Here is a 57,671-nt window from a genome sequence, read left to right as displayed (position 1 = left end):
CGGACAAAGGCATAGGCACGGGCGGCCGCGAAATACTGGGAGGCAACTTGTGGCTTATGGTCTGCCACCGCAGCGTTCGCCGCTTCAACATTCATCCCCATCAATTCAGTGGGCATAGCCGCGCTGTTGAGCCCAAGTGCCGTCTTCCAGGCGGAGAGCGCACGGCTCCTGTCGCCATCCGCTGCCGCCGCGCGGGCCCGAATGATGGCAAGCTTGGGAGCCAGCGCATGGCCTTCGCCGTAATACTGGATCAGGTTACGCCAGGTATCTTCGATCTGGCTATCGGCGCGGGCAAGGGCCTCACCGCCTGCGACATTGGAATACTGGGAAACAATCGCCGCCGCGTTATCGAGCGTTTGTTTCATGCGCTCTTCATCATTGGCAGACGCCGTCATGGTCGTCGCGATTGCGAGAAAGAGAGCGAATAAACTGTTTCTGACCATCATGGCTTCCCGTATCCGAATGGGCACAATTTACCGGGATATACCCCGGCAAGCACCCATATAAACCCATTTCCCTACAATAATGCAAAAAGGGGGCCGAAAGCCCCCTTTTCCGAAAAACTCACGAAAGCCCGCTTCTTAGACGAGACGGCTTTGGTCTACCGCGGCTTTGATGAAGCTCGCGAACAGCGGATGCGGATCAAACGGCTTGGACTTGAGTTCCGGGTGGTATTGAACGCCGATGAACCAGGGATGGTCCGGCAGTTCCATGATTTCCGGCAGCTCGCCATCGGGCGACATACCGGAAAAGACCACGCCAGCATCCTCCAGCTTTTTCACATAGCCGATGTTCACCTCATAGCGGTGACGGTGGCGTTCGCTGATATCGGTCTTGCCGCCATAGACTTCGCTGACTTTCGAGCCTTCTTTGAGCACGGCCGGATAGGCGCCAAGGCGCATGGTACCGCCGAGGTCGGTTTCTTCGGTGCGCGTCTCGACGCTACCGTCTTCCCGAGTCCACTCCGTAATGAGGCCGACGACCGGATGAACCTGTTCACCGAACTCGGTCGAGCCTGCGTCCTCGATGCCTGCCATGTTGCGGGCCGCTTCGATGGTCGCCATCTGCATCCCGAGGCAGATGCCGAAATACGGCACACCCCGTTCACGCGCGAAGGTCGCCGCCGCGATCTTGCCCTCGGTCCCGCGCTTGCCAAAGCCGCCCGGCACCAGGATGCCGTTCACGCCTTCAAGCTGGCTGATGGCGTCTGGGCGCTCGAACACTTCGGATTCGATCCACTCGATATTCACCTTCACCTTGTTGGCGATACCGCCATGGACGATGGCTTCGTTGAGGGATTTGTACGCATCCTTGAGGCCGGTGTATTTGCCGACGACCGCAATCGTGACCTCGCCTTCCGGGTTCTTGACCCGGTCGACGATATCTTCCCAGACGTTGAGGTCCGGATGACTGGAATGGGCAAGGCCAAACGCCTTGAGGACTTCCACGTCCAGACCTTCCTTGTGGTAGGAGATCGGCACTTCATAGATGGTGCTGACGTCCAGCGCCGGGATAACCGCGGTTTCGGCAACGTTACAGAAGAGCGACATCTTGCGGCGCTCCCCATCCGGGATCGGATGCTCGGACCGGCACACCAGGATATCCGGCTGGATACCGATGGCGCGCAGGTCGCGCACGCTGTGCTGGGTCGGCTTGGTCTTCAGTTCGCCGGCGGCGGCCAAGTAGGGCACCAGCGTCAGGTGAACAAAGATCGAGCGGCCCTTGCCCATCTCGATCGACAGCTGGCGGATCGCTTCCATGAAGGGCATGGCTTCAATGTCACCGGCGGTGCCGCCGATTTCACACAGCATGAAGTCGATACCGTCCTGCTCGGCGAGGGCGAATTCCTTAATAGCGTCGGTCACGTGCGGGATCACCTGTACGGTGCCGCCGAGATAATCGCCACGGCGTTCCTTCTGGATGATCTGCTGATAGATACGGCCCGAGGTAATATTGTCGCTCTGGCGCGAAGCCACACCGGTGAAACGCTCATAGTGACCAAGGTCGAGGTCAGTTTCCGCGCCATCATCGGTGACATAGACTTCGCCGTGCTGATACGGGCTCATGGTGCCCGGGTCGACGTTGAGATACGGATCCAGCTTGCGCAGACGGACCGAATAACCGCGGGCCTGCAACAGGGCACCCAGCGATGCCGAAAGCAAACCTTTACCGAGCGAACTAACAACACCACCGGTGATGAAGATATAGCGCGTCATGGAGCCTCTCTATAAAAATAGCGTTCCGCATACCCCTGCCAATCGGCACGGATAGTCAAACATACATTCTACTCAAAGAGAAGCGGGGGCACTTGGCCCCCGCTCTGAAATCTCTTAATTCTTACCGTCGGCGGGGACGGTTGGAATTTCGGGAAGCCCGCCCTTTTTCGGGGTCGGCTTCTGGGTCTCCGCCTTTTCGAGGATCTTCTTGTCGTCCTGCCGATGTTCGGCCATCCAGCCGAGCAGAAGCGAGTTCGCCAGGAAGATAATCGCAAGCCACTTGGTGGTGCGGGTCAGAACGTCCCCGGCACCGCGTGCGGTCAGAAAACTGCCCGACCCGCCACCGATACCGAGCGCGCCACCTTCAGAGCGTTGCAACAGAATCGTTACGACCAGTGCAATGGCGACCATCAAGTGAATGATAAGCAGTACAGCTTCCATCTAACCGTCCTATACCTCATGACTAAAGCCCGGAAACATACATGGATTTCCGGCACCCTTTTCAAAGCGCGGTTTCTAGACCAACTCGGCGGCTTTGCCAAGTCCTATTTCCCGCTAGTGGCTGCTATCAGGCATTAGGCTCAGGCATTCCCTGCCCTCAAGCCGCCAAACCCTGCCACTTCACCCAGCGGCAATGAAAATCGGCGCGACCCAGGACATGTTCTTCCCCTGATGGCCACAGCGTCAATGTAAGCGCCGCCCCAGGGGCTTTGCCGTCCGCTTCCATCCGGAGCCAAGCGAGGGGCGCCGACTCTGTTGCCCGCGCGCCGGCCTCCGCAATCATCTCAGCCCCGCGCGCTTGTGCTTCAGGGGGCAGATACTGCCATGCCACGGAATGATACACGACATGCGCAAGTTTCGGCGTATCGATGGCGAGGCGCCTTTCCAGCCACACTAGGGCATCGCAGGGTTCCACCGGAGCCTGGGCATCAGCCGCGAGATCAAGCGCCGCGGTCGTCAGTGCCACACGTTCCGCCTGATCCGCCCACAGATAGGACCTTAGCCTAAGCCTGTCAGCCTCATCCGCAGGGTTGAGCGGTTGCAGGTCACAGCCTGCCCGCCCAACAACCGAGAGGGTCGCCTGCGGCGGTTCCGGTCCTTCCCATTCCGGCTTGAGGTGAACCGCCGCCATCTCGTCGCCCCAGCTCATATCGCCAAGCTGATAATGAAATTTGTCCCACAGAAGGTTCAGGCCTGCGCTCGCCCCCACCTCGGACATCATAAGCGGCAGACCAGTCTGCTCAGCCACAGTCAGGAAGCCGGGAAGCAAAGCTGCCGAGCGCCGGACCTCATTGGTTTGGGGCGGGCTCTTCATCCACTCGAGAATAAAGTCCGATTCTTCGCTCAATGCCGCATTCACGCCGTTCCACAGAGTATCGTCATCGAGCGCGTCATCTTTGGGCGGATACACCGCGGCGAGCCCTTCGTGGCGCCCCAGGAGCACCAGGGCGTGGAGAGCGCCCGCGAGCCGAAGCGGCACGGAATCGCCTGCACTGCTGATATCGCCGGGCCAATGGCTGATGGCATCCCCGACCGGCGCCCCTTCGGTAAGACGGTCCGCGAGCAGACGGCACAGCCGCGTCATGAAGGGGGAGCCAAGGTGCTCGCAATGTTCTGCCTGGACCAGAAAGGCTTCCCGGATTTTTCCTGCCGATTGCATGATGCGTTCCTTCTTAGCTGCCCCACCTGCGGAGACTTATAGGAGAAAAATACCCGCTGCGCGACCGCTAAACAAAAAGGCAGGGCAACCTTATGACCACCCTGCCCTTTGAATTTTTTAGTGCGCTTCCCGGTTTAGCCGCGGTAGGCGTCCATGATACCATTGAAGTCGGCCGCCTTCAGGCTGGCGCCACCGACAAGACCGCCATCAACATTGGCGACCGCCATCAAATCGCGGGCATTCCCGGCATTGACCGAACCGCCATACAGAATACGGAAACCGTTCCCGGCCGCGCCGAACCGTTCCACGAGGGCGGCCCGGATAGCGCCGTGCATTTCTTCCAGGTTACCTGTCGTCGGGGTCCTGCCGGTGCCGATAGCCCAGACGGGCTCATAGGCGATAACCGTATTTTCCGGGGTCGCGCCTTCAGGTACAGATGACGCCAACTGGCTCAACACATGCTCGCACGCCTTGCCTGCATCCCGCACATCTTCGCGTTCACCCGCACAGACGATGGCAACCAACCCTTCGGCGAGGACAGCTTCTGCCTTGGCACGGACCATATCATCGGTTTCACCGTGGTCCGCGCGGCGTTCCGAATGGCCGACAATGACATACTTGGCGCCGCAGTCCTTCAGCATGGCGGCGGAAATATCACCAGTATGGGCACCGCTGACCTTGGCGTGGCAGTCCTGCCCACCAATTCCGATCGTCTCGCCCGATGCAGCGGAGAAGGCACCGACAAGGGTGAAGGGCGGACAGATCAGGACTTCGCATTGTGGCGGCGCCTCGGCGATCATATGCTTCAGGGCGTCAAGTTCGGCCTGGCTCGCGCGCAGACCGTTCATCTTCCAGTTTCCCGCTACAAGCGGCATGGGTTTCATTATTTGGGGCCTCTTTTTTATAAAGTGACATTATATGTTTTATCCGTCGGTCCTTAGCAAAATTGCGCCAGAAAGACTAGCCATGTAAGCCTTCGCAGGATTCTGCGATTTCACCTGTTGCGGGCGTGAAGAACCATGCTTATGATGCGCGCCCTGTAGTGACGGTGCTTTGCCGCCCTATAATAACAGTAATGATTGAACGACGGGAGCACGGGCTGATGCTGCTCAAACTTCGTGGCGGACTGGACCACATTCTTGTTACCATCCTACTTGGTGTATTGATCGCGGCCTTTGCGGTCTGGGGCATTGGTCCCAACCTCTTGCGCGGCAACACCAAAAGTGTGGCCAAAGTCGGTGAGACCGAAATTGACGCGCAACAGTTCGACAGCGCCGTCCAGCGCCGGGCGCAACAGTTGCAGCAACAGTTCGGCGGCCAGATCAGCGCAGACAAGCTGATCCCGATGCTCAACCTCGACCGTCAGGTCCTGATGCAGATGATTTCGGATGCCTCGGTCGTTGAGCACAGCCGTGAACTTGGCCTGCGCGCAACCGATGACCAGATCATCGAGCAGCTCCATAAAATTCCGGCCTTCCAGGGGCCCGGTGGCAGCTTCAACCAGCGGCAGATGGAAATGGTGCTTCAGCGCAACCACCTCACGGAGAAAGAACTGCTGAGCGATCTGCGCCACGGCATTACCCGTGAACAGCTGATGCGCAGCATGGTTGCGGGCGCCGCCCCGACCAAAGAGCTCGCCAAGGTCCTTTATACCTGGAAAGCCGAGCGTCGCCGCGCGGACATGATCAATATCCCGGCGTCCAGCATCACCGATATTGCGGCCCCGACCGACAAGCAGCTGAAGACCTTCCATGACGACCACAAGTCGACCTACATGACGCCGGAGCGCCGCAGCTATAGCTACATCATCCTGACGCCGGACCAGTTCATGGACCAGGTCAAGCTGGATGATGGGGAGCTGGAGCAGGCTTACGATTCCCGCAAGGATGAATTCGCCAAGCCGGAACTGCGTGGTCTCAACCAGGTTACCTTCAAGGACAAGGCTGCCGCTGAAGCCTTCGTCAAAGGCGTGAAAGACGGCAAAGACTTCGTCAAGTCCGCCGCCAAGGCCACTGACTTCTCCGCCGACGAAATCAACATCGGTGACCAGAACCGTTCCGACCTTGTCACCGATTATAACAAGGATATCTCCGACGCCGTCTTCGGTGCAAAGAAAGGCGATATCGTTGGTCCGCTGGAAAGCACCACGGGCTGGAACGTATTCCAGGTGACCTCGATCACCCCGGGCACGTCCAAAAGCCTGGACGACGTCCGCGATCAGCTGACCAAGTCGCTCAAGCGGGACCATGCCGTCACCAAGATGTTCGACTTCCTGCCTGACGTTGAGGACGCCATTGCCGCCCAAGGCAATATCAAGGCTGTCGCTAAGGCATTGAAGCTGACGCTGGCGACGGTTTCCGATATTGACGCCCGCGGCCGGAAGACCGACGGTACGCCGGTGATCACCCAGAAGAACGAATATACCGTCATGCAGACGGCCTTCCATCTGGGTCAAGGCGTTGAGCCTGAGGTGAAGAACCTGGACGATAAAGACACCACAGCCGGCGTTTACCTCGTTGAGGTCAACAAGATCACCGAACCGCAGCAGCAGACGCTTGAAGAGGTCAAAAACCAAGTCCAGGCCGCCTGGATGACCGAGGCAAAGCAAAAACGCGCTGGCGAACTGGCCGAGAAAGCCAAGACCCTCCTGAAATCAGGTGAGTCCGCTGAGAAAGTCGCGCTCGACCTTGGTGGCACCTCCTTCGATGCCAAGAATGTCACGCGCACCGGCAGCGGTAAATCCGGCCTGTCGGCCAACATTCGTGGGCTGATCTTCGACCTGCCGCTGGGCGGCATTGATGCTGAGCGCGCAGCGGACAACAACGGGTATGTCGTCGTTAAGGTCAATGAGATCATGCCGGGTGACCCGGCCGCGGATACCAAAGCCGTGGACGACCTCTACAAGGCCCTTGAGACGCAATATAGCAACGAGATGATCGACCAGTATCTGGCCTATCTCTCCGACCGCTATAAGCCGGAGATCAACCAAGGCATGATCAGCCGGATGTTCCCGCGTGACGCCGCCCAGTGAGGGACGCTGCTGACATAGCTGCTTTTAGCAGTCTTTATGAGGCCGGCGTGCCCCAGGTTCTGTCCGAGACACTCGTCGCGGACCTGGACACGCCGGTTTCCGCCTACCTGAAGCTTGCAAACGGCGAAAAATACAGCTGCCTGCTGGAATCTGTCGAAGGCGGTGATACCCGTGGCCGTTATTCCATTATCGGGCTTAGGCCTGACATCATCTGGCGCTCGAACGGTGATAAGGTTGAGATCTGCCGCACAGCCGTTGAAACGCCGGACGCCTTTGTCTCCACAGATGAAAAACCGCTCGAAAGCCTGCGGTCGCTTCTTGGCGAAAGCCTGATCGACCTGCCCCACCCCCTGCCGCCGATGGCGGCTGGCATTGTCGGCTATATGGGCTACGACATGGTCCGCCAGATGGAGGATATCGGTCCGGGCAAGCCTGACCCTCTCGGCGTCAATACCTCTATCTTTATCCGGCCGACCGTGATGGCGATCTTCGACAGCGTGACCAACCTGATCACGCTCGTCACACCTGTCCGCCCGCACGCTGGCATCTCCGCCACGGACGCTTACAGCCGGGCCGAACAGCTCATTGAGGCCATGCTCACCCGGCTGGATGCGCCGCTCCCGCTTACGCACAAGGAAGCAGCGCCCATCGCATTCGAGGAACCTGTCTCGAACACCAGCCGTGCGCGCTATTACCAGATGATCGCCAAAGCGCAGGACTATATCCTCGCGGGCGATATCTTCCAGGTGGTGCTGAGCCAACGCTTCTCCATGCCGTTCGGCCTGCCGCCTTTCGCGCTTTACCGGGCGCTTCGCCGGACCAACCCCTCGCCCTTCATGTATCACCTGGCGTTCGAGGACCTGGCGATTGTCGGCTCAAGCCCGGAAATTCTGGTGCGCCTGCGGGACAGCGAAGTCACCATCCGCCCGATCGCCGGCACCCGCAAGCGCGGCGCCTCGCCGGAGGAAGACGCCGACCTCGCCGCAGACCTGCTCGCGGACGAGAAAGAACTGGCGGAACACCTGATGCTGCTCGACCTGGGCCGCAACGATGTCGGCCGCGTCTCCAAGCCCGGCACGGTGCAGGTGACAGCCCAGAACACCATCGAATATTATTCCCACGTCATGCATATCGTCTCCAATGTGGTGGGCGAGATCAAAGACGGCGCCGACGCGATCGATGCGCTCTCGGCCGGCTTCCCGGCGGGGACTGTCTCCGGTGCCCCCAAGGTACGGGCGATGGAAATCATCGACGAACTGGAAGTGGACGCCCGTGGTCCATATGCCGGCAGTGTCGGCTATTTCAGCGCGAACGGCAGCATGGACAGTGCCATCGTTCTTCGCACCGCCATCGTCAAGGACGGCATGATGCATGTACAGGCGGGCGCCGGGATCGTCGCCGACAGCAAACCTGAAGGCGAGTATCAGGAATGTGAGAACAAAGCCCGTGCGCTTGTCTCCGCCGCCCAGGAAGCCCTGCGCTTCGCCCGCTCAAACCGCGGCTAAGAAATCATATTTATCTTTAAATTAAAGCCATAACCATATGGCAAATAATAATTATTCAGACACATTCTAGCGCGCCGTGGTGCTCGGTAGAGACGCGGTTTGCAAATCGATATGGTTGCGACGCGCCACAAGCTGGCTCAGGGGCACAAGGACGATATGCTTGCGCTCGAGCGTCTTTCGCCATTTAGCCAGCGTCTCCAGCGTTTCCGGGTATGGGTGACCGATTGCGACAGCCCAGCCGCGCAGCCGGGCGATATGCTCGGTCTTCTTGAGCTGCGCCATGATAAGCTCAGGCTCCCGCACGTTATCAAGGAAGATATCCCGCGCGATCCCCGGCACCCCCGCTGCTTCCGCCGCCCTCAGGGCAACGCTGTGCGGCGACGTCAGGCTATCCAGGAACAAAAGCCCCTGCTGCCGCAAATGCACCATCACCCGCACCATCGGCGCCGGTTCTTCGGTCAGCAGGCTGCCCATATGGTTATTGATGCCGACAAAACCGTGAAAACGGGACAGGTTCCACATCACCCGGCGTTCGAACTCCTGGGCCGAAAGCCCATTGATGAGCGCGTTTGTCCCCGGGTCCGCCGTGTCACCATGCGGCTGCATCGGCATATGGACCATCAGTTCGTGCCCTGCCTTGTGAACAAGCCGAGTCTGCGTCGGCAAATTTTCTGCATAGGGCAGGAACGAAAGCGTATAAGGCCCGCGCATTTTGGCGAGCTCATGCGTGGCTTCTTCGGAAAGGCCGAGGTCATCGACAACAATGGCGACCTTAGGGGCGGCCGACCTGTCCCAATGCGCGGCATATTCAAGCCAGGCTGGCTTTTCCGGCTTTTGCCGTACCACTTTCGGGATATTCCTGACGGGCGTGGCCTTTTTCTGCCCCATATCCGTGAGGATCGCAGCGACTTCAGGGTCATGCTCCACCGCGGCCGCTTGCGCGGCTACCGCCTCAGGCCTGGTCTCGTCCACGGGTGGTGTGGCTTCCAGCACATAAATGAGGCCGATCAGAACAAGCGTCACGATCCCGCCATAGAAAAGCTTGGCGTAACGGGCAAACCGCGCCCACGACCAGCCCTCAGGCTGGCGCTTCAAAGGCGCCACTCTTTTCCGTGGTTTCGGCTTGTTAAACTTCCCTGCCACCCGGTACCTTGCTCGATAAGCCGTTCCCACTTCAAAGGCACGGCGGTTTGTTCCAGTCAGCCATTGACAATCGGCCTGAAAGCCGCATTGTCCTTGTCTCAACTGAGAATCAGCGGACCTAGGCCCAATGTATATTCTGATCGATAACTACGACAGCTTTACCTACAATTTGTACCATTATCTTGTCGAATTGGGGGCAGACGTCGAAGTTTGGCGAAATGATCAGATTTCCGTGGCCGAGGTCGCGGCAAAAAAGCCGACGGGCATCATCATCAGCCCCGGCCCCTGCACCCCCAATGAAGCCGGTATCTGCCTGGAGCTTATCGACGCCGTCAAAGGCGACATTCCGCTCTTTGGCGTCTGCCTGGGACACCAGAGTATCGGCCAGGTGTTCGGTGGTGAAGTCGTGCGCGCCCCCTACGTGATGCACGGTAAAACCAGCCTGATCAGCCACACCGGCACCAGTGTTTTCAAAGGCATCCCCAGCCCCTATCTTGGCACGCGCTATCATTCGCTGGTGGTCAAGCGGGACACGCTTCCGGATTGCCTTGAAATTACGGCGGAAACCGAAGACGGGCTGATCATGGGCCTCGCCCACAAGGAATACAGCCTTCACGGTGTCCAGTTCCATCCGGAAAGCATCGCATCCGAGCATGGCCATAAGCTTCTGCAGAACTTCCTCGATATCGCTGAGGGGAAAGTTGATGGCTGACCTCCGCCCTATCCTCGCCCGTCTTGCTGACGGCACACGCCTGAACGCCGATGAAGCCGAACAGGCTTTTGACATCATCATGTCCGGCGGCGCCGATCTCGCCCAGATGGCCGCCTTCATCATGGCGCTGCGCGTGAGGGGCGAAGAAGTCGACGAAATCGTTGGCGGTGCCCGCGTGCTGCGCGCCAAAGCCAACCGCCTGAAGGCCCCCGAAGGCGTGATCGACACCTGCGGCACCGGCGGCGACGGCCACGGCACCTATAATATCTCAACCGCCGCCGCGCTGGTGATTGCCGCCGCAGGCGTGCCGGTCGCCAAACACGGTAACCGCTCTGTTTCCTCCAAATCCGGCTCGGCTGACGTATTGATGGCGCTGGGCGCCAACCTCGACATGCCGGAGGCCGCCAACGAGCAAAGCCTCAGCGAAAACGGCTTCGCCTTCATGTTCGCGCCCGCGCATCACAGGGCCATGCGCCATGTCGCCCCTGCGCGCGGTTCCCTGCAGCTTCGGACCATCTTCAACCTCCTCGGGCCGCTGGCGAACCCCGCACACGCCAAACGGCAGGTGCTTGGGGTGTTTGACCGCAAATGGTTGCGTCCGATGGCTGAAGTGCTGAAGAAGCTCGGCAGCGAGCATGTCTGGGTCGTCCATGGTGAAGACGGGCTCGATGAGCTCACCACCACCGGCACCACCTATGTCGCCGAGCTCAAGGACGGTCAAATCCGTGAGTTCGAGGTCACGCCCGGCGATGTTGGCCTTGCGACCGCGACACTTGAGGACCTCAAGGGCGGCGACGCCGAGGTTAACGCGCAAGCCATACGTGACCTGATGGCCGGCAAACCGTCACCCTACCGCGATATCGTACTGATGAACGCTGGCGCAGGCCTCGTGGTCGGCGGCAAGGCGGAAACGCTGGCTGACGGCGTGAAACTGGCCGCCGAGACGATCGACAGCGGCAAGGCAGAAGCGCTCCTGAACACCTGGGCGGCCTTCACCCAGGCGCACAAGCCGGAGGAAGACGATGTCTGATATCCTGGCCGAAATCTGTGACCGCAAACGCGAACATGTCGCCGCGACCAAAGCCCAACTCTCGCTCGCCGAGCAGGAAGCGCGCGCCAAAGCAGCCAGTGCACCGCGCGGTTTCATCTCCGCGCTGAGGACAGCACGCGCTGACGGCCGCTATGGCTTCATCTGCGAAATCAAAAAGGCCAGCCCGTCCAAGGGCCTGATCCGTCCGGACGATTTCGACCCGGCCACACTCGCCGCAGCTTACGAGCGCGGTGGGGCAAGCTGCCTGTCGGTCCTAACCGACATTCCCTATTTCCAGGGCCATGACGACTATCTCGTCGCCGCCCGCGCCGCCTGTTCCCTGCCCGCACTCCGCAAGGATTTCATGGTCGATCCCTATCAGGTCACCGAGGCACGGGGGTTGGGCGCCGACTGTATCCTGCTGATCATGGCAGCGCTTGATGATGCGCTCGCGGCTGAGCTTGAAGCCGCCGCCCATCATTACGGTATGGATGTACTGATCGAAGTGCATGATGCGGCTGAGCTTGACCGCGCGCTCAAGCTCAAAAGTCCGCTGATTGGCATCAACAACCGCAACCTTAAAACCATGGACGTGTCGCTTGAAACGACGCTGTCGCTCGCACCAACTGTCGCTAAAGACCGGTTGGTGGTTGCCGAGTCTGGCCTCAGGACCGCAGAAGACCTTGCCGCGTGCGAAGCCGCAGGCGCAGGCTGCTTCCTGATCGGCGAGACTTTCATGCGGCAGCCGGATGTTGAAGTGGCTGTCCGCAGTCTCCAGAAGGCAAGTTGATGACGAAACTGAGCCATATAGACGAACAAGGCGCCGCCCATATGGTGGACGTCGGCGGCAAGAACGTGACCGAACGTATCGCGGTCGCTGAAGGTTATGTCCATATGGCACCGGAAACGCTGAAACTGATCCTGTCGGATGGCCTCCCGAAGGGCGATGTGCTGGCCGCAGCGCGCCTTGCCGGCATCATGGCCGCCAAAAAGACGAGTGATCTCATTCCGCTCTGCCACCCGCTGATGATCACCAGCGTCAAGCTGGATCTCGCCCCCGCAGGTGATGACCGTATCCGTATCGAGGCTCGGGTCAAGGTGTCGGGCCAGACCGGGGTTGAGATGGAGGCGCTGACCGCCGTATCTGTCGCTGCGCTCACGCTCTATGACATGGCCAAAGCCGCCGATAAGGCCATGCGCATTGACGGCATCCGGCTTCTGCGTAAAGAAGGCGGTAAATCCGGCACCTATGAGGCTAAGCCATGATCAGCGTTGAGGAAGCCTTCAGCCGTATCGTCGGCGACGTGAAACCACTGACCACCGAAAAACTGCCGGTCGCGGAGACCTCGGGCCGTGTGCTCGCAGCTCCCCTGCCCGCGCGGCGCTCCCAACCCGGCGCCGACATGTCGGCCATGGACGGCTATGCCGTCAGAAACACCGACCTCGGCGGCAAGGAACCCGCAGCCCTCAAGCGCATCGGCGAAAGTGCGGCGGGCGCGCCCTTCACGGGCAAGCTCGGTGCCGGTGAAGCTGTCCGCATCTTCACGGGCGCGATTGTTCCCGAAGGCGCAGACCAGGTCGTCATTCAGGAAAACGCCACCGAAGACAAAGGTACGGTCTATACCCGCGAGGCACCATCGCCGCGTGCCAATATCCGGGGCAAAGGCCAGGATTTCCTGGAACGCCAGGTCGTGCTGGATGCCGGCACCTTCCTGACACCAAAATCGATCGGCCTCGCCGCCAGTGCCGGTTACGCCCACCTGATGGTGTACCGCGCGCCCAAGATCGCGATCCTGTCGACCGGGGACGAACTAGCGGCCCCCGACCAGAAAAGCTTTAAAGCGCATGAAACGGTGAACAGCACGGCACCGCAGCTCGCCGCGCTCTTCAAGGATGCTGGGGCTGTCGTCCTGCCGCCTATGCAGGCCGGGGACACGCTCAAGGACCTGAAGACGGCGATCGCCAAGACGGCTGACGCCGATATTCTCGTTACTATCGGCGGGGCATCGGTTGGCGAGAAGGACCTGATCCAACAGGCCCTGTCGGAAAGCGGTATGAAACTCGACTTCTGGAAAGTCGCCATGCGTCCCGGTAAACCGCTGATCCATGGGCATATGGGCGACCGGCACGTTCTCGGGCTGCCCGGTAATCCGGTCTCCGCCTTTGTCTGTGCCCTCCTATTTGTTCGGCCGCTTATCGATGCCCTGATGGGCCGCCCGGCCCCGATGCCGAGCGGCGTCATGCTGCCGCTTGCCGCCGGCCTGCCGGAGAACGGCAGCCGCCAGCATTATATGCGCGCGCAGCTTACCGGTGAGCCCGGCAGCCGCCATATTGCCCCCGCCGCCGAACAGGACAGCAGCCTCCTGACCGTTCTGGCACAAAGTGACGGCCTGATTGTCCGTGCGCCCGATGCCCCTGCCGCAAAAGCCGGCGATCTGGTGCCTTTCCTCCCCTTCTAGGCCTTTCGGCTTGACTTCCAGCCAAAAGGTGAACTAAAAGAGAACATATAGAAAACAAACTTGGGTAAAGGAACGATCATGCTTACGGCAAAACAGCACCAGCTTCTTCTGTTCATCAGGGACCGTCTGGCTGAAACCGGTGTTTCCCCCTCGTTTGACGAAATGAAAGACGCGCTTGGGCTTAAATCCAAGTCCGGCGTGCACCGGCTGATCAACGCGCTTGAAGAGCGCGGCTTTATCCGCCGCATGGCCAACCGGGCCCGCGCGCTTGAAATCATCCGCCTGCCCGAAGGTCAGGCCGCTAGCCAGCCCGCAGGGAGCGGCAGCAATGTCGTCAGCCCGGACTTTGGCGCCAAAAGCGCCCCCGCGCCTGCGAATGACGACCATTCCGTCGAAATTCCGCTCCATGGCCGTATCGCTGCCGGTACGCCGATCGAAGCGCTGGAAAACCGCGATAGTTTCGTGACCGTGCCGATGGGCATGATGGGCCGGGGCAACTGCTACGCGCTGGAAGTCTCCGGCGACTCCATGGTCGAAATGGGCATTCTGGACGGCGATACCGTCATCATCGAAAGCTGCGATACCGCGCGGGACGGTGAAGTCGTCGTTGCCCTTGTCGACCGGGAGGAAGCCACGCTCAAGACCCTCAAGCGGGACGGCAGGAATGTTGCCCTGATCCCCGCGAACCGCGACTATAACACCCAGACCTATGACGCAGGGCGCGTCCAGGTTCAGGGCCGTCTGGTCGGGCTTTTGCGCCAATATCACTAAGTTTCCCGCGCCGTCAGAGGCGCATTGGAAAGAGCTTCCTTTCCCCTTTTGGGGCGTGGTCAGCGTGCCTTGTGGGCGGGCTTATATCTGGCATTCTGCCGCTTGTACCAGGGCACGGGATGCCAGGGTCGGTCGATCGGTGGATTGGCCCACTTTAGAACCGGCTTCACGCTCACGTCCCCTCCCTGCCAGAACAAGGCTGCAGGACCTTTCTCCTCAATATCCTCATCCGCGATTACAAGCTGAGCGCCGTGACAGTAGCGTCGCCAACGCCAGGGTAAGATGACGATATCGCCCGTGCCGCACGCCAGGCGCATGGCTTCCATAGAACGGACAACGCTGATGGCATGGCCCTTCACGATTGTCCGGCACCCATCCGTGTCACAGCGTCTGGACAAAGGTTGATCCTCGGCCAGTGGGTCCAGCCCCCAATATTGCTGCCAGCGGATGTCGCGGAAACTATCCCGCCTGCCGCCGGCAACAGCCATTGTCTCTGCCCCTTCCTGTCGGGCTGCGATGACTCGGCCGCCATTTGCGATCAGGACATCGGCCTGACGGCTGGGCAAATTCAGCAGGCATAGGATGACAAACCCGGTCACAGGGAGTGCGATCCAGCGCCCCCGCAGCACCAAGCCTGCGACCAGCATGACCGCGACCCCCCAAAGGAATGCGGGGTCAGGTGCGCCGACCCGGACGACTGCCATCGGCACAGCCGCGAAACCATGGGCAAGCCACAGGGTGCCTGACAGCGCCAGTTTCAGAATCGGAGTCGCCACCATATCGAGCCCCAAAGGCATCAGGGAAAGCGTCAGAAGCGCAAGCGGCATGACAAGCAGGCTGACGACCGGCACGACAACAAGGTTCGCCGCCACCCCGATCAGCGACACAGATTGGAAGTGATAGAGCGCAAACGGCGCCACCGCGACCTGTGCCACCAGCGTGGTCAAAAGTGTCGCCTGCAGGAAGCGCCCGGACCGGCCCAGGATTCCGGTCGGCCTTTCTCCCACCTTCAGCCAGCCATGGCGGGCAGCATATTCATAGAAAGCGACCAGAACAGCCGTTGCAGCAAAGGACATCTGGAAGCCGATACTCAAAACGGCCTCGGGCCACAGGATAAGGACCGCAAGTGCTGCAAGCGCAACACTTCTGAGCGACAGGACCCGGCGGTCCAATAGCACCGCCAGAAGCGCCACCGACACCATGACAAAAGCCCGGATCGTCGTAATCCCAGCGCCCGACAGCAGCAGATACCCAAGCGCCACCAGCCACGCCCCCACAGCCGCCAGCTTCTTGGGCCGCACCCGAAGCGCCAGCGCCGGAATTGCCGCAAACAGAAATTCGAGAAAGAAGAACGCCGCCGCCGTCACAAGCCCCATGTGAAGCCCCGAAATCGCCAGAAGATGTGAGAGCCCGGCGCGCCTGAGGGTGCTTTCAGTGTCCAGGCTCAGGTTATTGCGGAAGCCGACCGTCAGCGCGACCGCGAGCGCCCCCGCCTGCCCGGGAATGGTCCCTGTTATCCTGTCCGCTACCATAAGCCGCAGCGCCAGCAGGCGCGTTGTTATACTGGCCTGCGCGCGAGGGCCTTTCCGGACCACGGGGCCGGTAGCATAACCGCCCGCGCCTATCCCGGCAAAATAGGCAGTCCTGGCATAGTCATACCCATCAGGGACGACAGGGCCACCAGGCACGGTGAGCAGTGCCGACAAGGTGACGATATCGCCGGGTACCAACCCCGGTGCCATGGATGTCCGCACCACCAGCCGGATATGAGGCGGTATTTTGATATCGTGCCGGCTGAAAGTCAGGGGCGACAACAGCAGCCTGGGCGGACGGTCCGGCCGGATTTCCAACCGTTCTACCCGGGCATCCATGCGCACGAACGTATCCTTCGTCACAATCGGCGCCGTTCCTTCCGAAACCCGGTAAGCCGCGGCCGTTACCCCCAACAGCAGAAAGGCCGCCAAGCGGAAGGAAATGCTTTGCCGAAAAGCTGAATACCCCAGGATAAGAAGACCGGCGAGCCCAATGCCGATAGCCCACGCGCTCGGCGCCAACGGGAACGGCCCGGCAATATAGAGAGCTGCGCCTCCCCCGAATGCCGCTGCCAAAAGCACAAGCTGCCATTCGCTATGCACGGAAACCGGACCAAGCATATCTGTTATATGCGCTGCAGCACGCTGCCATCGTCGGTGCGCGACGTTACGGATGCCTCGATCTTCTGAATGCCCCGGTTCCTGCATGGTTCGCTGCCAGTCCCTCCCTTGACGAGAAGCATAAACCGGATAAGATTTTTTTGCTGCACTGCAATTTGTGTTGCCGAATAACTTGTGCTACAAGCCAATCAAACATTCAGCAAGCGAGTGCGCCTTAAATGATCTGCGCTCGAATTTTGTAATAAAAAACAAGGGTCTATGAGTTGAGCATGCAACCTGACATGCCCAAAGTGGTAACGCGGTTCGCGCCTTCGCCAACCGGCTTCCTGCATATTGGCGGTGCTCGGACCGCTCTTTATAACTGGCTCTTCGCCCGCCATCATGGCGGCGACTTCCTGCTGCGTATCGAAGATACCGATCGCAAGCGGTCGACCGAGCCGGCCATTACCGCGATCCTGAAGGGGATGAAGTGGCTTGAGCTTGACTGGGATGGCGATGCCATCAGCCAGTTTGAGCGCGCCGGCCGTCATAAGGAAGTTGCTGAGGAACTCTTGGCCGAAGGCAAGGCGTACCGCTGCTTTGCGACCCCGGAAGAACTGACGGCCGCCCGTGAAGCCGCCCGCGAACGCGGTGAGAATTTCCGCGGTGACCTGTGGCGTGACCGCGACCCTAAAGAAGCCCCGGAAGGCACGCCCTATTCCATCCGTATCCGGATGCCGCGCCAAGGCGAGACGACGATTACTGATGAGGTGCAGGGCGCAGTTACCGTTCAGAACAGCGAACTGGATGACATGATCCTGCTGCGGTCGGACGGCACGCCCACATACATGCTGGCCGTGGTGGTGGACGACCATGACATGGGCATCACCCATATCATCCGGGGTGACGACCACCTGAACAATGCTTTCCGCCAGTATCAGGTTTATGCCGCCATGGGCTGGCATATCCCGACCTTCGCCCATATTCCGCTGATCCATGGCCCTGACGGCAAGAAGCTGTCCAAACGCCATGGCGCGCTGGGTGTTGATGCTTATGAGGAAATGGGTTTCCTGCCGGAAGCCATGCGCAACTATCTGCTGCGCCTGGGCTGGAGTCATGGCGACGACGAAATCATTTCGACCGATGAGGCCATCACCTGGTTCGACCTTGAGCATGTTGGTCGCAGCCCCGCCCGGTTCGATTTCGACAAGCTGGACAGCCTGAATGCGCATTATCTTCGGACGATGGATGCAAAATCTCTCTTGTCTTCCATAAAATTTGCACTAGAAGATCACATTGGACGCGCCCTTGATAGCGTCGAGGAAGCCCGGCTTCTAAAAGCCCTGCCCTCGCTCGCCGAAAGGGCCAAACGCCTGCCGGATCTGACGGAGAGCGCGTCTCTGTTCTGTAACACCCGGCCGTTAAGTCTTACGGACAACGCAGCCAAGCAGCTTACTGAGGATATCATCCCGACGCTTGCTGGCTTGGCTGACGAATTGGAAGCCGTCACTGATTGGGAACCCACGGTGATAAAGGCTGCCATTATGTCCTTCGCTGAAGCGAAGGACCTTAAACTTGGCAAAGTGATGCAGCCGGTCAGGGCTGCCGTGACGGGTGGAAAACCGTCAGGTGACCTTGTAGAGACACTGGCCATTTTGGGCCAGGCAGAAACCATCGGCCGCTTGAGGGACCGCGTTGCCGCTTAAGCAAAGGTCGAGGCGCCCGCTTAGAGGTGTCAGGCTGTCTATTCTTAGGAAGGAGTAATGACCATGTCTAACGATCCCCTTAAACTGGCCGGCGCCGGTGTTGACGTCGACCTCCCCATTCTAGAGGGGGCTGTGGGTCCTAAGGTCATCGATATCCGCAAGCTTTATGCCCAGACCGGGATGTTTACTTTCGACCCCGGCTTTACTTCGACGGCAAGCTGCGAATCCAAGATTACCTATATTGACGGCGAAAAAGGCGAGCTCCAGTATCGTGGCTATCCGATCGAGCAGCTGGCAGAACACAGCGACTTTATGGAAGTCTGCTACCTGTTGCTGTTCGGTGAACTGCCGAGCAAAGCCGAAAAAGAGAAATTCGTTCACGACATCACGCACCACACCATGGTGCATGAACAGCTGCACCGCTTCTTCAGCGGTTTCCGCCGCGACGGTCACCCGATGGCTATCATGGTTGGTGTTGTCGGCGCTCTCGCCGCTTTCTACCATGACAGCACGGACATCAACGACCCGCACCAGCGCATGGTCGCAAGCTACCGCCTGATCGCCAAGATCCCGACGATCGCGGCAATGGCTTACAAATATTCGGTCGGCCAGCCGTTCGTCTACCCGAAGAACGAGCTGTCGTATGCCGCCAACTTCCTGCACATGATGTTCTCGGTCCCGGCTGAGGATTACAAGGTTAGCCCGACGCTTGAAAAAGCCATGGACCTGATCTTCATCCTCCATGCCGACCATGAGCAGAACGCTTCGACCTCGACCGTGCGTCTCGCCGGTTCGTCGGGCGCCAACCCGTTTGCCTGCATCGCAGCCGGCATCGCCTGCCTGTGGGGCCCGGCACACGGCGGTGCCAACGAAGCCTGCCTCAACATGCTTGAGGAAATCGGCACCGTTGACCGCATTCCGGAATTCATCGCACGGGCAAAAGACAAGAACGATCCGTTCCGCCTGATGGGCTTCGGTCACCGCGTTTACAAGAACTTCGACCCGCGCGCCAAGGTCATGCGCGATACGGCTCACAAAGTTCTGGAAGAACTGGGCGTCGACGATCCGATGTTCGACGTTGCGATGGAACTTGAGAAGATCGCCCGTGAAGATGAATATTTCGTCTCCAAGAAGCTGTACCCGAACGTAGACTTCTACTCGGGCATCATCCTGCGTGCGATGGGCTTCCCGACTTCCATGTTCACGGTTCTGTTCGCCCTCGCCCGGACCTCGGGCTGGATCGCCCAGTGGAAAGAAATGATCGAAGACCCGACCCAGAAGATCGGCCGTCCGCGTCAGCTTTTCACCGGCGCCACCAAGCGCGATTATGTGAAGCTGGAAGACCGCTCCTAAGCGGCACACCAAAACTATCAAGACAAAGGGCCGGCTCATCTGAGCCGGCCCTTTCTTTTTGTGCCCTGAGAGCGACAGCGATAGCCTATACGCGCACCTGACCTCCGGGACCAGGCCGTCGCCCTCACCTATACACATGCAACCCAGGTGGCGGCGACGCATTGCCCAATAAAAAAGCGGCCCGAAGGCCGCTTTCTATAGTCCTGAATTTCAAGGAGCCTATCCTTCAGCCCCCAGCATCGCGGTCAGTGAAGCTTCCGCGACAAGCGTGCCGTCCACATAGGCTTCGCCGGAGAACTTCCAGACGGCCCCACGGCCACGCTGTTTCACAAGCTTCATCTCGAGCCTGTCGCCGGGGCCTACGGGCTTCCGGAACTTGGCGCCGTCGATCGCCATGAAGTAGACCACCTTACCCTTGGCATCGTCACCCAGGAAATCAATGGCCAACACACCAGCGGTCTGCGCCATGGCTTCCAGGATCAGAACCCCCGGCATCACCGGCTTCTGCGGGAAGTGCCCCGGGAAAAACGGCTCGTTGATCGTGACGTTCTTGATGCCGGTGCAGCTTTCGCCCGGCACCACGTCAACGACCTTGTCCACCAGGAGGAATGGATAGCGATGCGGGATCGCCTCCATGATTTTCTGGATGTCGAATTCCATCGTAGGACCTACTTACTATTTCTTCTGGTCGCCGGTTTTGGCAGCAGGCTTCGCGGCTGGCGCTGCGCCTTGCTTGGGCAGGCTGATGGTCACGTTCGGCAGTTGAGCGTCGAGCTTCTCGATGAACTCGGTGGTGACATCGAGGCCAGCAGCAGAGCCAAGAACCAGGCGCTTCAGCATGATGATCTGAGCCTTATGCTCCTTCAGGATCGTGCGGATCACCGGCTGGCGGGCACGTTCAACCTGAACCATGGCTTCCTGGCGCAGTTTGTCGAAGGTATATTCAAGCTGCTGAAGTGCATTCTGAGCCTTCACATACTGCTGCTCGAGCTGGTGTTTTTCGGCTTCATACTTGTCATTGCCGATGATCGACTTGCGCTTTTCAAGATCAGCCAGCTTCTGCTCAACCACACCGCCACGGGTGACGAACTTGCGAAGCTCGAGGATGTTGTTCCGCAGCTCGTTGGTTTGCAGGTTGAAGTCTTTGTAGGCAGCGGCCTCACGCTCGACCCGCTGATCGTCAACGATCAAGATCTGTGCGCTGACAGCCCCGGTAACGCTTGCAGCAGCAACAAGGCCGATGACAGCAAGCTTAAGCGTTTTCATGATGTTAGCCATTATATTATCCCTATGATCTCTCTTAGAAAGTGGTGCCCACATTGAATTGGAGCGTCTGGGTTCTGTCCCCCAGTTGTTTCTTGATAGCTTTCGCCAGGTCGATCCGGAACGGACCGAACGGGGATTGCCACGAGAAACCGATACCGATCGCGATACGCGGTGCCGGCGAGTCACCAGCCAAACAGTTCATGTTCAAACTCGGAACATTACTAGAACCATTGGCAACCGCATCTTGGTAAGCCTGATAGTCGCTGATCCCGAAATCACACTTCTGGAACGAAGCCGTTTCTTCCTGTGAACGGAATAGCGAGCCTGCATCGATAAAGGCGGAGGCATTAATGCCCGATTCAAGCGCCGCATCCCCAAGCGGGAAGAAGAGCTCAGCCCTACCGATATAGTAGGCCGTACCACCGAGTGCCCCAGTAGCGCTGTTCGCGCCGTAGGAGAAGTCACGCGGACCGATACCGGACGTATCGAAACCACGGATACGCGGGCCACCGATATAGAACTTGTCGGTCAGACGGATCTTCTGACCCAGCCCTTGCATCACACCGGCCTCGCCACCGAGACGGAAGGTCCAACCTGCCCACGGTGTCCAATAGTTGTCGAAGTTGACCTTGCTGCGCAGGTAGCGAACATCGCCACCCAGGCCGGCAAAATCCTGGCTGAAGTACAAGGAATGACCGCGGGTCGGATGAATGACGCTGTTCCGCGTATCATACGCCAGGGTATAGCCGAAGATCGACTGCCAGCGTTTTCCTTCCGCTTCCTTCAGGTAGCGTGGCAAACCGGCTGCACTCTGTTCCGCGGAACTGAGCGAACCGTCGCCGTTGGTATCGAAGTCAAGCGCCGTTACCTGGCCGTCATTGTTGGTGTCATACAGGTCCAGCAGTTCCTGGATCTGCGTATCCGTCATCGTACTGTTCGGCGTAACGCTTTGCAGGAACGATTGGAAATAGCTGTTCACATAGGACGACGGAATGGTCGTGTCATCCTGACGGATCGTATAGCGCGTCGACAAGGTCCAGTATTCACTGACCGCAAGACCGCCGCGGAGCGAGAAGCCATACGATTTGGTGTCAAACGAGCTGGCATAAGTCGACGACTGGGTCCGGCGAGCAAAGATGTCAAAGCCTGCAGCGATGTTCCGGCCGAGGAAATACGGTTCCGTAAAGCCGAAGTTGATCTGCTGGCTAAGGCCGGACAGACGCAGGCCCAGGTTCAGGGTCTGGCCGCGGCCCTTGAAGTTCCGCTGCTTGACCGAGAAGTCGAAGATGAAGTTTTCAAGGCTGGAGAAGCCCGCACCGAGGTTCAATTCACCTGTCGGCTGCTCTTCCACCTTGACGTCCAGCACCATGCGGTCGGGCTTGCTGCCCTTCTCCTGGTTCACTTCGACGTTACGGAAGAAGTTCAGACGCTTGAGGCGGGTTTCCGACCGCTTCACGAAGGCCGAGTTGAAGGCATCGCCTTCCTGCAAACGGAATTCGCGCCGGATCACCCGGTCGAGCGTCGCAACGTTGCCGTGAATATTGATACGTTCCACATACACCCGCGGTGCGTTCAGCACCTTGAAGGTGATGTTGATCTTACGCGTCTTCTTGTCACGACGGATTTGCGGCCGCACGTCGACGAAGGCGTAGCCAAGGAGGCCTGCTGCGTTCGACAGCGATTCAATCGTCTTTTCAATCGACTCGGCGTTGTAGGTCATGCCTTCACGCATCAGCAGGAAGGCGCGCAGCAGGTTCGCGTTAACGTCCCTGATCTCGCTTTCCACATCGATCTTGCCGAAGGTATAAATCTCGCCCTCTTCCACCGTGAAGTTGATGAAAAAGTCCTTCCGGTCCGGCGTCAGCTCGGACACGGCGGAGACCACGCGGAAGTCGGCATAGCCTTCGTTGAGATAATGCTGGCGCAGGACCTGCTGGTCGTATGCCAGACGGTTCGGGTCAAACGTGTCGTTCGAGGTGAAGATTTTCCACCAGCGCGCTTCCTTGGTGGCCAGCACTTTGCGCAGGTCGCCATCGCTGTAGCGGTGGTTGCCGAGGAAATTGATGCGGCGAACCTTGGTCTTCGGACCTTCCTGAATTTCGAACAGGAGATCGACCCGGTTCTGCTCCAGCTGCACCACCTTCGGTTCGATGATGGCGGCGAAGCGGCCCTTGGTCCGGTAGAGGTCCATGATCTTCTGCACATCCGCGCGGACTTTCGCACGGGTGAAGACCATACGCGGCTTCAGCTGGACCTCATCCTTGATCTTGTCGTCCTTGAGGTGCTTGTTACCCTCATACACGATACGGTTGATGATCGGGTTTTCGACCACGCGAACAACCAGTGCACCATTGTCTTCCGAAAATTGGACATCGGAGAAGAGGCCGGTCGCGAACAAGTTTTTCAGGCTGGCGTCAAGACGGGCCTGGTCAAACGGGTCGCCAGGCTTCACTTCCAGATAGGAAGCAATGGTTTCCGGCTCCACGCGTTCGTTACCGACCACGTTGATCTGACGAATTGTTGGGATTTGACGAGCTACCTGATCCTGCGCGGACACAGACCCAGTGAGCGTTAATCCCCCTACTGTGAACGCAAGAAACAAGCGCCACACAACGCACATTCTAAATAAACGCAACTTTCCAGCCCATTCTTGTCTTTTGGCAACCCGGCGGTGAAATTGGCCTAGAGTGCCATGGATTGCAAGTCATTCAGTGTCACGAGCAGCATAAATATCAGCATCAGGGCCATACCGGCGATGAAACCGGCCTCCTGTGCCTTCCTGCTCAGCGGTGAACCCTTGATACCTTCAAGGGCATAAAACAGCAGATGGCCGCCGTCCAGAACCGGAATCGGCAGCAAGTTGACGATCCCCAGGTTGAGCGACAGCAGGGCCAGCATCCAGGCAAAGCTCTGAACACCATGGCTTGCCGCCTCACCGACCATACTGGCGATGCGGACGGGTCCACCCATTTCTTTTACGGAGCGAACCCCAAGGATCATTTGTCCAAGAGTGGTGAAGATTGTATCGGTCATCTCCACCGTCTGGCGGGCACCTTCCCGCAGCGCGCCGATCGGGCCAAGGTTTACCTTGTGCGGCACAGGCGATTCCACCCCGAGGAAACCGTAGGGATACCGGTTACCGAACCGGTCTTCCATATATTTGGTGCCTAAGACCACCTCTTTGGTCAGGGGCTGGCCGTCCCGCACGAGGGACAGCGTAACCCGCGCCCCCGGGTGCAGGCGGACAATCGCGCCAATATCGGTGAACCGGCTGACGCTTTCGCCGTCAACCGAAACGATACGGTCGCCAACCTGCAAACCGGCCTTTTCCGCAGCGGTCCCGGCGGAAACGCCATGAACCACCGGCTCGGCAATGCCGACACCGTAGGCGAAATAGAAGGTTGCGAACACAAGCACAGCCGCAATCAGGTTGACGGCAGGTCCGGCAAAAACCACAAGGGCCCGTTGCCACAAGGGTTTGAAATGGAAGCAGACTTTCTTTTCTTCCTCCGTCAGTCCCTCAGGCAGGTCACCCGGGTTACTGGCGGCAGAGGCGTCACCAAAGAATTTCACATAACCACCGATGGGCAGGATGCTGATCTTCCAGCGCGTGCCGCTTTTGGCTGTCCGGCCGAAAATCTCACGGCCCATACCGATGGAGAATGTGTCTACTTTGATACCGAACAGACGGGCCATGGCAAAGTGGCCCCACTCATGGATAAACACCAGGATACTGAAGCCGCCAATGAAGGCAGCAATCGTGAAAAGCAAGCCCGGACCTTGTGTTTCCATGGTCTTTGTTTCTCCTAGCTCTTCGCGGCCATACGATCAGCGAACGCACGGGCGGTGCGCCGCGCTTCCTCGTCTATCGCCATCACACTCGTCAGCGATTGTGGCGCTTTCATGTCTGCTGCTGCAAGAGTTTCCTCAACAACCGCGGCAATATCCAGAAAGCCCAGTTTTCCGCCTAGAAAAGCCTGAACCGCTATCTCATTGGCGGCATTAAGAATTGCCGGGGCAGCGCCGCCCGTGGACAAGGCTTCCATCGCCAGCGCGAGACAGCGGAATTTCTCAAGATCCGGGGCCTCAAACGTCAGCTGACCAATATCTTCAAGCCGCAGGCGCTTAACGGGCGCCGTCATCCTGCCCGGCCAAGCCAGGCAATAGGCAATCGGCGTCCGCATATCGGGGGAGCCAAGCTGCGCCAGCGTACTGCCATCGACATATTCCACCATCGAATGGATCACCGACTGTGGGTGGACTAGCACGTCTATCTGCCCCCGCTCAACCGGGAACAGGTGATAAGCCTCAATAATCTCAAGACCTTTGTTCATCATGGTCGCGGAATCGACCGAGATTTTGGCCCCCATGTCCCAGTTGGGATGGGCAACAGCCTGGGCTGGCGTGACAGATTTGAGCGCCTCCAGCGGCGTTTCACGGAACGGACCACCCGACGCCGTCAGGATGATCCTGTCCACGGCCTTGCCGGCCTCGAAATCAAACACCTGGAAGATGGCGTTATGTTCAGAATCCACAGGCAACAGTGTCGCCTTATGGGCTTTGACCTCATGCATCATCAGGTCGCCCGCGCACACCAGGCATTCCTTATTGGCGAGCGCCACTGTCGCCCCACGCCGGACGGCCGCCAGTGTCGGCGCTAGGCCGGCGGCCCCGACAATCGCCGCCATAACGATGGCGGCATTCCTCTCAGCCGCTTCAACCAGCGCATTGGGGCCCGCGCCTGCCGCGATAGATGTGCCAGAAAGCGCATCCCGGAGCTGGGGCAGAAGCCGCGCATCCCCGATCACCGCGAATTCGGCTGAAAATTCCCGTGCGGCCGCAGCCAGCTCTTCAACTTTACTGTAAGCAGTTAGCGCTATGACTTTGAAATCATTTGGATTTCTACGAATCAAATCCAGCGTGCTTTGCCCGACGGAACCTGTGGCCCCCAGGATGGTAAGTGTTTTGGGATGACTGTTCATTTCACGCCTAAAGTGCCCAGCCCATGCGCGCATGTGCCAGCATAATCACAACTACAGCCGGGGCCACAAAGACCAACCCGTCCACCCGGTCCAGAAGACCACCATGGCCGGGGATAAGCCCGCCTGAATCCTTAACGCCGAAGTGACGTTTCACCGCACTTTCCAGCAGGTCGCCAATCTGTGCCCAGATGGGCAGAAGGGCCGACCACAACGCAAAGGCCACGACATTGTGCCCGACGCCAAAGCCATAGTGCAGGACCAAGCTGGCGGCAACGCTCAGCACCATACCGCCGATCAGGCCAGCCCAGGTCTTCTTGGGGCTGATTTTCGGGGCAAGCTTCGGCCCGCCGATGCCCTTCCCGGCAAAATAGCCACCAACATCGGTCGCCCACACCACCAGAAAAATCCAGAACAGCAGCATAGCATCCATGCCGCGCACCCACCAAAGCGATGCGATCGGCAGCGCCACATAAGCGATACCCGCAAACCACCACCCCGGCCTGGAGCTAATGTTCAAGCGCAGCAGCAATACTCCAAACGCCGCAAGCCCGCCCAGCGACGCCAAAACCACCGCGATATTCATATCAGGTGCTGTCATCAGCCAAACCACGCCAGCCACGATAACCGTGGCCGCCGCAGCTTTGAGGGCAACGGCCTGTACACGGGTCAGCTGGCACCATTCGATGACCATCAGCGCGCCCCCGAGCATCAGGAGTGCTGCAAACCACCAGCCGCCAAAATAGATGGCACCAAGGACGGGCGGCAGCAAAAGAAGTGCCGAGACCACGCGCTGGAACAGATTGTCGGACATCCCCAAAGGCATGAAGGGCTTTCTTTCTAAGGGCGACCGCCGAAACGGCGGTGACGGCCCTGATATTCTTCCATCGCACTGGCAAAGGTTTCTTCAGTGAAATCCGGCCATAGCAGATCGAGGAACAGGAACTCAGAGTAAGCGGCCTGCCACAAAAGGAAGTTTGACAGGCGCTGTTCGCCGCTCGTCCGGATAATCAGGTCCGGATCCGGCAAATCGTGGGTAGCGAGCGAATTCTGGAAGCGGGCCTCATCGATATCATCGATCGACATACGCCCGTCCGCCACATCAGCGGCGATGGACCGCACGGCATCCAGGATTTCGTCCCGGCCGCCATAACTCAGCGCGATCACCAAGGTCATCCGCTTATTGTCCCTGGTCTGCGTCTCCGCCCGCTCGATCATCTCATTGATATCTTCGGACAGACGCTTCCGGCGCCCGATGACCTTCAGCCGGATCCCCTGCTTCGACAGGCTTTTCACTTCCCGGCTGAGGTAAAGCTTGAGCAAGCCCATCAGGTCGGTGACTTCCTCCTGCGGGCGGTTCCAGTTTTCACTGGAGAAGGCGTAGAGCGTCAGATACTCGACGCCAGCTTTCAAAGCGCCGCTGATCGCCTCACGTACGGCTTCAGCCCCCCGTCTGTGTCCCGCGGAACGCGGCAGACGCCTTTTCGCGGCCCAACGGCCGTTGCCATCCATGATGATAGCGACATGCCGGGGAGCAGAAACGTCTCCACCATTTTCAGAAAGGGGCTGAATACCTGCCGTCATTATCAGACCTGTGTAATTTCCGCTTCTTTGGTTTGCAGTGCACTGTCGATCTGACCAATATACTGGTCCGTCAGCGACTGTACCTCATCGGCATACATTTTATGGTCGTCTTCGCTGATCGCCTTGTCTTTTTCCATGCGCTTCAGCTGATCCATGCCATCCCGGCGCACATTGCGGACTGCGATCCGCGCCTGTTCGGCATATTTGCCAGCCACTTTGGCAAGCTCGGCCCGGCGTTCGGCGTTCAGCTCCGGGATCGGGATACGCACAAGCGTCCCGTCCAGCATGGGGTTAAGGCCGAGGCCCGCGTTGCGGATCGCCTTCTCAACCGCCGACGCATTCGACTTGTCCCAAACAGAGACCGACAACATGCGCGGCTCCGGCACCGAGATCGTCCCAACCTGGTTAAGCGGCATGGAGGCACCGTAAACGTCCACCACGACAGGCTCCAGCAGGCTTGCCGATGCCCGGCCGCTCCTCAGGCCAGCGAATTCATGCTTCAGCGCCTCAACGGCACCTTTCATGCGCCGTTCAATATCACCAAGGTCCAGTTCTTCATCACTCATGATTATTGCTCCTCACCAACAACAGTGCAGGTCCCATCGCCCTTCAATACATTGACGAGCTCATTCTGACTATGAATCGAAAACACGACGATGGGGATATTGTTCTCACGGCTGAGCGAAATGGCGGAGGCATCCATGACCTTCAGGTCCTGGGTCAACACATCCATATAGCTCAGGCTTTCGTAGCGAACCGCAGTCGGGTCCTTTTTCGGGTCGGCGTTATAGACGCCGTCCACCTGCGTCCCTTTCAGAAGGGCGTTGCAGTTCATTTCCGCCGCACGCAGTGCCGCGGCGGTATCGGTCGTAAAGAAGGGGTTGCCGGTACCGGCCGCGAAAATGACGACCCTGCCCTTTTCCAGATGCCGGATCGCACGGCGGCGGATATAGGGCTCGCTCACGCTTGCCATCGGGATGGCGGACAGCACACGGGTGTCGACGCCAACTTTCTCAAGCGCATTCTGAAGCGCCAGCGCGTTCATCACGGTCGCCAGCATTCCCATATAGTCAGCTGTAGAACGGTCGAGTCCCTCTGCCGCGCCCTTGAGGCCGCGGAAGATATTCCCGCCCCCGACAACCACACAGACTTCCGTGCCAATATCCCGCGCCTGCTTGATCTCACGCGATACACGCGCTGCCGTTTCCGGATCGATCCCGTAGCTGCCGTTCCCCATCAGGGCTTCACCGGACAGCTTCAACAGAACGCGCTTATATTTTGGCCCGCTCGACATAGTTCTCCACCTTCCTCAAATACTTAGCCCGCGGCAGCTTATCCGCTCACACCGCAATTGGCTACCTATGTTTCGTTAAAATTTTACAGGGCGCCACACCCCGCCGGGTATGGCATCGAACAGATTATAAAAAAGCCCAGGAGAATGTCTCCTGGGCTTTAACATTTAGCGGCTAGGTGCCTTACTGGCCAACAGCGGCGGCCACTTCAGCAGCGAAGTCTTCTTCTTTCTTCGCGAGGCCTTCGCCCATTTCCATGCGAACAAAACCGACGAGCTCGATCGGTGCGCCAGCATCTTTAGCAGCCTTGGCAACAACGTCAGAAATCTTGGTTTCGCCGTCGATGACGAAGATCTGGTTCAGAAGAACGACTTCTTCATAGTATTTGCGCATACGGCCAACGATCATCTTCTCGATGATTTCCATCGGCTTGCCGGATTCTTTGGCTTTCTCGATCTGAACCTGCTTCTCGCGTTCAACGAGTTCCGGATCAAGGTCAGCTTCCGAAAGCGATGCCGGGTTCGCTGCGGCGATATGCATGGCAAGCTGTTTGCCAAGAGCGGCGAGAGCGTCTTCACCAGCGGTCGACTTCAGCGCAACGAGAACGGCGATCTTGCCCATGCCATCAGCAACGGCGCTGTGAACGTAGGAAGCAACATAGCCTTCATCAACTTCCAGGACAGCCGCGCGGCGGATGCTCTGGTTTTCACCGATCTTGGCGATGTTGTCGGTCAGGACTTCAGCCACCGGCTTGCCTGCGCCCGGGTACGGAGCGGCTTTGATGGCTTCAACGTCGGTGCCAACTTCAAAAGCAACGCCAGCGAGGTCGGATACGAACTTCTGGAACAGCTCGTTACGGGCAACGAAGTCGGTTTCAGAGTTCACTTCGATCGCAGCTGCTTTGTTGCCTTCAGCTTTGATGCCGACGAGGCCTTCAGCGGCAATCCGGCCGGATTTCTTGGCAGCGGCGGCGAGGCCTTTGGTGCGCAGCCAGTCAACAGCGGCTTCGAGGTCACCATCGTTTTCGGCCAGCGCTTTTTTGCAGTCCATCATGCCTGCGCCGGACTTTTCGCGCAGTTCTTTAACAAGAGCGGCGGTAATTTGTGCCATTGGGGGTCCCCTTTAGATCTCTCACGCTCATAAACGTGACAATATCAAATATGATGAAGCTCCCGGACGGCCGGGCCATCCGGGAGCCTTAACCGAGAATTGTTACGCCTTTGCTTCTTCAGCAGCAGCTTCGGCCGGGGCTTCAGCAGCAGCTTCTTCAGCCGGCGCCTCAGCGGCAGCTTCTTCAGTCGGGGCTTCAGCAGCGGCGCCAAGGTCAACGCCCTGGGCAGCCAGCTCAGCCTGAATACCGTCAAGAGCGGCTTCAGCAACCATGTCGCAGTAGAGGCGGATGGCGCGGGTCGCGTCATCGTTACCCGGGATCGGGTAGTCAACGCCGTCCGGCTTGGAGTTGGTGTCGACAACGCCGACAACCGGGATACCAAGACGGTTGGCTTCAGCAATCGCGATATCGTCGCGGATCACGTCAACGACGACGATGATGTCCGGCAGGCCGCCCATGTCCTGGATACCACCGAGCGAAAGCTTCAGCTTGTCGCGCTGACGGGTCAGGGTCAGGGTTTCTTTCTTGGTCAGGCCGGTGTGTTCCTGGTTCAGCTGCTCATCAAGCTGCTTCAGGCGCTTGATCGACAGGCTGATGGTCTGCCAGTTGGTCATCATGCCACCGAGCCAGCGGTGGTTCACATAATACTGACCGCAGCGCTGAGCGGCTTCAGCGATGATCGGCGAAGCCTGGCGCTTGGTGCCGACGAACAGAACGCGGCCGCCACCGGCAACAACGTCACGAACAGCCTGCAGAGCGCGGGTCATGTAGGGAACCGTCTGGCTCAGGTCTACGATATGGATACCGTTGCGCTCGCCAAAGATGAACGGCGCCATTTTCGGGTTCCAACGGTGGGTTTGGTGACCAAAGTGCACGCCTGCTTCCAAAAGGGCGCGCATGTCGACTACGGGCATAGCCATACTATATCTCCTTTTCCGGTTTAGCCTCCGTGAGGTGTGCGCCCAGACAATTCCGGACACCGGATGGCGGCCTGCCAACACAGCAGAAAGCCTACCCCACGTGTGAAGTCGCGGCTCGTATAGTCCGCGCAGGGTATAATAGCAAGCTTTTTCTTATGGTAAAACGCCGGTTTTACGGGCGTTCGACGCTGAGTTCGCGCTCGGTCGCCTCGGTGACGCCATAGCCGGTAGCCGCGTCGATTGTCAGCCGCACGCCCCGGTCTTGCATATTGACCTGCGGAAGCGTGCGCACAATACGTTCACGGCGGGCCTCAAGAAGCGCCTGTGTCACCGTGCTCGCCCGTGCAAGCTTCATCAAATTGAGGCGGGTCGGGAACATCAGCGGGGTGCGCTCAGCTTCCCAGTCCGCCAGCAGTTTGCGCGGACTAACCCATTTCATCGACACGGCTTCCGAGCCGTCATGGCGCGCGGCCTGGCCTTTGTGGGCGGCGAGGTAAAAATAGGTATCGAAGCGGCGCGGCATCGGTTCCGGCGTGACCCAGTGTGCGAACGGCACGAGTGACGCGGTATCCAGCAGGCCACCAGCGATTTCCAGCACCCGGGAAAACGGCACCCGCGCCGGGATACGGTGCACAAGGTGCGCATCCCCGACAGGTTCCTCCATATGAAGAACCCCGGCTTCCTCATAAAGCTCCCTCAAGGCGGCAACACGGTAAGGGAGGTCCCTGTAGGCCTTAACCCCGGTTGTCCGGCCCTGCCAGCGCCAGAAGGCCTGGTCCATCCTGTCGACCTTACCGCCCGGGAAGACAAAAGCCCCCGGGGCGAACCTCATGGTCTGGGCCCGTTCAGTCATCAGAACCTCAAGCCCCTGCCCTCCGTCCCGGATCAACAGAATGGAGGATGCAGGCTTAGGCATGGCAATCGGCCGCCGTTCCGTCATGGCTTAGACCTCCTCCACCGACAGGACGCCCATTTCAGCGGCGATCGCCTGCCTGAGCTCCGGGGTTACCTTGTAGCGGCCGGTCAGCCGGAATTCCGCATGGCGTTTTTCGTCCGCCACCGGCACCCTGACCGTGATGCGCCCTTTACCGCCGACCTTACGGTCTAGGCTCGCCTTCATCGCCGCGAAAGCCTTGCCGTCTTCCACCTCGACGAACAGGCCCTTGGAGGATTGCGACGCCACGGTTTCGAGCGATTCAATCGATCGGCACGAAAGGCCGACGCTGTCGTCTTCATCCCGCTTACGTACCTGGACGGACACCACAACCGGTGCGCCCTCCTCCACCAGCGCCCGCATCCGCTCCAGGTCGTCCTCGAACGCCATGATCTCGAACGCATCAGTACGGTCAGATAGCGTCAGGCGGCCGAACTTGCTTCCGCGCTTGGTGTTACCCTCACGGTAGCCTGCGATGGCGCCCGCCATGCGGATGGTCTGGCCGACAAGGCCAAAGTCACTGTAGACTTCCCGCGCCGGCACAATCCGTTCGCGCTCCAGCACGGTTTCGTAAGCATCGAGCGGATGGGCGGAAATATAGAAGCCGACGGCTTTCTTTTCCTCCTCCAGCATTTCGGTATCGGTCCAACTGCGGACAACCGGCAGGCTCGGCCGCTCAACGACCTGTGCGAGCTCACCCCCGAACAGGCTAACCTGGTCACTTTCCCGTTCGCGCGCTTCCATCTGCGCTGTCCGCATGATGAGATCGGCGGCGGCATAAGCCTGCGCCCGGTCGGGCACCAGGCCATCGAAGGCGCCAGCGGCTGCCAGACGTTCGATCTGACGCTTGTTCAGGAGCTTGGGATCGACCCGCTCGGCAAAATCAAACAGGTCCTTGAAGGGTCCGTTTTCCTTGCGTTCCGCGACGATGGCTTCCATCGCCTTTTCGCCCACACCCTTAATGGCGCCAAGAGCATAGCGAACGCCGAGGTTATGGCGCGGGTCGCCGTCCTCACAGTAGGGGTCCGCAACCTTTTCGACCGTGAAAGGCACTTCCGAGTTATTGATGTCCGGCAGGAGAAGCGGAATCTCGCTCCGTTGCAGTTCCTGCTTGAAAGCCGCCAGCTTGTCGGTGTTGCCCATATCGAGCGTCATGATCGCCGCCATGAACTCGACCGGGAAGTTAGCCTTCAGGTAGGCCGTATGGTAGGCGACCAGCGCATAGGCGGCCGCGTGGGATTTGTTGAAGCCATAGGACGCGAACTTGGTAACCAGGTCGAAGATATAGCTGGCTTTCTCAGCGTCGATGCCGCGCTCAACCGCGCCGTCACAGAAGCGGCCACGCTGCTTGTCCATCTCCTCCTTGATCTTTTTACCCATCGCGCGCCTGAGAAGATCAGCCTCACCGAGGCTGTAGCCGGACATGACCTGCGCGATCTGCATCACCTGTTCCTGGTAGATGATGACGCCGTAGGTCTCCCCCAGGATTTCCTCAAGGATCGGGTGCGGGTATTCGACGGGCTCCCGTCCGTGCTTGCGGTCCACATAGGTGGGAATGTTATCCATCGGGCCCGGGCGGTAAAGCGCCACGATAGCGATGATATCCTCGAACTTATCCGGCCTCAGGCCCTTGAGGACCGCCCGCATCCCGGTACTTTCAAGCTGGAACACGCCCGCGGTATCGCCTGCGGCGAGCAGCTTATAGCTGGGCCCATCATCCAGCGGCACAGCCGGCAGGCTCACCTCGATCCCACGGTCCCGGATATAGTCGACGGCGCGGTCCAATACCGTGAGGGTCTTGAGGCCGAGAAAGTCGAACTTCACCAGACCCGCCTGCTCCACCCATTTCATGTTGAACTGGGTTACCGGCATGTCGGATTTCGGGTCTCGGTACAGTGGCACAAGCTCATCAAGCGGCCGGTCGCCGATCACCACGCCCGCGGCGTGGGTGGATGAGTGCGCGTAAAAGCCCTCCAGCTTCAGGGCGTGTTCCATCACCCGGCGCGTCAGCTCGTCAGAGTCGATCTCGTGCCGAAGGCGGGGTTCGGAATCGATGGCCTCCTGCAGCGTCATCGCGCTACCCGGGTCGTTCGGGATCATCTTGGACAGGCGGTCGGTCACCGGGTGCGGCTGCTGCATCACGCGGCCGCAGGCTTTCACCACCGCGCGCGCCTGCAATTTACCGAAGGTGATGATCTGCGCCACATGGTCGTAACCGTATTTGTCCTGCACATAGCGGATCACGCGTTCGCGCTTGTCCTGGCAGAAGTCGACGTCAAAGTCAGGCATCGACACCCGTTCCGGGTTCAGGAAGCGTTCGAACAGCAGCGAGAAACGAAGCGGGTCCAAATCGGTGATCTTGAGCGCCCAGGCGACAACCGAGCCCGCGCCCGAACCACGGCCTGGCCCCACCGGGATATCGTGGTCCTTGGCCCACTGGATAAAGTCGGCAACGATCAGGAAATAACCCGGGAAGCCCATCTGGTTGATGATCCCCAGCTCATATTCGAGCCGGTCCCAGTAGGCCTTCTCCCATTCCTCATCCTTGCCGGGCGTGAGCTTTTCTTCCGCTGCCTTGAAATCGAGCCGGGCGCGCAGGCCGTCTTCCGACTCTGTCCGCAGCATATCGGCCTCGGACACGTCCTGGCCTTGGGTAAAGTTCGGCAACAGCGGCGCGATCTTGTCGACCTTGGCGGCACAGCGCTGCGCAATATTGATTGTGTTTTCAATGGCTTCCGGGAGGTCCTTGAATAGTTCCTCCATCTCTTCAGCCGTCTTGAAACGGTATTCCTTATTGAGCTTGCGCCGGTCGGTCACCGCCACATAGGTGCTTTCAGCCATGCACAGGAGCGCGTCATGCGCGGCATACATATCCGGCCCGACGAAGAAAGGCCGGTTGGTGGCAACAATCGGCAGGTCATGCTTGTAAGCGAGGTCGAGGAAGGCCTCTTCGGTTTCTTCCTCTTTCTGTTCGCCATGGCGCATCAGCTCGACATAGAGCCGGTCGCCGAACAGGTCCTTCAGTTTCAAAAGACAGCCCTCGGCATCTTCCGCCTGCCCCGCGCGCAAAAGGTGCCCCACAGGGCCGTCGGGCCCGCCGGTCAGGCAGATGATGCCGTCGGAATGGCCCTCAAAGGCCTCCATCGGCAACTGCACGCCTTCATGGGCATCGCTTTCCAGGTGCGCCTTGGAGACGAGCTTCATCAGGTTCTTGTAGCCGGCCGGCGTTTGCGCGAGCAGGACGAGCTCATCCGGCTCCACCATCTTCTTGCCGCGGGCGGTATCATCGATATAGGGGTTCTTCACATGGAGCGTGACGCCAATGATCGGCTGGACACCGGCATCGGTCGCATAGCTCGAAAACTCGAGTGCTGCGAACATATTGTCCGTATCCGTCATCGCCACCGCGGGCATCTTGTGGCCGACACACTGTTTGATCATGTCCTTGACGTGGATGGCGCCTTCGGAAAGCGAATAAGCCGTGTGAACACGCAAATGAACAAAGCCGGCGTGGCTCATACGTCGGTACCCCCAATGAACTGACCAGTGTGCTGGTTCTTATAAAACATACATGACGCCCTTCTCCCACCACCAAGGTGGAAGCCTACCCTACCCCGACCATAAGCCGGGCTCAAGCGCTGGTGAGATGTCCTTCACGCAAGTGAAGCTGACGGTCGGCCCGCGCGGCAAGCTCGCGGTCGTGGGTGGCGATTACGGCGGTCAGGCCACGGTCCCGCACAAGCCGTACGAACAGGTCGAAAACCCGGCCTGCCGTTTCCTCGTCCAAATTGCCCGTCGGTTCGTCGGCGAGCAACAGGACCGGGGTACCAGCCACCGCGCGCGCAATGGCAACACGCTGCTGTTCGCCACCCGAAAGCTGGGACGGCACATGGTCCAGCCGTTCATCAAGGCCGACCTGGGTCAGGATTTCAGTGGCTTCCTGGCTGGCCGCCTTGTCCGACATGCCTTTGATGCGCAGCGCAATGGCCACATTTTCAAGCGCGGAAAAGTCAGGCAGCAGATGATGGAACTGATAGACAAAGCCCAGCTTCTGTTGGCGAAGCCGCGTGCGGCCATCATCGCGCATCCCGCTGGCGTCCTCGCTGCCGATCATCACGGTACCGGACGTGGGCCGGTCCAGAAGGCCGGTGATCTGCAAGAGGGTCGACTTGCCCGAGCCCGACGCGCCAACAAGCGCCACAAGCTCACCCTTCTGGACCTCAAGGTCGATTCCCTTGAGGATTTCGAGCGACTTATGGCCCTGCTGGTAGCTTTTGCGGAGGTCTTTCAGGGAAAGAACGGCTGTCATGGTCTTCCCCTATTCGTACCGAAGGATTTCAACGGGGTCGAGCTTGGCCGCGCGCCAAGCTGGCAGCACCGCCGCCAGGAAGGAGAGCACCACAGCAATCCCGATGGTGAGGCCGACCTCAAACCAGTCCACCTTCGCCGTCATGGTCGTCACGAAGCGCACAGACGGGTCCCAGGCATTGAAATGGAACAGATGCTCTATCCCTTCCTTGATGGCCTGAAGGTTATGGATGATCAGCGCGGACAACCCGCAGCCGACAACAATCCCCATCAAACCGACAACAAGGCCAACGGTGATGAAAATGCGGCGGATTGAAGCCTCACTGGCACCCACCGTGCGCAGGATGGCGATATCCGGCGCCTTGTCCTTCACCATCATGAACAGGTTCGAAGAAATATTGAATACCGCCACCAGAATCACGAGGCCAACCACCAGGAACATCACGACACGTTCGGTCTGCAAAGCGCTCACCAGCGCGGTGTTGAAACTACGCCAGGAACGGACATAAGCGCGGCGGCCAACGATATTGGCGACTTTAGGCCCGACATCATCCACGGCATCCGGCTGGTTCAGGAATATCTCGATATTGGAGACCGTGTCCCCAAGCCGGAAAAAGCGCTGGGATTCCTCAAGCGGCATCCCGATGAAAACTTCATTGAACTGATAGATGCCAAGGTCGACCACAGCCGAAACCGGATAGGCAAGATAGCGCAGGGTCGACCCGAACGGCGTGGAGATGGATTGCGGGCTGACGATGGTGATCGTATCCCCAACCCCAACGCCCAAATTCTTGGCCAGTTGGGAGCCAAGGACCAGCCCACGCTCCTTAATCGCATTCTCAAGGTTACCGGCCAATACCTTAGTAACATTAAGCTTTTCTTTGTTGAAAAACTCATCCGGAATGCCACGGACCAAGGCGCCTCGCGCCTCGGGGCCATTCATCGCCATGACCTGGTTTTCGGTGAACGGCATGATCTTGACCACACCGTCCGTACCCTTCAGGTCACTGAGAAGCTTTTCATAGTCATGGATTTTGCCGCCATAGCCGCCAACAAGGATATGGCCGTGGTAGCTGAGGATCTTGTCCATCAAGTCGGCACGAAACCCGTTCATTACCGACATGACGACAATCAGCGCGGTGACACCAAGCGCAATCGCCAGGACGGACAGGAAAGTGGTCACGGAGATGAAAACGTCACGGTTGCGCGATAGAAGGTACCGTCTGGCAACCGCCCATTCATACCCCGTTGCAATCACATGCCTGTCCTTTTCCCTTAAGCCGAAAGCTTTTGGATGGCATCTGCGGCCGAAACTTCGACCCGCTCACCCGTCGCCCTGTTCTTGAGCTCGATTACGCCTTTTTCAAGGCCGCGCGGTCCAATCGCAATCTGCCACGGCAGGCCGATCAGGTCCATATTGGCGAACTTGGCGCCAGCACGTTCGTCCCGGTCATCATAAAGCACCTCAATGCCCGCCTTCTCAAGCTCGGCATACAGGTCATCACAGGCTTTGGTGCAGGCGTCATCGCCCGCGCGCAGGTTGATAAGACCAACCTTGAAAGGCGCAACCGCTTCAGGCCAGATGATGCCGTTTTCATCGTGGCTGGCTTCGATAATGCCGCCGACGAGGCGCGACACGCCGATACCGTAGGAGCCCATCTGGACATTCACACTTTCGCCTTCAGGCCCCTGCACGCTTGCGCCCATGGGCTTGGAATATTTGTCGCCGAAGAAGAAGATATGGCCAACTTCAATGCCGCGGCCGGTGATCAGGTCAGCGCTTTCAACCGGGCAGTTTTCGGCGTCATGCATTTCTTCGGTAGCTGCATAGATGCTGGTCCAGCGGTCGACAATCGGCTGAAGATCACCCGTGAAATCGACGTCATCCGCAAGCGGGTCGATCTTGTCGAAATCCTTATGGAAGAAGACTTCGCTTTCGCCGGTGTCGGCCAGGATGATGAATTCGTGGCTGAGGTCGCCGCCGATTGGCCCCGTGTCCGCGCGCATCGGGATCGCCTTCAGGCCCAGACGTGCGAAGGTCCGCAGGTAGGCGACGAACATGGCGTTATAGGACTTGCGTCCATCTTCGGCTGTCAGGTCGAAACTATAGGCATCCTTCATCAGGAATTCGCGGCCCCGCATCACGCCGAAACGCGGACGGATCTCATCGCGGAATTTCCACTGGATGTGATAGAGGTTTTTCGGCAAGTCGCGGTAGGAGCGCACTTCACGGCGGAAAATGTCGGTGATCATTTCCTCGTTGGTGGGGCCATACAGCATGTTACGGCCATGCCGGTCCTCGATCCGCAGCATTTCCTTGCCATAGTCGTCATACCGGCCGCTCTCGACCCACAGGTCGGCGGACTGGATGGTCGGCATCAGAAGCTCCTGAGCGCCTGCGCGGTCCTGCTCTTCCCGAACGATCCGTTCGATGTGTTTGAGAACCTTCAACCCCAGTGGCAACCAGCTGTAAATACCGGCGGCGCCCTGGCGAATCATACCGGCGCGCAACATCAAGCGGTGCGAGGCAATCTGGGCCTCTGCGGGGTTTTCCTTAAGCGTGGGCAGGAAATAGCGGCTTAGACGCATGGTTCTGACATTCTTTCAAAAATTCGCTGAAACAGATAGGCGTTCAAACAGCGTTAACGCCTGCGCCTCTTTTGCCGGTCGAGGCCGATTTTGGCAACGGCTTTCTGGACATGATTGCGCGGAAAACCCCAGATTCTTTCCAAAATGGCAACTGGAACCGGGTCTCCCTGCTCAATATGTTGCACAGACGCAACAGCCCCCATAAAGAAACACAAGATGTTGTGGCCAAGTGCATCTAGTGTGATGACATTCTCCCCGCCATTCCATAGCTTCATCGGTGCGCGGGGCGAGAAGCTCACAATCGTGGCTCACGCTCAGGGAGGACTTAGCGCATAAAACAGACGGGCGCCGTAGAGCAGCCTGCTGAATATAAAAGAAAAGCAAGGCTTACACGCCTTGCTTTTTCTTTTTCTGGCTGGTTTCCCGGTCTACCCTAGTGGGGGACCGGATGACGCAGGACGATAAGACCAGACGTCGCAATCCAATGATAGAGAATGGTAAAGAGCGCGGCAACGATAGTGGTCGCCAGCAGTTTCTTCTTGAAGTTCGGGTTTACCGGAGCGCCTGGGTCGGTGCCTTCAATCACGCCGTCTTCCGACTCAAGCTGTGACTTCACACCAATCGGAAGCATACAGAAAAAGGTCATCCACCAGGACAGGGCGTAAACCAGGATAATCGACGCTATGCTCATTGTTTTTACACCTGTTCAAGTTCTACGAGTGTGCCGGAAAAGTCTTTCGGATGCAGGAACAGAACCGGTTTGCCGTGGGCGCCTGTCTTCGGTTCCCCATCCCCCAGGATACGCGCACCCTTTTCCAGCAGTTGGTCACGCGCAGCGATGATGTCATCCACCTCATAACAGACATGGTGCATACCGCCCGAGGGGTTCTTCTCCAGGAACTTGGCGATCGGTGAAGTCTCACCAAGCGGTAGCAGAAGCTCGATCTTCGTGTTCGGGAGTTCCACGAATACGGTGGTTACGCCATGGTCCGGCAGATCAACCGGGGCGGACACCTTGGCCCCCAACGTATCGCGGTATGTTGCCGTAGCGGCCTCAAGGTCAGGCACGGCAATCGCAACATGGTTCAGGCGTCCGATCATGGTCTCTTGTCCTTCTTTCCAGTCCTTAGCGGAAATCGATATCTTCCCGGCGCGTGATCAAGCTCGCGACACCAGGGTTTTTACCGATCTCACTGCGGCAATAGCGGCGCACGGCGATGCGGGCAGTTTCTTCCACCATGCTGTCACCACGCCTGTCAGCAGCTTTCATCCTGTCCAGCGCTTCCTCAACGGCGTCGACAAGGCCGTCATAGAAAGCGTCGTCATGGCTGCGCGGCAGCCCCATAATGGCGAAAGCCGGTTCCGCGGCCAACGCGCCATCATCATCAAATACCAGGCTAACGGTTACGAAACCGTTCGCGGATGCCCGCCGGCGGTCGATAATCGACGGGTCGCCGACATTGATGACCTCAGTGCCGTCAAGTGCGAGGCGGCCAACCGGGGCCTCATCAACCAGCTTAAGCCCCTGCTTGCTGATTTCAATGATATCGCCATTTCGCGGCACAATCGTGTGCTCCACACCCAATTCACGCGCGAGCTTGGCATGGCGCAGAAGGTGGCGCGCCTCACCATGGACCGGGATCGCGCTGAACGGCTTGGTCCAGCCGTACATTTTCGCAAGCTCCGCCCGCCCAGGGTGGCCGGAGACATGGACAAAGGCATCCTTCTCGGTGATGACGTTGATGCCTTCAGCCGCCAGCGTGTTAAAGAGCTGGCCGAGCGTCAGGTCGTTCCCCGGTATGATCTTCGATGAGAAGATGACATTGTCCTCCGGGCTGAGGTGTAGATATTTATGGTCGCCGCGCGCAATGCGGGCGATTGCCGCACGCGGTTCACCCTGGCAACCGGTACAGGCGATCAATACCTTGTTCCTGGGCAGATGGTCGGCGTCTTCCTCTGGCACAAGGGGCGGGAAGTCCTGCAGGTAGCCCGTGGCCTTGGCCGCACGCACAACGCGTTCCATCGATCGCCCCAGAAGCACCAGGTGGCGGCCTGAGGCCTTGGCAACAGCGCCGATGGTTTCAAGGCGCGCAACGTTGGAGGCGAATGTGGTGATCACCACCCTGTTCTCAAGCTCCTTGACGATCTCAACCAGGCTTTCACGAACGGCAGCCTCCGATCCGGATTCATTAGGGTTGAAAACGTTGGTGCTATCGCCCACAAGCGCCAGCACGCCCTTGTCCCCAAGCTCGCTCAGGACCGGCGACGGACACACAGGGCCGATAAGCGGACGGTCATCCAGCTTCCAGTCCCCGGTGTGGAAAATCGTCCCCTCCCCGGTTTCGATAACCAGGCCATGGCCTTCAGCGATCGAATGCGCAAGCGGGACATAGCTGACGGTATAGGGGCCGATCTCAATCGGCGTGAGCGCATCAACCACATGGAGCGGCACCACGTCCAGAAGCCCGGCTTCCTTCAGCTTGTCTTTGACCAGCTCAGCGGTGAAAGGCGTGGCATAGACGGGGCACTTGAGGCGTGACCACAGATACGGCACAGCCCCGATATGGTCCTCATGCCCGTGGGTCAGGACAAGGCCGACAAGGTCCTCACGTTCGCTTTCAATGAAAGCCGGGTCGGGAAAGATCAGGTCGATGCCCGGAACATGGGTTTCGGCGAAGGTCATGCCGCAATCCACCATCAGCCACTTTCCCTTGTGGCCATAGAGGTTGAGGTTCATGCCAATTTCGCCAGAGCCCCCAAGCGGCAAAAACAACAGCCGCTCGTCTCTTTCCCGTAAATACGCCATGGGCCTTATTGGTTCCTTTCGTAAATGAGCCGAAGGCCCTGCAGGGTCAGATCACCCGCCACTGCGTCAATAGCATCTGTATGGCCTGCGAACACGGGGGCAAGGCCACCGGTCGCCAGCACTTTCATATCGGCGCCATGCTCTTTCTTGAGCCGCGCGGTAATGCCTTCGATCATGCCGACATATCCCCAGAAGATCCCGGCCTGCATGGCTTCCAGCGTGCTTTTGCCTGTCACCCGGTCGCTGGTCGGCGGTGCGACGGCAATCCGTGGCAATTTGGCTGCAGCCTGGTGGAGCGCATGGAGCGACAGGTTGATCCCCGGGCAGATAACCCCGCCCAGATACGCGCCGTTCTTGCCGACGATATCGAAGGTGGTGGCGGTACCGAAATCGACGACCGCAACCGGTCCGCCATAAAGCGCGTCGGCCGCCACGGCATTAACCAGGCGGTCAGCGCCCACTTCCTGCGGGTTCTTCACATCGACGTCGACACCGAGCTTGACCTCCGGCGCGCCAACGATAAGCGGGTCGCAGTGGAAATATTTCTTACAAAGCTGCGTCAGCGGCCACAGCATCTGCGGCACCACGCTGGCGATAATCGCGCCGGTCACTGCCTCAGGCTTACGGTCATGCAGCGCCATCAGGTGGCTGATCCAGACCATATATTCATCGACTGTGCGCTGGTCCCCGGTCGAGATACGCCACTGTTCGACAATGTCTTCGCCGTCAATGAGGGCGAAGACCGTGTTGGTATTGCCGGCATCAATGGTGAGAAGCATCTTCGTTTCCTTCTTGCTCCGCGGTGTTCACGGGAAAAACGTCCCCTGCATATAGGCGTTTTTCATGGCCGCCGTCCAGCGTCACGAGCAGCGCGCCGTCGGCTTCGAGCCTAACGGGTGTGCCGGTGAAGGTCTCACCTGTCGTGCGCAGGGTCACAGGGCATCCGAGGCCCCAGGCGACCTCGGTCCATTCCCGGGCAATGGCGGCAAAATCCGCAACATTCCAGGCATTCAGCCGGTCATAGAGGATGCGCGCGAGATGTGAAGCGGCATCCTGAACCGGTACCGCCTGACCGATCTCCGTGGCAAGCGAGGTTGCCGGGAACAGCGCATCGGCGGGGAAATGCGCGAGGTTCATGCCGATCCCGATCACGACAAAGTCAAGTGCGTCGGCGTTCCGGGCGCTGCTTTCGATCAGGATACCACTGGCTTTCTTACCCGAAATCAGCACGTCGTTCGGCCATTTACAGCGAACGGTATCTGCATCCGCGCCAAGGGCGATGAAGGTGTCCCGGACAGCAAGGGCGCAAATGAAGGGCAACGCCGCCATATCGGCGGGTTTCAGGCTCGGCCGGAACAGAAGCGAGGCATAGAGGTTGCCCGGCTCCGATGTCCAGGCCCGCCCGCGGCGGCCACGGCCCGCTTCCTGGGCGCCGCCGATGAACCAGCACGGCCCCTGAAGGCCTTCCAAAGCGGCATCAGACGCCAGGCGGTTGGTGCTCGAACACACCTCAAAGAAGCGGGCCCCGACGCCATGCGGCATCGAGGCCCCCCAATTCTGGTAGCTTGTGCTCACTAGAGGATCAGCGAGCCCGCGGCCCATGCAGCAGCTGCAACCAGCGGCGAGATCAAGAGGAAACTGACCGGCGAATTGAGCACGGCAGCAACGCCGACCACGAGGCCGACCGTACGGCCCTGCCCGCCTTCGAAGGCCGGTGCAGGTTCATCGAAGAACATGATCTTGATAATACGCAGATAGTAGTAGCAGCTGACCACGCTGGTCACGAGACCGATCACGGCAAGCGGGACAAGACCGGCGTCAACCGCCGCCTTGAACACATACCATTTGCCGAAGAAGCCCGCGAGGAGCGGAATACCGGCAAGCGAGAACATCAGGGTCGCGATGCCAATCGCCATCGGCAGGTTGGTCTGCGACAGGCCAGAAAGATCGCTGATATCCTCAACCATGCCTTCCGAGCGGCGCATCGTCAGGATGGCACCGAATGCCCCCAGGGTCATCGTCAGGTAAATGGCGATGTAAACCAGAAGCGCCTGGATACCGGCTTCCGTGCCAGCCGCGAGGCCAACAAGGGCGAAGCCAACGTGACCGATGGACGAATAGGCCATCAGGCGTTTGATGTTGGTCTGCACCAGCGCGATGAAGGCACCGACGAGCATCGAGGCGATCGAGATAAAGATCACAACCTGCTGCCATTCAGCGGTCATGCCGTGGAAGGCACTGAACATGGCACGGACAAAGAGTGCGAGGGCAGCCACTTTCGGGGCAGCCGCGAAGAAGGCGGTTACCGGGGTCGGCGAGCCTTCGTACACATCCGGCGTCCACATATGGAACGGTACGGCCGAAACCTTGAAGCTGAGGCCCGCCATCAGGAAGACCATGCCGACGGTAACGCCCATCGCCGGCTCATGCATGCCCTTAAGCGTGGCAGCAAGCGTGGCAAAATCGGTGGTGCCGGAGAAGCCGTAGATCAGCGAAATGCCGTAAAGCAGCATGCCGGACGACAGCGCACCGAGCACGAAATACTTCAGGCCGGCTTCGGTCGAGCGGATGCGGTCCCGGTTCATGGCAGCCAGAACATAGAGCGACAGGCTCTGCAGTTCGAGGCCGACATAGAGGCTCATCAGGTTCGAGGCCGAGATCATGATCATCATGCCAACGGTCGAAAGCAGCACCAGGATCGGATACTCGAACTTGTTGATGTTGTGGTCGCGCATATAGCGGCCGGACATCAGAAGCGCGACACCCGAGCCGATCAGAACCAGCGTCTTCGCGAAGAGCGCGAAGGCATCGGTGATGAACATGCCGCCGAAGGTAATCTGGCGGCTGCTGCCGACCTCACCGAACATGACGAAGGCTGCCACGGCCAGAAGAGCCACGGAAAGGTTGGTAACTTGAGTGTAGCTTTTGTCGCCCTGGAACACGCCGAGCAACAAAAGCACCATGGCACCGACTGCCAGAATGATTTCCGGCAGAACGGGAACAAGGGATGGAAGGTGACCGGTCATCGGTTCTTACTCCTTAACGGGCTTCGTGTTCGGTATGCTCAGGCTCAGCCGCCGCGGGGGCGACCTTCACCTTGGTAGCATGGTCGAGGTTGGCGAAATGGGTGGAGACCAGCTTGTCGACGGACGCGTGCAGCGGGTCGAGGAAGCTGTTCGGGTAGATACCCATCCAGAGGACAACGGCAATCAGCGGTGCGAAAATCAGCTTCTCGCGAACGCTAAGGTCCGGCATGGCTTTCACATCATCCTTGTCGAGTTCGCCAAAGATCAGGCGGCGGACAAGATAGAGCATGTAAGCTGCCCCCAGGATCACACCGGTAGCCGCACCGAAGGCAACCCAGCTATTGTAGCTGAAGGCGCCGTTGAGCACGAGGAATTCACCGATGAAGCCGCTGGTACCCGGCAGGCCGACCGACGCCATCGAGAAGAGGACGAAGACCACCGCGTAAACCTTCATATTCACGGCCAGGCCGCCATAACGCTTGATTTCGCGAGTATGGAGCCGGTCGTAGATCACGCCGACACACAGGAACAACGCACTGGCGACAATACCGTGGCTGAGCATGGTGAAGATCGCACCCTCAATGCCGTTTGCCCCGAAGACGAAGATACCGATCGTCACGAAGCCCATGTGGGCGACAGACGAATAAGCGATCAGCTTCTTGATGTCTTCCTGAACCAGCGCCACCAGCGAGGTGTAGATCACCGCGATAATCGACAGGGCGAAGACCAGCCAGGCGAAGTGCACGCTGGCGTCCGGCAGCATCGGCAGGCTGAAACGGAGGAAACCGTAACCACCCATCTTCAGAAGCACACCGGCCAGGATGACCGAGCCACCCGTCGGCGCCTGTACGTGCGCGTCAGGCAACCAGGTGTGAACTGGCCACATCGGCATCTTCACCGCGAATGAGGCGAAGAAGGCGAGCCACAGAAGGTTCTGCACACCCGGATCGAAGTGGAAGTTCATCAGCGTCGGGATATCGGTGGTTCCGGCCTTGAAGTACATAAAGAGGACCGCAACCAGCATCAGCACCGAGCCGAGCAGCGTGTAGAGGAAGAATTTGAAGCTGGCGTAAATCCGGTTCACACCGCCCCACACACCGATGATCAGATACATCGGGATAAGGCCGCCTTCGAAGAAGACATAGAACAGGAAGATGTCGAGCGCGGTAAACACGCCGATCATCAGCGTTTCCAGAAGCAGGAAGGCAATCATATATTCCTTCACGCGCGTCTGGACGCTTTCCCAGCTTGAGAGGATCACGATCGGCATCAGGAATGCCGTCAGCACCACGAACAGGATCGAAATCCCGTCCACCCCTACCGAGTAGCGGATGGTGTCGCCGATCCAGGCATAGTTCTCAACGAACTGGAAGCCCGGATTGCTGTTATCGAACCCAGCCCAGAGAGCAATGCTCATGGCGAAGGTTGCGAGCGTGGACAGGAGCGCGACCCAACGGATGTTGGTCTTTTCCCGGTCTTTGTTTTCATGCCGAATGAACATGATGAAGAAGATGCCGATCAGTGGCACCAGCATCATGGCCGAGAGCAGGTTATTTTGAAAAAATGTCATATTCCTAAGTCCCCTGCCTCAAAGTCCGGCGCCATGCGCCATGAACCAGGTCACGAAGGCCGCGAGGCCGATGATCATGGCGAAGGCATAGTGATACACATATCCCGACTGAAGCTTGCGCGCGCGGGCGGCGATCGTCGCCACAGCGCTTGCAATACCGTTCGGGCCGTAGCCGTCGATGGTTTGCTCGTCCCCACGCTTCCAGAGGAAACGACCGATCCAGAAGGCCGGGCGTACGAACAGGAAGTCGTAAAGCTCGTCGAAATACCATTTGTTCAGAAGGAAGTCGTAAAGCACTTCCCAGGTTTCGGCCGTGCGCTTCGGCAGGTCGGTTTTACGAAGGTAGAACCAGGCAGCCAGCAGAAGACCAAGCAACATGGCCACGAACGGCGATTCCTTGATCGCGAACGGGATATGCTCTTCCTCGCCACCGTGAACAACCACGGCATGGTTCCAGAAGGTGCTTGCGCCCTCACCCACGAAGTAATGGTGGCCGAGGAAACCGGCAGCGATGGCACCAAAGGCCAGAACCGCCAGCGGAATACGCATCACCCACGGCCCTTCATGGGCATGGTCAAACGTATGATGATCAGCCCGGGTTTCACCGAAGAAGGTCATGAAGGCCAGGCGCCAGCTGTAGAAGCTGGTCAGGAAGGCCGCAGCCACACCCATCACGAAGGCATACTGGGAACCAGCAGCGTCCGAGAGGTAGGCGGCTTCAATGATCGTATCCTTCGAGAAGTAGCCCGCGAACGGATAGACACCCGTGATCGCCAGGTTGCCGATCACCATCACCGCCATGGTGAAGGGGATCTTCTTCCAAAGGCCACCCATTTTCCGCATGTCTTGTTCGTGGTGCATGGCGTGGATAACCGAGCCAGCGCCTAGGAACAGGAGCGCCTTGAAGAAGGCGTGCGTGAACAGGTGGAAGATCGCAGCATCATACGCCTGAACGCCGAGCGCGAAGAACATATAACCGAGCTGCGAACAGGTCGAATAAGCGATCACGCGCTTGATGTCGTTCTGGACGAGACCGATGGTCGCCGCGAAGAAGGCGGTCGAGGCACCGATGATCGTGACCATGTGCAGGGCATCAGCGGAGAAAGCGAAGACCGGGCTGAAGCGCGCTACCAGGAACACGCCCGCGGTGACCATGGTTGCCGCGTGGATAAGTGCGGAAACCGGCGTCGGGCCTTCCATGGCATCCGGCAGCCAGGTGTGCAGGCCGAGCTGAGCCGACTTACCCATGGCACCGATGAACAGAAGGACACACACCACGGTAATGGCGTTCCAGTCATGGCCGAGGAAAGTGATGGTCGCGTGCTGGAACTGGCCGATGTTGGCGAAGATATCGTCGAACATCACCGAGCCCGTCAGCGCGAACACACCGTAAATCCCCAGGGCGAAGCCGAAGTCCCCTACCCGGTTGACCACGAAGGCCTTGATGGCCGCGGCGGTCGCGCTCGGCTTCTTGAACCAGAAACCGATCAGGAGGTAGGAGGCAAGACCAACGCCTTCCCAACCGAAGAACATCTGAACGAGGTTATCGGAGGTGACCAGCATCAGCATGGCGAAGGTGAAGAGCGACAGGTAGGCGAAGAAGCGCGGCTTGTCGGGGTCTTCGTGCATATAGCCCATTGAGTACCAGTGCACGAGCGCGGAGACCGAGTTGACAACCACCAGCATGACGGCGGTCAGCGTGTCGATCTTGAAGGCCCATGCGAAATGGAGCGTGCCGGAGTTAACCCAGTCCAGCACATGAACGCTGTCTTTGCCACCGCCCATGGCGATGTTTCCGAACACCTTCCAGGACAGGATAGCGCCGACAGTCACGAGACCCGCGGTAATCAGCTGGCTCGCCCGGTCCCCGATCTTGCGGCCAAACAGACCCGCAATCAGGAAGCCGATCAGCGGCAGGAATACGATAGCTTTGTAAATCATCTGCCCTAGCCCTTCATCTGGTTGATGTCTTCAACCGCAATCGAGCCGCGTGTACGGAAGTAGATCACGAGGATCGCAAGCCCGATGGCCGCCTCAGCGGCCGCCACGGTCAGAACGAACATGGCGAAGACTTGGCCCACCATGTCGTGCATGAAGGTCGAGAAGGCCACGAGGTTGATATTGACGGCCAGAAGCATCAGTTCGACCGACATAAGAATGATGATGACGTTCTTCCTGTTGAGGAAGATACCGAAGATCCCGAATACGAACAGGATCGCGGCGACCGTCAGGTAATGTCCGAGCCCAATAGTCATGGACAATCGCCCCCTAGCCTTTCTTCGTCGGCAGGGCAACGCCACTACCGACTTTCACATCAACGAGTTTGTAGGCATCTTCCGGCCGGCGCGCTGCTTGATCAGCAATGCTCTGGCGTTTCACACCCGGACGCTGGCGGTGGGTCAGCACGATTGCGCCGATCATGGCCACCAGGAGGATGAGCCCTGCGGTCTGGAAGATGAAGATATAGTGGGTATAGAGAAGCTGGCCGAGCGCCTGGGTGTTATGCACATCCGAGGCCGCCGGGATCGGCGCCGTGATATTCTGGCCAACCACATCGCCGAAGGCCCATGCGGACCCGAGCGTGACAAGCTCAGCCAGAAGGATAAGGCCGATCAGGCCTCCCATGGGCAGATATTGAAGCGCACCCTGTTTGAACTCCGTGAAGTTGATGTCGAGCATCATCACCACGAAGAGGAACAGGACCGCGACCGCGCCCACATAAACGATGACAAGAAGCATCGCCAGGAATTCGGCGCCCATCAGCACGAACAGGCCGGCCGCCGAGAAGAATGCCAGGATCAGCCACAGAACCGAGTGAACCGGGTTCCGGGCCGAGATCACCAGGAAGCCAGAGGCCACGGTGATGAAGGCAAACAGATAAAATGCCATATCAGCAAGGTTGATCATTTCCTACTCCCCTCGCCTCAGCGGTACGGCGCGTCGGCAGCCAGGTTGGCTGCGATCTCGCGCTCCCACCGCTCGCCATTGGCCAGCAGTTTGTCTTTGTTATAGAGGAGCTCCTCACGGGTTTCCGTGGCGAACTCGAAGTTCGGCCCCTCAACGATGGCATCGACCGGGCAGGCTTCCTGACAGAAGCCGCAGTAGATGCATTTAACCATGTCGATGTCGTAGCGCGTGGTGCGGCGCGAGCCGTCTTCACGCGGTTCGGCTTCGATGGTGATGGCCTGTGCGGGGCAGATTGCCTCGCAAAGCTTACAGGCGATGCAGCGTTCTTCGCCGTTCGGATACCGCCTCAGCGCGTGCTCCCCGCGGAAGCGCGGGCTCAGCGGACCCTTTTCATACGGGTAGTTCACCGTCACCTTCGGCCGGAAGAAATATTTGATCGAAAGCCAGAAGGCTTTCACAAACTCCAGCAGCAGCAGGCTTTTAGTGGCTTGTACAAGTGCAGTCATCTTTCAAGCCTTTCTTAACCGTGCGTGGGCAGGAAGCCGCCATACACCATGACAGCAGCGTAGAAGACCACGAGGAACAACGAGAGCGGCAGGAACACCTTCCAGCCAAGACGCATCAGCTGGTCGTAGCGGTAGCGCGGCACGAAAGCCTTCACCATCGCGAACAGCCAGAAGAAGAAGGCGGTCTTGAGGAGGAGCCAGATAAAGCCGGGCACGAATTCAAGCCCAGGCAGCGGTGCGTTCCAGCCACCGAAGAACAGGATCGACATCACGGTCGACATCAGGAGGATGTTGGCATACTCGCCCAGGAAGAAGAGCGCGAAGGCCATCGATGAATATTCAACCTGATAGCCGGCAACCAGTTCGGCTTCCGCTTCCGGAAGGTCGAACGGCGGGCGGTTCGTCTCGGCCAGGGCCGAGATGAAGAAGATGATGAAGACCGGGAAGAAGGGAATGAAGTTCCAGTGCCAGATGGCGCCGGACTGCGAGTTGACGATGTCGGTCATATTCAGGGACCCAACATGCATCAGCACGCACACCAGCACAAAACCGATGGATACTTCGTAGGAGACCATCTGCGCCGCCGAGCGGAGACCGCCGAGGAAAGCGTAGCGGCTGTTCGACGCCCAGCCCGACATGATGATGCCGTAGACCCCCAGCGACGAGATCGCCAGCAGATACAGGATACCGACGTTGATGTCGGCGATCGCCATATGAGCCTCAAACGGGATCACCGCCCAGCTGAGTAGCGCCACCACGAAGGTGATCATCGGCGCCATCAGGAAGATCGCCTTGTTGGCGCCTGCAGGGATGATGGTTTCCTTCAGGAACAGCTTCAAGCCGTCCGCAAAGGATTGCAGAAGGCCGAATGGGCCAACCACGTTCGGTCCGCGGCGCATTTGCACCGCAGCCCAGATTTTCCGGTCGAAATAAACCGCGAAAGCGACACCGATCAGAAGCGGCAGCACAATCGCCAGGATCGACGCGACGATGGCGAGCAGGTAAAGGAACTGCCCTTCGCCGCCGAACAGTTTATAGAGCGCCTCAACCATGGGTCCCTGTCGCCTCCTCAACGTCACCAACGCGCGCGGCAATACAGTCCGCCATGATCTCGCTTGCACGCGCGATCGGGTTGGTCAGATAGAAATTGTCAATCGCCGGGGCAATCGCACCCGCTTCGATCTTGCCTTTCGTACCGAAATCGCCCCAGGCCTCGGTCGGCTTCTGGTCGAGGCTTGCCGTTGCGGGAGCAACAGTTTCAAGCCGCGCGCGGAGCTCGCCGAGCGAGTTGTAAGGGAGCGTGTGGCCAAGCACATCGGAAAGCGCCCGGAAGATCGTCCAGTCCTCACGGGCATCGCCCGGTGCGAACACGGCCTTCTCGGTCCGCTGCACGCGGCCTTCGGTGTTGATGTAGGTGCCGTCTTTCTCGGTATAGGCGGCCGCCGGCAGGATAACGTCGGCGTTTTTCACGCCTTCGTCGCCGTGGGTCCCCATATAGACCGTGAAGACATTCTTCAGCGCCGCGGTATCAAACTCGTCCGCGCCCAGAAGGAACACAGCCTTGAGCTTACCGGCTTCGGCATCGGCCAGGATCTGCTTCACGCCGCCGTCAGTGGTGAGCCCAAGATCGAGCGCACCAACACGGGCCGCTGCGGTATGCAGCACGTTAAAGCCGTTCCAACCGTCCTTGACGCAGAATTTGTCGGCGATGTCGCGGGCAGCCTTGAGGATGGCAGCGCCATCTTCGCGGGCGAGAGCGCCCTGGCCTACGATGATCATCGGCTTCTTCGCCGCTTTCATCGCCTTCGCAACCTCATGCTTGCCGCCGAGGATCGCATCGAGGACGCTGGCGTCATCCCCCAGTTCGTCAACATCGTAGGTCAGGTCCGTCGGGGCGCCGATGGCGGCGACCTTCAGGCCCATGTGACGGACTGCCTTGCGGATGCGGGTGTTGACGATCGGCGCCTCAGCACGCGGGTTGGAGCCCACGAGCAGGAGGAAGTCCGCTTCTTCAACACCGGCGATGCCGCTGTTCATCAGGTAGCCTGCGCGGACCGACGCATCGAGCGCCGCGCCGTCCTGGCGGGCTTCGACGCGCTTGGAGCCAAGCGCGGCCATCAGGTCCTTGAGGGCGAGCATCGATTCCATATCAGCCATGTCGCCGACGATGGCGGCGATCTCGTCGCCCTTCACGCCCTTAAGCTTCTTCTTGATCGTGTCGAACGCATCAGCCCAGGAAACTTCAGCGAGTTTCTTGTTCTTGCGGGCGTAGGCACGGTCAAGACGGCGCTTCCTGAGGCCATCATAAACGAAGCGGCTCTTGTCCGAGATCCACTCTTCGTTGACGTCTTCATGAAGGCGCGGGGTGATCCGCATCACGGCGGCACCCCGAACATCAACCGAAATGTTGGAGCCAACGGCGTCCATCACGTCGATGCTTTCGATGTGCTTGAGCTCCCAGCTCCGCGCCGTGAAGGCGTAGGGCTTGGAAGTCAGCGCACCGACCGGGCAGAGGTCGACGACGTTGCCGGACATTTCACTGTCCAGCAGGCCCTCGAGGTAGGTGGTCACTTCCGTGTGCTCACCACGCCAGATAGAACCCATGTTATCAACCCCGGCGACTTCCTCCGAGAAGCGCACGCAGCGCATACAGTGGATGCAGCGGGTCATGGTAGTCGAAATCAGCGGCCCCATATATTTGTCTTCAACCGCGCGCTTGTTTTCATGGAAGCGCGATTGACCCCGGCCGAAGGCCATGGCCTCGTCCTGCAGGTCGCACTCACCGCCCTGATCGCAGATCGGGCAGTCAAGCGGGTGGTTGATCAGCAGGAATTCCATCACCCCTTCGCGGGCTTTCTTCACCCGTTCGGTATTGGTGTGGATCACCATGCCGTCGCCTGCCGGCATCGCACAGCTTGCGATCGGCTTCGGCGATCTTTCCATGTCGACAAGGCACATACGGCAGTTGCCTGCAATCGACAGGCGCTCGTGATAGCAGAAGCGCGGCACTTCAACGCCGACTTCCTCACAGGCCTGCAGAACCGTTGTGCCCGGTTCGACCGTTACTTCTTGTCCGTCAATAGTAAGCGTGGGCATCTAACTCTCCTCGCCTCACTCAGCCGCCTTGGCGTGGTAGGCGTCGATACGAGCCTCCACCTCAGGACGGAAATGACGCATCAGACCCTGGATCGGCCAGGCAGCGGCGTCGCCGAGCGCACAAATAGTGTGGCCTTCGATCTGCTTGGTGACATCGAGGAGCATGTCGATCTCCGATTTATCGGCATTGCCGACAACCAGACGCTCCATCACCCGCCACATCCAGCCGGTGCCTTCACGGCACGGCGTGCACTGGCCGCAGGATTCATGTTTGTAGAACTCGCTCAGCCGCGCGATGGCTTTGACGATGTCGGTGGACTTGTCCATCACGATCACCGCCGCGGTCCCGAGGCCCGACTGGACCTCCCGCAGGCTGTCGAAATCCATCAGCACATCGTCGCAGATGTCCTTGGGCAGGACCGGAACAGAAGACCCGCCCGGAATGACCGCGAGCAGGTTGTCCCAGCCGCCGCGAACACCGCCGGCGTGCTTTTCGATGAGTTCCTTGAGCGGGATGCCCATTTCTTCTTCGACGTTACAGGGCTTGTTCACATGCCCCGAGATCGAGAAGACCTTGGTCCCCGTGTTGTTCGGACGGCCAATACCGGCAAACCAGGAAGCGCCGCGGCGCAGGATGGTCGGCGCAACCGCGATCGATTCAACGTTGTTCACCGTAGTCGGACAACCCCAGACACCGACGTTCGCGGGGAACGGAGGCTTAAGGCGCGGTTGGCCCTTCTTGCCTTCAAGGCTTTCGATCAGGGCGGTTTCCTCGCCGCAGATATAAGCCCCCGCCCCACGGTGCACGAAAATGTCGAAGTCGTACCCGGTGCCGCAGGCATTCTTGCCGAGGAAGCCTTTCGCGCGGGCTTCGTCGATCGCGCGGTTAAGCGCTTCTGCCTCGCGGTAGAACTCACCACGGATATAGATGTAAGCGGCAACCGCGTTCATGGCGAAACCGGCAATCAGACAGCCTTCCAGCAGCTTGTGCGGATCGTGACGCATCAGGTCACGGTCTTTACAGGTGCCGGGCTCGCCCTCGTCGGCGTTGACCACGAGATAAGACGGACGGCCGTCGGTTTCCTTCGGCATGAAGGACCATTTCAGGCCGGTCGGGAAGCCTGCGCCGCCACGACCACGAAGACCGGAGTCTTTCATCTCCTGGATGATCCAGTCTTTGCCCTTCCCGATCAGCTCTTTGGTGCCGTTCCAGTCACCGCGCTTCATGGCAGCGTCGATGCCCGGGCTTTGGAAACCATAGAGGTTCGTGAAAATGCGATCCTTATCGGCAAGCATTATGCATCCTCCCCCATGAAGTCCTTCAGCGTGGTCGGGCCACCTTCAGGCGCACTGTTCTGACGATCGACGCCTTGCGGACCCGGCTTTACCTCTTCACCCTTCGAGAGCTTGCCCAGAAGCTCAATCATGGTTTCGGGCGTCAGGTCCTCGAAATAATCGTCATCGATGGCAACGACCGGCGCGTTCACACAGGCACCGGCACATTCAACCTCACTCAGAGTGAACATGCCGTCCTCGGTGGTTTGGCCTTTTTCGATGCCCAGGTGCTTCTTGCAGGCGCCCATGATGGCATCGGAGCCGCGAAGCCAGCACGGCGTGGTGCCGCAAACCTGGACATGATGTTTGCCGATCGGCTTGTGGTTATACATGGTGTAGAAGGTCGCGACCTCCATCACCTTAATCGGCGCCATGTCCAGATAATCAGCGATATATTCGATGATTTCCTGGGTCACATGCCCACCGTTCTGACGCTGCGCCAGGTCGAGAAGCGGCATAACCGCGCTCTGCTGACGCCCCTCAGGGTATTTTGCGATATGTTTCTGCGCGGTCGCCTCGTTCTCGGGCGTCCAGGCAAAAGCCTTCTGAGCTGCCGCTGTCATCGGTCAACCTCACCAAACACGATATCCATAGCTCCGAGTACGGCCGGAGCGTCCGCGAGCATGTGCCCTTTGCAGAGGAAATCCATCGCCTGCATGTGCGCAAACCCAGGTGCCCTGATCTTGCAGCGGTACGGCTTGTTCGAGCCATCCGACACAAGATACACGCCGAATTCACCCTTCGGCGCTTCCACACCCACATACACCTCACCTTCCGGTACTTTGAAGCCTTCGGTATAGAGTTTGAAGTGGTGGATGAGCGATTCCATCGAACGCTTCATGTCAGCCCGGCGCGGCGGTGCGACCTTATTATCGGTCGACAGAACCGGACCGCCCGGCATTTTGTCCAGACACTGGCGCATGATCTTCAGCGACTCCCGGATTTCCGCGAGGCGCAGCATGAAACGGTCGTAACAGTCACCGGAGGTACCAACGGCGACCTTGAAGTCCATCTTGTCATAGACTTCATAAGGTTCCGCTTTCCGGATATCCCAGGCCATGCCGGTCGAACGCAGCATCGGGCCGGTGAAGCCCCAGGCAAGCGCCTCTTCCGCGGTGAAGCGGCCAATGTCGACGTTCCGCTGCTTGAAGATGCGGTTATCGATCAGGAGTGCTTCCATGTCCTCAAGGACTTTCGGGAAGGTCTCGGTCCAGGCGTAAATACGCTCGGCCAGGCCTGCAGGCATGTCCTGGTGAACACCACCCGGGCGGAAATAAGCCGCGTGCAGACGCGCGCCCGAAACCGCCTCGTAGAATTCCATCAGAATTTCGCGCTCTTCAAAACCCCACAGGATCGGGGTCAGCGCGCCCACGTCCATGGCGTGAGTCGTCAGGTTCAGGATGTGGTTCAGTATCCGGCCGATCTCACAGAAAAGAACGCGGATATACTGACCGCGTTCCGGAACTTCGATGCCTGCGAGCTTCTCAACCGCGAGCACGAAAGCATGCTCCTGGTTCATCGGCGCCACATAGTCGAGGCGGTCGAAGTACGGCATCGCCTGGAGATACTGTTTATATTCGATCAGCTTTTCGGTGCCGCGGTGCAGAAGACCGATATGCGGGTCAACCCGTTCGATCGTCTCGCCGTCCAGCTCCATGACCATACGCAATACCCCGTGCGCGGCCGGGTGCTGCGGACCGAAGTTGAGGCAATAGTTCTTGATATCGACTTCAGCCATTATTTCGCCCCCTCTTTCTTGGGCTCTTCAGCCTTCTCGTCACCGGGGAGGATATATTTGGCGCTTTCCCACGGGCTCAGGAAGTCGAAGCTACGGAATTCCTGGGTCAGCTTCACGGGTTCGTACACAACGCGCTTGGCTTCTTCGGAATAGCGCACCTCGACAAAACCGGTGAGCGGGAAGTCCTTGCGGAGCGGATGCCCCTGAAAGCCATAGTCCGTCAGCATACGGCGCAGATCCGGGTGATCGGCGAAGAAGATGCCGTACATATCCCAGGTTTCGCGCTCGAACCAACCGGCGGACGGGAAAACTTCAACGGCGCTCGGCACTGGCGTGTCGGCGTCGGTTTCCACTTTAACCCGCATCCGCTGGTTCAGCTGCACGCTGAGAAGCTGGTAAACTACATCAAACCGTTTTGCGCGCTCCGGATAGTCGGCGCCGCACAGGTCGGTCAATTGTTTGAACATGCATTCCTGGTCATCGCGCAGGAAAGTCAGGACTTTCTGGATATGCTCGGCACGGGCAACAACGGTGAGTTCACCGAAGGCCACAGTCGTCGAGATAACCTCATGTTCCAGGCTGTTGGCGATATGGTCGCCGAGTCCTTCTAATGCCTTATCAGTCATGCGCTCACGCGCTCCTTTTTGATATGCAGCCAGGACGGCTGCAGGCACACGGGGAAGCGCCCGGGGATCGGTGGGCGCTTCTGCTCTCATGCTTTATCGGTTGATCGTACCGGTCCGGCGAATTTTGCGCTGCAGCTGCAAAATACCGTAAAGCAGGGCTTCCGCCGTCGGCGGGCACCCGGGCACGTAAATGTCGACCGGCACAATGCGGTCACAGCCACGCACCACAGAATAAGAATAGTGATAATAGCCACCACCGTTCGCGCAGGAGCCCATGGAAATGACGTACCGGGGTTCGGACATCTGGTCATAGACCTTACGCATAGCCGGCGCCATTTTGTTGGTCAGCGTACCGGCGACGATCATCACGTCGGATTGACGGGGGCTAGCCCGCGGGGCGAAGCCGAAACGTTCGACATCATACCGCGGCATACTGGTGTGCATCATTTCTACCGCACAGCAGGCGAGACCGAAGGTCATCCACCATAGCGAACCGGTCCGCGCCCAGGTTATCAGGTCCTCGAGCGACGTGACGACAAAACCTTTGTCGGTCAGTTCTTCATTGAGTCCCTGGTAGAACGCGGTTTCGGCGGGATTGACCCCGCCTTCGGCTACGGCCGGACTATTGGCAGGTACTACTCCCATTCCAGCGCTCCTTTGTTCCACTCATATACAAAGCCGACAGTCAGCACGCCGAGGAACACCATCATCGACCAGAAGCCGAAGACGCCAATGCTGCCGAGCGAGATCGCCCAGGGGAACAGGAAGGCTACTTCGAGGTCGAAGATAATGAACAGAATGGCGACAAGGTAGAAACGAACATCGAATTGATGACGGCTATCGCTGAAGGCTTCGAAACCACATTCATAGGCCGACAGCTTTTCACTGTCTGGCCGTTGCTTGGCGATCAACATTGCGGCGCCAACGAAAATGACGGAGAAGGCGATCGCGATTCCGAGGAAGATCAGAATCGGAAAGTATTGTGTGAGCAACGACTCCATGGGAGTCCCTTTTGATAATTGGCCCTAGTTACTGCCCGCCCTTTTATCGACCTGAATAGCATCCGTAAAGGATGAATTTGGCTCAAAAGTATGCAGGCGACATGTGCGCGGGAGTATAAAAAGGCGATTAGTTAACGAAACGCAAAGGATGCGGGAGAAATCAGGTCGGACACGAGAATACCGTTACGGCTTCCAATGCCCGGCAAAACAAAAACGCGCCCCTGTTTCCAGAGGCGCGCTTGTGACCGGGAACCCCCGAAATCCGCAAGCTGGCGCGAGTGACGGGACTCGAACCCGCGACCCTCGGCGTGACAGGCCGATACTCTAACCAACTGAGCTACACCCGCGCATCGCTTGCG

General features: G+C 59.0%; 52 protein-coding genes and 1 tRNA gene (1 of these 53 running past the window's edge). 10 read left to right on the top strand and 43 right to left on the bottom strand.

Going from position 1 to position 57,671, the window contains the following annotated elements; all coding sequences use genetic code 11:
- From K6118_RS06760 to tpiA, 5 genes are all read right to left on the bottom strand, one after another.
- Positions 1-365: the 5' portion of a hypothetical protein gene (locus tag K6118_RS06760; protein WP_247119475.1), read on the bottom strand. Its footprint begins 343 nt before the window's first position; only the first 365 of its 708 coding nucleotides appear in the window; it begins with the start codon at positions 363-365; the stop codon falls past the left edge of the window.
- A 216-nt stretch (positions 366-581) separates the two neighbouring features.
- Complete coding sequence (gene pyrG / locus K6118_RS06755) at positions 582-2,216, bottom strand: CTP synthase (protein WP_247119474.1); 1,635 nt, start codon at positions 2,214-2,216, stop codon at positions 582-584.
- Positions 2,217-2,330: 114 nt separating this feature from the next.
- Entirely contained in the window at positions 2,331-2,657 is a 327-nt protein-coding gene (secG, locus tag K6118_RS06750) for a preprotein translocase subunit SecG (RefSeq protein ID WP_247119473.1), read from the bottom strand.
- A gap of 157 nt (positions 2,658-2,814) precedes the next feature.
- The gene (locus K6118_RS06745; RefSeq protein WP_247119472.1) at positions 2,815-3,876 is read right to left on the bottom strand and encodes a DUF2332 domain-containing protein; all 1,062 of its coding nucleotides are present in this window, start codon (positions 3,874-3,876) and stop codon (positions 2,815-2,817) included.
- 134 nt (positions 3,877-4,010) lie between these two features.
- Entirely contained in the window at positions 4,011-4,760 is a 750-nt protein-coding gene (gene tpiA / locus K6118_RS06740; protein ID WP_343269919.1) for a triose-phosphate isomerase, read from the bottom strand.
- 218 nt (positions 4,761-4,978) lie between these two features.
- On the opposite strand from tpiA, the gene K6118_RS06735 reads away from it, so the two are divergent.
- Together K6118_RS06735 and trpE are read left to right on the top strand one after the other, a co-directional pair.
- The gene (locus K6118_RS06735) at positions 4,979-6,907 is read left to right on the top strand and encodes a SurA N-terminal domain-containing protein (protein ID WP_247119470.1); all 1,929 of its coding nucleotides are present in this window, start codon (positions 4,979-4,981) and stop codon (positions 6,905-6,907) included.
- The gene (trpE, locus tag K6118_RS06730) at positions 6,904-8,412 is read left to right on the top strand and encodes an anthranilate synthase component I (RefSeq protein ID WP_425531542.1); all 1,509 of its coding nucleotides are present in this window, start codon (positions 6,904-6,906) and stop codon (positions 8,410-8,412) included. The genes K6118_RS06735 and trpE overlap by 4 nt, the downstream gene beginning before the upstream one ends.
- 66 nt (positions 8,413-8,478) lie before the next feature.
- Here trpE and K6118_RS06725 read toward each other — a convergent pair whose 3' ends face one another.
- A complete protein-coding gene (locus K6118_RS06725; protein ID WP_247119468.1) occupies positions 8,479-9,516 on the bottom strand; it encodes a divergent polysaccharide deacetylase family protein in 1,038 nt (345 codons plus the stop codon).
- A 166-nt stretch (positions 9,517-9,682) separates the two neighbouring features.
- Between K6118_RS06725 and K6118_RS06720 the strand changes: the two genes are divergently transcribed.
- The 6 genes from K6118_RS06720 (at position 9,683) to lexA (ending at position 14,527) form a co-directional block, all read left to right on the top strand.
- Positions 9,683-10,267 carry an anthranilate synthase component II gene (locus tag K6118_RS06720; RefSeq protein ID WP_247119467.1) on the top strand — a complete coding sequence of 195 codons (585 nt, stop codon included), beginning with the start codon at positions 9,683-9,685 and terminating at the stop codon, positions 10,265-10,267.
- On the top strand, positions 10,260-11,297 hold the full coding sequence (gene trpD / locus K6118_RS06715; RefSeq protein ID WP_247119466.1) for an anthranilate phosphoribosyltransferase: 1,038 nt from the start codon (positions 10,260-10,262) through the stop codon (positions 11,295-11,297). Before K6118_RS06720 ends, trpD begins: the two co-directional genes overlap by 8 nt.
- Positions 11,290-12,087 carry an indole-3-glycerol phosphate synthase TrpC gene (gene trpC, locus K6118_RS06710; protein ID WP_247119465.1) on the top strand — a complete coding sequence of 266 codons (798 nt, stop codon included), beginning with the start codon at positions 11,290-11,292 and terminating at the stop codon, positions 12,085-12,087. Before trpD ends, trpC begins: the two co-directional genes overlap by 8 nt.
- On the top strand, positions 12,087-12,563 hold the full coding sequence (gene moaC, locus K6118_RS06705; protein WP_247119464.1) for a cyclic pyranopterin monophosphate synthase MoaC: 477 nt from the start codon (positions 12,087-12,089) through the stop codon (positions 12,561-12,563). Before trpC ends, moaC begins: the two co-directional genes overlap by 1 nt.
- Positions 12,560-13,756: a molybdopterin molybdotransferase MoeA gene (locus K6118_RS06700; protein WP_247119463.1), complete on the top strand. Its 1,197-nt coding sequence runs from the start codon at positions 12,560-12,562 to the stop codon at positions 13,754-13,756. Before moaC ends, K6118_RS06700 begins: the two co-directional genes overlap by 4 nt.
- 78 nt (positions 13,757-13,834) lie before the next feature.
- Positions 13,835-14,527, top strand: coding sequence for a transcriptional repressor LexA (gene lexA / locus K6118_RS06695; protein ID WP_247119462.1), 693 nt, complete (start codon positions 13,835-13,837; stop codon positions 14,525-14,527).
- A gap of 59 nt (positions 14,528-14,586) precedes the next feature.
- Here the strand turns inward: lexA and K6118_RS06690 are convergent, their stop codons facing one another.
- A complete protein-coding gene (locus tag K6118_RS06690) occupies positions 14,587-16,680 on the bottom strand; it encodes a ComEC/Rec2 family competence protein (protein WP_247119461.1) in 2,094 nt (697 codons plus the stop codon).
- Positions 16,681-16,961: 281 nt separating this feature from the next.
- Here K6118_RS06690 and gltX point away from each other — a divergent pair, with 281 nt between their 5' ends.
- Positions 16,962-18,365 (top strand): glutamate--tRNA ligase, encoded by a 1,404-nt coding sequence (gene gltX, locus K6118_RS06685; protein ID WP_343269929.1) that lies wholly within the window; start codon positions 16,962-16,964, stop codon positions 18,363-18,365.
- Positions 18,366-18,428: 63 nt separating this feature from the next.
- A complete protein-coding gene (locus K6118_RS06680; RefSeq protein WP_247119459.1) occupies positions 18,429-19,718 on the top strand; it encodes a citrate synthase in 1,290 nt (429 codons plus the stop codon).
- Positions 19,719-19,937: 219 nt separating this feature from the next.
- Here the strand turns inward: K6118_RS06680 and fabZ are convergent, their stop codons facing one another.
- The 36 genes from fabZ to K6118_RS06500 all read right to left on the bottom strand — a co-directional run bounded on the left by fabZ (position 19,938) and on the right by K6118_RS06500 (position 57,659).
- A complete protein-coding gene (gene fabZ, locus K6118_RS06675; protein ID WP_247119458.1) occupies positions 19,938-20,378 on the bottom strand; it encodes a 3-hydroxyacyl-ACP dehydratase FabZ in 441 nt (146 codons plus the stop codon).
- Between the two features lie 15 nt (positions 20,379-20,393).
- The gene (locus K6118_RS06670; protein ID WP_247119457.1) at positions 20,394-20,996 is read right to left on the bottom strand and encodes an OmpH/Skp family outer membrane protein; all 603 of its coding nucleotides are present in this window, start codon (positions 20,994-20,996) and stop codon (positions 20,394-20,396) included.
- A gap of 22 nt (positions 20,997-21,018) precedes the next feature.
- On the bottom strand, positions 21,019-23,604 hold the full coding sequence (bamA, locus tag K6118_RS06665) for an outer membrane protein assembly factor BamA (protein ID WP_281500694.1): 2,586 nt from the start codon (positions 23,602-23,604) through the stop codon (positions 21,019-21,021).
- Positions 23,605-23,666: 62 nt separating this feature from the next.
- Entirely contained in the window at positions 23,667-24,776 is a 1,110-nt protein-coding gene (gene rseP / locus K6118_RS06660) for an RIP metalloprotease RseP (protein WP_247119455.1), read from the bottom strand.
- 14 nt (positions 24,777-24,790) lie between these two features.
- Positions 24,791-25,966, bottom strand: a complete 1,176-nt coding sequence (locus K6118_RS06655) for a 1-deoxy-D-xylulose-5-phosphate reductoisomerase (RefSeq protein ID WP_247119454.1) — start codon at positions 25,964-25,966, stop codon at positions 24,791-24,793.
- A 7-nt stretch (positions 25,967-25,973) separates the two neighbouring features.
- Positions 25,974-26,789, bottom strand: a complete 816-nt coding sequence (locus K6118_RS06650) for a phosphatidate cytidylyltransferase (protein ID WP_247119453.1) — start codon at positions 26,787-26,789, stop codon at positions 25,974-25,976.
- A gap of 14 nt (positions 26,790-26,803) precedes the next feature.
- Positions 26,804-27,547: an isoprenyl transferase gene (locus K6118_RS06645; protein ID WP_281500665.1), complete on the bottom strand. Its 744-nt coding sequence runs from the start codon at positions 27,545-27,547 to the stop codon at positions 26,804-26,806.
- Positions 27,548-27,549: 2 nt separating this feature from the next.
- Entirely contained in the window at positions 27,550-28,113 is a 564-nt protein-coding gene (gene frr / locus K6118_RS06640) for a ribosome recycling factor (protein WP_247119451.1), read from the bottom strand.
- A gap of 2 nt (positions 28,114-28,115) precedes the next feature.
- Positions 28,116-28,841 (bottom strand): UMP kinase, encoded by a 726-nt coding sequence (pyrH, locus tag K6118_RS06635; protein ID WP_247119450.1) that lies wholly within the window; start codon positions 28,839-28,841, stop codon positions 28,116-28,118.
- 181 nt (positions 28,842-29,022) lie between these two features.
- Positions 29,023-29,949 carry a translation elongation factor Ts gene (gene tsf, locus K6118_RS06630; RefSeq protein WP_247119449.1) on the bottom strand — a complete coding sequence of 309 codons (927 nt, stop codon included), beginning with the start codon at positions 29,947-29,949 and terminating at the stop codon, positions 29,023-29,025.
- Positions 29,950-30,051: 102 nt separating this feature from the next.
- On the bottom strand, positions 30,052-30,870 hold the full coding sequence (gene rpsB / locus K6118_RS06625) for a 30S ribosomal protein S2 (protein WP_343269918.1): 819 nt from the start codon (positions 30,868-30,870) through the stop codon (positions 30,052-30,054).
- A gap of 172 nt (positions 30,871-31,042) precedes the next feature.
- Positions 31,043-31,810 (bottom strand): NUDIX hydrolase, encoded by a 768-nt coding sequence (locus K6118_RS06620; protein WP_247119448.1) that lies wholly within the window; start codon positions 31,808-31,810, stop codon positions 31,043-31,045.
- A 3-nt stretch (positions 31,811-31,813) separates the two neighbouring features.
- Positions 31,814-35,323, bottom strand: a complete 3,510-nt coding sequence (gene dnaE / locus K6118_RS06615; protein WP_247119447.1) for a DNA polymerase III subunit alpha — start codon at positions 35,321-35,323, stop codon at positions 31,814-31,816.
- A 112-nt stretch (positions 35,324-35,435) separates the two neighbouring features.
- A complete protein-coding gene (locus K6118_RS06610; RefSeq protein WP_247119446.1) occupies positions 35,436-36,113 on the bottom strand; it encodes an ABC transporter ATP-binding protein in 678 nt (225 codons plus the stop codon).
- Between the two features lie 9 nt (positions 36,114-36,122).
- Positions 36,123-37,370, bottom strand: coding sequence for a lipoprotein-releasing ABC transporter permease subunit (locus K6118_RS06605; protein ID WP_247119445.1), 1,248 nt, complete (start codon positions 37,368-37,370; stop codon positions 36,123-36,125).
- Between the two features lie 17 nt (positions 37,371-37,387).
- Positions 37,388-38,701: a proline--tRNA ligase gene (gene proS / locus K6118_RS06600; RefSeq protein WP_247119444.1), complete on the bottom strand. Its 1,314-nt coding sequence runs from the start codon at positions 38,699-38,701 to the stop codon at positions 37,388-37,390.
- 433 nt (positions 38,702-39,134) lie between these two features.
- Positions 39,135-39,392, bottom strand: a complete 258-nt coding sequence (locus K6118_RS06595) for a DUF1467 family protein (protein ID WP_247119443.1) — start codon at positions 39,390-39,392, stop codon at positions 39,135-39,137.
- Between the two features lie 5 nt (positions 39,393-39,397).
- On the bottom strand, positions 39,398-39,802 hold the full coding sequence (mce, locus tag K6118_RS06590; protein ID WP_247119442.1) for a methylmalonyl-CoA epimerase: 405 nt from the start codon (positions 39,800-39,802) through the stop codon (positions 39,398-39,400).
- Positions 39,803-39,827: 25 nt separating this feature from the next.
- On the bottom strand, positions 39,828-41,507 hold the full coding sequence (locus K6118_RS06585) for a ribonuclease J (RefSeq protein WP_247119441.1): 1,680 nt from the start codon (positions 41,505-41,507) through the stop codon (positions 39,828-39,830).
- A 5-nt stretch (positions 41,508-41,512) separates the two neighbouring features.
- Entirely contained in the window at positions 41,513-42,286 is a 774-nt protein-coding gene (locus K6118_RS06580) for a type III pantothenate kinase (RefSeq protein WP_247119440.1), read from the bottom strand.
- Complete coding sequence (locus K6118_RS06575) at positions 42,270-43,049, bottom strand: biotin--[acetyl-CoA-carboxylase] ligase (protein ID WP_247119439.1); 780 nt, start codon at positions 43,047-43,049, stop codon at positions 42,270-42,272. Before K6118_RS06575 ends, K6118_RS06580 begins: the two co-directional genes overlap by 17 nt.
- A gap of 32 nt (positions 43,050-43,081) precedes the next feature.
- Positions 43,082-44,533 (bottom strand): NADH-quinone oxidoreductase subunit NuoN, encoded by a 1,452-nt coding sequence (gene nuoN / locus K6118_RS06570; protein WP_247119438.1) that lies wholly within the window; start codon positions 44,531-44,533, stop codon positions 43,082-43,084.
- Between the two features lie 13 nt (positions 44,534-44,546).
- Positions 44,547-46,103: an NADH-quinone oxidoreductase subunit M gene (locus tag K6118_RS06565; RefSeq protein ID WP_247119437.1), complete on the bottom strand. Its 1,557-nt coding sequence runs from the start codon at positions 46,101-46,103 to the stop codon at positions 44,547-44,549.
- A gap of 18 nt (positions 46,104-46,121) precedes the next feature.
- A complete protein-coding gene (gene nuoL, locus K6118_RS06560) occupies positions 46,122-48,044 on the bottom strand; it encodes an NADH-quinone oxidoreductase subunit L (RefSeq protein WP_247119436.1) in 1,923 nt (640 codons plus the stop codon).
- Positions 48,045-48,049: 5 nt separating this feature from the next.
- Complete coding sequence (gene nuoK / locus K6118_RS06555; protein ID WP_247119435.1) at positions 48,050-48,358, bottom strand: NADH-quinone oxidoreductase subunit NuoK; 309 nt, start codon at positions 48,356-48,358, stop codon at positions 48,050-48,052.
- Between the two features lie 13 nt (positions 48,359-48,371).
- Positions 48,372-49,007: an NADH-quinone oxidoreductase subunit J gene (locus K6118_RS06550; RefSeq protein ID WP_425531544.1), complete on the bottom strand. Its 636-nt coding sequence runs from the start codon at positions 49,005-49,007 to the stop codon at positions 48,372-48,374.
- Positions 49,008-49,027: 20 nt separating this feature from the next.
- On the bottom strand, positions 49,028-49,516 hold the full coding sequence (gene nuoI / locus K6118_RS06545; RefSeq protein ID WP_247119433.1) for an NADH-quinone oxidoreductase subunit NuoI: 489 nt from the start codon (positions 49,514-49,516) through the stop codon (positions 49,028-49,030).
- Positions 49,517-49,530: 14 nt separating this feature from the next.
- On the bottom strand, positions 49,531-50,568 hold the full coding sequence (nuoH, locus tag K6118_RS06540) for an NADH-quinone oxidoreductase subunit NuoH (RefSeq protein ID WP_247119432.1): 1,038 nt from the start codon (positions 50,566-50,568) through the stop codon (positions 49,531-49,533).
- Positions 50,561-52,612, bottom strand: a complete 2,052-nt coding sequence (nuoG, locus tag K6118_RS06535; RefSeq protein ID WP_247119431.1) for an NADH-quinone oxidoreductase subunit NuoG — start codon at positions 52,610-52,612, stop codon at positions 50,561-50,563. The genes nuoH and nuoG overlap by 8 nt, the downstream gene beginning before the upstream one ends.
- A gap of 15 nt (positions 52,613-52,627) precedes the next feature.
- Complete coding sequence (gene nuoF / locus K6118_RS06530; protein ID WP_247119430.1) at positions 52,628-53,908, bottom strand: NADH-quinone oxidoreductase subunit NuoF; 1,281 nt, start codon at positions 53,906-53,908, stop codon at positions 52,628-52,630.
- The gene (nuoE, locus tag K6118_RS06525) at positions 53,908-54,510 is read right to left on the bottom strand and encodes an NADH-quinone oxidoreductase subunit NuoE (protein WP_247119429.1); all 603 of its coding nucleotides are present in this window, start codon (positions 54,508-54,510) and stop codon (positions 53,908-53,910) included. Before nuoE ends, nuoF begins: the two co-directional genes overlap by 1 nt.
- On the bottom strand, positions 54,507-55,685 hold the full coding sequence (locus K6118_RS06520; protein ID WP_247119428.1) for an NADH-quinone oxidoreductase subunit D: 1,179 nt from the start codon (positions 55,683-55,685) through the stop codon (positions 54,507-54,509). The genes nuoE and K6118_RS06520 overlap by 4 nt, the downstream gene beginning before the upstream one ends.
- On the bottom strand, positions 55,685-56,311 hold the full coding sequence (locus K6118_RS06515) for an NADH-quinone oxidoreductase subunit C (RefSeq protein ID WP_247119427.1): 627 nt from the start codon (positions 56,309-56,311) through the stop codon (positions 55,685-55,687). Before K6118_RS06515 ends, K6118_RS06520 begins: the two co-directional genes overlap by 1 nt.
- 93 nt (positions 56,312-56,404) lie before the next feature.
- On the bottom strand, positions 56,405-56,956 hold the full coding sequence (locus K6118_RS06510) for a NuoB/complex I 20 kDa subunit family protein (RefSeq protein ID WP_247119426.1): 552 nt from the start codon (positions 56,954-56,956) through the stop codon (positions 56,405-56,407).
- Positions 56,947-57,312, bottom strand: coding sequence for an NADH-quinone oxidoreductase subunit A (locus K6118_RS06505; protein WP_247119425.1), 366 nt, complete (start codon positions 57,310-57,312; stop codon positions 56,947-56,949). Before K6118_RS06505 ends, K6118_RS06510 begins: the two co-directional genes overlap by 10 nt.
- A gap of 270 nt (positions 57,313-57,582) precedes the next feature.
- Positions 57,583-57,659: transfer RNA gene (locus K6118_RS06500), tRNA-Asp, on the bottom strand.
- Between the last annotated feature and the right edge of the window lie 12 nt (positions 57,660-57,671).

Origin of the sequence: Kordiimonas marina, assembly GCF_023006325.1 — a bacterium.
GTDB lineage: Bacteria > Pseudomonadota > Alphaproteobacteria > Sphingomonadales > Kordiimonadaceae > Kordiimonas > Kordiimonas marina.
This window is presented reverse-complemented; position numbering and strand designations above follow the sequence as displayed.

What these genes read in the sequence shown, in the direction of transcription:
- trpC (WP_247119465.1), top strand. Translation starts at nt 11,290, where the DNA reads ATGTCTGATATCCTGGCCGAAATCTGTGACCGCAAACGCGAACATGTC.
- pyrG (WP_247119474.1), bottom strand. Translation starts at nt 2,216, where the DNA reads ATGACGCGCTATATCTTCATCACCGGTGGTGTTGTTAGTTCGCTCGGT.
- frr (WP_247119451.1), bottom strand. Translation starts at nt 28,113, where the DNA reads ATGAGTGATGAAGAACTGGACCTTGGTGATATTGAACGGCGCATGAAA.
- K6118_RS06595 (WP_247119443.1), bottom strand. Translation starts at nt 39,392, where the DNA reads ATGAGCATAGCGTCGATTATCCTGGTTTACGCCCTGTCCTGGTGGATG.
- nuoF (WP_247119430.1), bottom strand. Translation starts at nt 53,908, where the DNA reads ATGCTTGCCGATAAGGATCGCATTTTCACGAACCTCTATGGTTTCCAA.
- K6118_RS06575 (WP_247119439.1), bottom strand. Translation starts at nt 43,049, where the DNA reads ATGCCGCATGGCGTCGGGGCCCGCTTCTTTGAGGTGTGTTCGAGCACC.
- K6118_RS06645 (WP_281500665.1), bottom strand. Translation starts at nt 27,547, where the DNA reads ATGACGGCAGGTATTCAGCCCCTTTCTGAAAATGGTGGAGACGTTTCT.
- rpsB (WP_343269918.1), bottom strand. Translation starts at nt 30,870, where the DNA reads ATGGCTATGCCCGTAGTCGACATGCGCGCCCTTTTGGAAGCAGGCGTG.
- nuoK (WP_247119435.1), bottom strand. Translation starts at nt 48,358, where the DNA reads ATGACTATTGGGCTCGGACATTACCTGACGGTCGCCGCGATCCTGTTC.
- bamA (WP_281500694.1), bottom strand. Translation starts at nt 23,604, where the DNA reads ATGTGCGTTGTGTGGCGCTTGTTTCTTGCGTTCACAGTAGGGGGATTA.
- proS (WP_247119444.1), bottom strand. Translation starts at nt 38,701, where the DNA reads ATGCGTCTAAGCCGCTATTTCCTGCCCACGCTTAAGGAAAACCCCGCA.
- K6118_RS06735 (WP_247119470.1), top strand. Translation starts at nt 4,979, where the DNA reads ATGCTGCTCAAACTTCGTGGCGGACTGGACCACATTCTTGTTACCATC.
- fabZ (WP_247119458.1), bottom strand. Translation starts at nt 20,378, where the DNA reads ATGGAATTCGACATCCAGAAAATCATGGAGGCGATCCCGCATCGCTAT.
- secG (WP_247119473.1), bottom strand. Translation starts at nt 2,657, where the DNA reads ATGGAAGCTGTACTGCTTATCATTCACTTGATGGTCGCCATTGCACTG.
- K6118_RS06610 (WP_247119446.1), bottom strand. Translation starts at nt 36,113, where the DNA reads ATGACAGCCGTTCTTTCCCTGAAAGACCTCCGCAAAAGCTACCAGCAG.
- dnaE (WP_247119447.1), bottom strand. Translation starts at nt 35,323, where the DNA reads ATGAGCCACGCCGGCTTTGTTCATTTGCGTGTTCACACGGCTTATTCG.
- K6118_RS06655 (WP_247119454.1), bottom strand. Translation starts at nt 25,966, where the DNA reads ATGAACAGTCATCCCAAAACACTTACCATCCTGGGGGCCACAGGTTCC.
- nuoE (WP_247119429.1), bottom strand. Translation starts at nt 54,510, where the DNA reads ATGACAGCGGCAGCTCAGAAGGCTTTTGCCTGGACGCCCGAGAACGAG.
- K6118_RS06680 (WP_247119459.1), top strand. Translation starts at nt 18,429, where the DNA reads ATGTCTAACGATCCCCTTAAACTGGCCGGCGCCGGTGTTGACGTCGAC.
- K6118_RS06515 (WP_247119427.1), bottom strand. Translation starts at nt 56,311, where the DNA reads ATGACTGATAAGGCATTAGAAGGACTCGGCGACCATATCGCCAACAGC.
- K6118_RS06565 (WP_247119437.1), bottom strand. Translation starts at nt 46,103, where the DNA reads ATGACATTTTTTCAAAATAACCTGCTCTCGGCCATGATGCTGGTGCCA.
- K6118_RS06505 (WP_247119425.1), bottom strand. Translation starts at nt 57,312, where the DNA reads ATGGAGTCGTTGCTCACACAATACTTTCCGATTCTGATCTTCCTCGGA.
- K6118_RS06720 (WP_247119467.1), top strand. Translation starts at nt 9,683, where the DNA reads ATGTATATTCTGATCGATAACTACGACAGCTTTACCTACAATTTGTAC.
- nuoL (WP_247119436.1), bottom strand. Translation starts at nt 48,044, where the DNA reads ATGATTTACAAAGCTATCGTATTCCTGCCGCTGATCGGCTTCCTGATT.
- K6118_RS06690 (WP_247119461.1), bottom strand. Translation starts at nt 16,680, where the DNA reads ATGCTTGGTCCGGTTTCCGTGCATAGCGAATGGCAGCTTGTGCTTTTG.
- rseP (WP_247119455.1), bottom strand. Translation starts at nt 24,776, where the DNA reads ATGGAAACACAAGGTCCGGGCTTGCTTTTCACGATTGCTGCCTTCATT.
- moaC (WP_247119464.1), top strand. Translation starts at nt 12,087, where the DNA reads ATGACGAAACTGAGCCATATAGACGAACAAGGCGCCGCCCATATGGTG.
- lexA (WP_247119462.1), top strand. Translation starts at nt 13,835, where the DNA reads ATGCTTACGGCAAAACAGCACCAGCTTCTTCTGTTCATCAGGGACCGT.
- nuoN (WP_247119438.1), bottom strand. Translation starts at nt 44,533, where the DNA reads ATGACCGGTCACCTTCCATCCCTTGTTCCCGTTCTGCCGGAAATCATT.
- K6118_RS06520 (WP_247119428.1), bottom strand. Translation starts at nt 55,685, where the DNA reads ATGGCTGAAGTCGATATCAAGAACTATTGCCTCAACTTCGGTCCGCAG.
- tpiA (WP_343269919.1), bottom strand. Translation starts at nt 4,760, where the DNA reads ATGAAACCCATGCCGCTTGTAGCGGGAAACTGGAAGATGAACGGTCTG.
- K6118_RS06650 (WP_247119453.1), bottom strand. Translation starts at nt 26,789, where the DNA reads ATGCCTTTGGGGATGTCCGACAATCTGTTCCAGCGCGTGGTCTCGGCA.
- K6118_RS06580 (WP_247119440.1), bottom strand. Translation starts at nt 42,286, where the DNA reads ATGCTTCTCACCATTGATGCCGGCAATACCAACACGGTCTTCGCCCTC.
- pyrH (WP_247119450.1), bottom strand. Translation starts at nt 28,841, where the DNA reads ATGTCGAGCGGGCCAAAATATAAGCGCGTTCTGTTGAAGCTGTCCGGT.
- trpD (WP_247119466.1), top strand. Translation starts at nt 10,260, where the DNA reads ATGGCTGACCTCCGCCCTATCCTCGCCCGTCTTGCTGACGGCACACGC.
- K6118_RS06585 (WP_247119441.1), bottom strand. Translation starts at nt 41,507, where the DNA reads ATGGCGTATTTACGGGAAAGAGACGAGCGGCTGTTGTTTTTGCCGCTT.
- K6118_RS06670 (WP_247119457.1), bottom strand. Translation starts at nt 20,996, where the DNA reads ATGGCTAACATCATGAAAACGCTTAAGCTTGCTGTCATCGGCCTTGTT.
- mce (WP_247119442.1), bottom strand. Translation starts at nt 39,802, where the DNA reads ATGATCGGACGCCTGAACCATGTTGCGATTGCCGTGCCTGACCTTGAG.
- K6118_RS06745 (WP_247119472.1), bottom strand. Translation starts at nt 3,876, where the DNA reads ATGCAATCGGCAGGAAAAATCCGGGAAGCCTTTCTGGTCCAGGCAGAA.
- nuoG (WP_247119431.1), bottom strand. Translation starts at nt 52,612, where the DNA reads ATGCCCACGCTTACTATTGACGGACAAGAAGTAACGGTCGAACCGGGC.
- K6118_RS06700 (WP_247119463.1), top strand. Translation starts at nt 12,560, where the DNA reads ATGATCAGCGTTGAGGAAGCCTTCAGCCGTATCGTCGGCGACGTGAAA.
- nuoH (WP_247119432.1), bottom strand. Translation starts at nt 50,568, where the DNA reads ATGGTTGAGGCGCTCTATAAACTGTTCGGCGGCGAAGGGCAGTTCCTT.
- K6118_RS06510 (WP_247119426.1), bottom strand. Translation starts at nt 56,956, where the DNA reads ATGGGAGTAGTACCTGCCAATAGTCCGGCCGTAGCCGAAGGCGGGGTC.
- nuoI (WP_247119433.1), bottom strand. Translation starts at nt 49,516, where the DNA reads ATGACTGCACTTGTACAAGCCACTAAAAGCCTGCTGCTGCTGGAGTTT.
- tsf (WP_247119449.1), bottom strand. Translation starts at nt 29,949, where the DNA reads ATGGCACAAATTACCGCCGCTCTTGTTAAAGAACTGCGCGAAAAGTCC.
- K6118_RS06620 (WP_247119448.1), bottom strand. Translation starts at nt 31,810, where the DNA reads ATGACGGAACGGCGGCCGATTGCCATGCCTAAGCCTGCATCCTCCATT.
- gltX (WP_343269929.1), top strand. Translation starts at nt 16,962, where the DNA reads ATGCCCAAAGTGGTAACGCGGTTCGCGCCTTCGCCAACCGGCTTCCTG.